Origin of the sequence: Leptolyngbya sp. GGD (assembly GCF_026735145.1) — a bacterium.
Lineage (GTDB): Bacteria > Cyanobacteriota > Cyanobacteriia > Leptolyngbyales > Leptolyngbyaceae > Leptolyngbya > Leptolyngbya boryana.
The window spans coordinates 1-56,566 of record NZ_JAPQKE010000011.1 but is presented as its reverse complement, the minus strand read 5'-3'; the positions used below and the strand labels follow the sequence as shown (position 1 = coordinate 56,566).

Sequence of the window (56,566 nt, the reverse complement as noted above, 5' to 3'; positions counted from 1 at the left end):
ATGTCGAGAAAATGACCGCCTTGATGACGAAGTTCACTCAGGGAACCCAAGCCGCCCAACTCGACCCGGAAGCCCGCGCCGTCTTGGAGTCCGTACGCAGCATCGGCAGTACGACTAGCCAAATTGACCGAACCACCAGCCAAGTTGAAGCCGTCCTGGCATTGAAACCAGCGAAATAGAGTGGATGCAAATTTCTGGAGTCGATCGACTCCGGAAATTGCGATCCTGCCGTAGAATAGGAAGGCTGTTTAAACTCCGAGCCGATCATGGCACAACCTAAGAAGAAAACCTCAAGTGCAAAGCGTGACCAGCGCAAAGCAACCTGGAAACGTAAAGCAAACCTGCAAGCACAACGCGCTTTGTCCCTCGGCAAGTCAATTTTGACCGGACGTGCGAAAGGCTTCGTCTATCCAACTGACGAAGAAACTGACGAAGAATAACGAGAATGCGTGATTCCGACGCAATGAAGAGTCACGCATTTCTGATTCTGATCCTATGATTTAGGGTAATGATTAGGAGTCAGAATCATGATAGGTAAGTATTTCAAAAAACCAGGCAGCGAACATGGCGATCGCGTTCCTCCAGGTCAAAGACTCGCTTCAGGATTTCCCGTCTTGACTTATGGAGAGACCCCAATTGTCGATCGTGCAGACTGGCAGTTTCGAGTCTGGGGATTGGCAAAAGAAAAGACTTTTTCTTGGGATGATTTTATGGCACTGCCGCAAAGTGAATTTACGGCAGATTTTCACTGTGTCACCACTTGGTCAAAACTCGATGTGAAGTGGGTTGGCGTAAAAGTCACAGATTTTATGAATGCGATCGAGGTTGATCCCAAAGCAGTGCATATCATGGAACACTGCTACGGAGGCTACACCACAAATATTTCGATCGATGATTTCGTCCGCGAAGAAAATTTCTTCGCTCACACCTTATTTGGCGAACCCTTACCCGCAGATCATGGCGGCCCGATGCGTACCGTTGTTCCCCATTTATATGCCTGGAAAAGCGCTAAATGGATTAATGGTCTAGAGTTTCTTCCGAAAGAAGATCTCGGATTCTGGGAACGCAATGGGTATCACCATCGGGGCGATCCCTGGAAAGAGGAACGGTATAGTGGCAGGTTTTGATGAACGTGAGGAGTGGAGAGTAGGGAGTAGACTCCCCACCCTCTCTACTGCTGCTCAATATAAACCGAACTCTGATCCTTCCCCCCAATCTCGATCTTCTGAAACTTCACCCTACCTTGCACACTCACCCGGCTTCCGGTTGCAGGCACAGTTCGATCGCTCACCACCCAAACACTGCCCGTCTCATCCTGCACCTCATACGCTCGCTGTCCGCCCATGAGCGGAGCCTGCGCCTTAATTTGACCCTGTACTTGCACCACGCGATCGCGTTTCTGACTCACCTGATTCGCTTTTACCTGCTCTCCAGGCTCAAGCACCGATAACACGTTATTTGACGTAGACGGCAAATCTGGCGAAGTCGTACACCCGATTGCACTCACACACAACAGCACAACTCCAATCCGTGAGAAACCCATAAGTCACCCGCCCTTTCCTGAGAAAACTACGCGATAGCACCCTACCGACTCGTCATTTCACTTCAAGAGCAACCTTCCCCGCAAAAACTCAATTCACCCAAGAATGCGTGAATCTGCGAAACTAATGAAAGTCACTATCTATCCAATGCAAAAAGCTTCCTCATCATCGGGAAGTTCAAATCAAACCTTCATCAACCTGAGATGTTACGTCTCACATTTTGTCCGATCTTTTTAGTTTTTAGTCAACTTTTTTCACGTCTTCACGTATGTCTTCGATCGCGCAACTCCTCGACGGAAAAGCCCTTGCTCAAAAAATGCAGACTGAACTCGCTACACAAGTTCAGTCTTTGACTCCCCAATATGGTCGTCCTCCCGGTTTAGCCGTGCTGATGGTCGGCGATAATCCCGCCAGTGCCGCCTACGTTCGTAACAAAGAAAAAGCCTGCGCCGCAGTTGGGATCGCTTCATTTGGCAAACATTTTCCCAACGACGCAACTCAAGCCGAAGTTGCAGAGACGATCGCACAACTCAATGCGGATGATCGAGTAGATGGCATTCTTGTTCAACTTCCACTTCCCGATCATCTCGATAGCGTCGCCCTGCTCAACCAAATTCATCCAGACAAAGATGCTGATGGCTTGCATCCGATGAATTTAGGGCGGTTGGTGAGAACAGAGCCAGGATTGAGAAGTTGCACGCCTTATGGAGTCATGCGACTTTTAGAAGAATATAACCTTGATCCCGCAGGCAAAACAGCAGTTGTCGTCGGGCGCAGCATTCTCGTAGGCAAACCGATCGCATTGATGCTACTCGATGCCAATGCTACTGTCACGATCGCGCATTCTCGCACTCCGAACCTCGCAGAAGTCACTCGCAGCGCTGACATTCTCGTTGCCGCAGTCGGTCGTCCCAACTTAATCACCGCAGACATGGTCAAACCGGGCGCGATCGTCGTGGATGTCGGGATCAACCGCATCACTGATGAAACCACAGGAAAAAGCCGACTTGTCGGAGATGTAGACTTTAATGCGGTACAATCCGTGGCGGAATATCTTACTCCTGTTCCAGGTGGAGTAGGTGCGATGACTGTCACCATGTTGTTGCACAATACAGTATGGAGCTATCAACAGCGCTTCCAAAAATAAAGCAACTTCAAATTGACATTACGAATTTAGGCTTAGGAGGATACGGGAATGGTCGCGACCGGGACAACTCAATCGAATCAAGCAGCGCAATTCGATTTAAAGGGCTATTTATCAGTAAAACAGCAACAAGTTGAAGCTGCTCTCGATCGAGCCTTTCCCGTCGTCTATCCCGATAAGATTTATGAAGCGATGCGCTATTCCCTCTTCGCAGGGGGAAAACGGCTGCGTCCTGTCCTCTGTCTCGCTGCCTGTGATCTGTTTAATGGCACACCAGAGATGTCTATTCCGACTGCCTGCGCGCTGGAGATGATCCACACGATGTCGCTGATTCACGACGATTTGCCTGCGATGGACAACGACGATTACCGTCGCGGCAAACTCACCAATCACAAATTTTATGGAGAAGCGGTTGCGATTCTAGCGGGTGACGGATTACTTGCCTATGCCTTTGAGCACATTGTGGAAGAAACTCGCAATGTCAGCGCCGATCGCTTATTAAAAGTGATTTCTCGCCTGGGTCGTGCGGCGGGTGCGGCTGGACTCGTTGGCGGTCAAGTGGTCGATCTCGAATGCGAAGGCGTAAAAGACATTACCCTTGATACACTGAACTTTATTCACACGCACAAGACGGCGGCATTGCTTGAAGCCTCCGTCGTCAGTGGCGGTATTTTGGCAGGCGGGTCGGAGTCTGATCTGCAACGTCTCAGCCGTTACTCTCAAGCGATCGGATTAGCGTTCCAGATTGTTGATGACTTACTCGATATCACTTCGACTCAAGAAGAATTGGGTAAGAGCATCGGCAAAGATGCGAATGTTGAGAAAGCGACTTACCCCCGCCTCTTAGGCATGGAAGAATCGAAACGTCAGGCTCAACAACTCATTGAGCAGGCGAAAGCTGAGGTCGCTGGATTTGGTGAACAAGCGCTGCCACTTATGGCGATCGCTGATTACATCACTGCCCGCAAAAACTAACTCTACCTATCCCTCTATCCCCCCACCGTATGCAGGACTTTGCTGGAATTTTGGATAACGAAGTGCTGCTCTTAGCGCTCGTTGCCTGTTTGATTGCTCAAGCCACTAAGCTCGTGATCGAACTGATTGTCAATCACAAAGTCAATTTTCGGGTGTTAGTCGAAACCGGTGGAATGCCCAGTTCGCATTCGGCTTTAGTTACAGCGTTGGCAACGGGTGTGGGCATGGTCGATGGCTGGAGTAGTACGCAATTTGCGATCGCAACGATCGTGGCATTTGTGGTCATGTACGATTCGCAGGGTGTGAGACAGGCGGCTGGAAAACAGGCGAAAATCCTCAATCAAATCATGGATGAATTTTTTACAGGCGATCATCATTTCAATGAAGACCGCCTGAAAGAATTGCTTGGACATACGCCTGTGCAAGTGATTGCGGGATCACTGCTCGGAGTCGTCGTGTGTGTGATTGGCGAATGGTGGTTAGGAGGAAGTTGGCGATCGGTGTTTGCTCAAATTGCAGGGGTGCATTAGAGGATTAAAGCTCGAGATCGATCATCAAAAATCCTTTACTATCAAAGCAAGATCTATCTTCCAATTCTTCCCATGACTCAAGCTTCTGATCGAGTTCGTTGGACAACTGAAGATCTCAAACTTCTGCCGGATAGCAGCAGTCGCTATGAAATTATTGATGGACATTTGTTGATGACTCGTGCGCCTCATTGGAAACATCAAAAAGCGATCGGGCAGGCTTACCAAATCCTCAATCTTTGGTCAATTTCATCCCAACTTGGTCAAACGGTTCCAACTCCAGGCATTATTTTCGACGATGCAGACAATGTAATTCCCGATGTCATCTGGATGTCTCATGAGCGATTAGCCGCAGGAGTTGACGAAGAAGGGCATTTCACGATCGCGCCAGAATTAATTATTGAAGTCCTCTCGCCGGGAACACAGAATGAACGGCGAGACAGAGAAACAAAACTCAAGCTCTATGCAGAACGAGGCGTTCAAGAATATTGGATTCTAGACTGGCGACTTCAGCAACTCGAAGTTTACGATCGCCAAGATGCACTGTTGAAACTGTCCGCAACATTGTTTGCTCAAGATACATTGACCTCTAGAATTCTCCCGAATTTTAGTTGTGCGGTTACTGAGTTCTTTCGCTAAGCATCGCTGCGAGAAATCGTCACGACTCAAGGGTTCTTCTCAAGACTAGGAACGTCTCCCGATCTTGAGAAGAACTCTTTAATAATCGTAGGGATTCTTCGGTTCGGGAATCGGTTTGATCGAACTGGCTTGAACGACGAGTTGGCGCTTATCTGCGATCGTTTCTGTGATCATCTGCCCTTCGACTTCGAGCCAAGAATCGACTTTGTAATCTGAATTCTTGCCGCTGGTTAATTTCACAGGCAATCTTACGGGATACACATCTGCTGCACAGCAAGTAATGACAAAACGAGTCAGCAAGAAATACTGCTCTGAAAGTTCTGGAGTCGTCACCACAAAGCCCTGCAATTTCGCTTTTTGTCCGGTATAAGCATCCGGTTCGGGATACACCTGAAGCGTGCGAATCCAATCAATCAAACTCTTATCTTCTGTTCGGGCTGAAGCTTGAAAGGTTTGAGGTCTGACACGAGTCAGCGTAATCGAATCATTGACGCCGCGATCGATTGCCGTCTGACTTGCAAACGGACGAGGCGTAATCACCAATCCTGCGATCGCAACGATTAACAGCAGCGCACTGCTGAATGCAGGCGGAAAGAACGTCGCATGAGGCAGATCAGGTTGCACAAGTTGCGGTTCTCGCCGTGCTCGCCAAAGGTAAAAGCCTTTTATCCCAGCAACGAACAGCAGGCCAAATCCAGCCGAAATCGTCAAAATATTGTAATTCGGATGGATGAGCAGAAATAACTGTTCCGTCAGCCAAAACTTGAGAATGGCAAATCCCCAAGCCGCGATCGCCATCAAATTTAACCACGGAGTCAACACTCGCCAAGGAATTCTAGACATCATTAGCTGATATACAAATTCACAAATAAACAGAACAGAAACGTCAACAGACCGGCCAATCCAAAGATATACAGAATTGCCCTCGGCTTAAATACCGATAGCATCAATCCCACACCTTTGAGATCGATCATCGGACCAAATACCAGAAAAGCGACCAGTGAACCTGTGGTAAAAGTCGAAGCAAATGACAACGCGAAAAACGAGTCCACAGTCGAGCAAATCGAAACCACTGCTGCCAGCAGCAACATTGCGAGAATAGAAGTCACATTATCTTGACCCAATCCCAGAATAAAGTCACGCGGGACGAAGACTTGGAGAATTGCCGCGATCGCACTACCTAAAACCAAGACTCCACCCAACTCGCGCATCTCTTGAATGGTGTTATCGAGCAACAGGTGAAACCGATAATTTGCAGGTTTCTCGGTTTTGTTACTGAGCATCGCTTGATATTCGAGCGGGTCAGTGATCAGAGGTTTATTCGACTGTCCTAGGAAATAAGTGCCAGATTGTAATAATGGCGACGCTGAAGACGAGGCTTCTAACTTGCGATTCATGTAAGCGGCAACACCCGACTGAAGCAAAGGGCGGACATCTTTTTGCACACTAAAAACCCAGCCGATTACGGTCGCAATAATCAGCGAAAACAGGATACGAAAGAGAACGACTTCGGGCTGGTCACGAAAAGCTGTCCAAGTTGCCCAAAACACGATCGGATTAATCGTCGGCGCGGCTAAGAGAAACCCGATCGCGACCGAAGTCGGCGCACCTTGTAACAAAAGCCGTCGAGCCACAGGCACATTACCGCATTCACAGACCGGAAAGAGAAATCCAATACAGCTACCGACAAATGCACCCAGAAAAGCGTTTTTGGGTAAAATCGCCACAAGCTTTCGCTCATCGATAAAAAATTGCAGCAAGCCAGAGAACAGCACCCCAAGTAGCAAAAAGGGCATTGCCTCGACCATCAAACTCATAAAGAGCGTGAATGCACTGTTGATTTGAGCCATTCAGTCAGGACTTGTGAGGAGATTAGAGGGGATCATAGCAGGGAACCGGAAAGCGATGAAAGTAAACGGATAGAGAAAAAACAATCTACATGCCTTTTTCACCAAATCGAATCAGCATTTCAGGCGATCCTAATTTTTTCAGCGTTCATGCCAGTCCGGACTGCTGCATGAATGACCTCCTGAAATGATCTTCAGTTCTGTCGCGGTTCTCTAAAATAGCTAAGGGCACTAGGAGAACTTTATGACAGCGAAGCGGATTTTATTGTGGGGTTTAACGTTCGTTGCGATCGCAGCAATTACGTTCGATCTGATTGGAAGTTGGAGTCAGCCTCAGTTTCAAAGCCGCTTAGAGCTAGCCCAGAATGATTTACTTCTAGAGGCAGCGGAATATCGAGGCAACCAAACCACGCCCGTTTTAACGGATCGAACGCCGCAAAAAACAGCATTGAAAGCCTATCAAGACACACGATCGTCGGTTGAAAAAGCCATCGTGTCTGCTCAGTCTCAAATTGAGGAAGATTCTGCAACCGATCCGATCAAGGTAGAGCTTGCAAAACAGCAAACCCTTAGAGATGAATTAGATATTAGAATTGGTATTCTTCAAACGCAGCAAAACCAAGTAGAAGCCGCACTGAAAAGTTGGGCAACGCTGAAGACAACGGGATCACAAACCAAGAAAAGCAGCGAATTACGATCGACGGCGACTACCCTCACCGCCCTTTGGCAAAATTCGTTACCACCGCAAGCAGAATCTATTCTGAAACAAAATCTCAACGGCTGGTTTCGCAACCGCGCCCTAGAAAAGCTCTACACCTTAGAGCAACGAGAAACTGCTTTGAATGAATTGCGATCGCTCGAACAAGTTGAGTCTCAGTCAGCCCTCACGAAATGGGTCACTGCGAATGCGATTCCAACCATTGCCATGGTTCTTGGATTTGGCTTGCTGCTCTTTCTAGCAGGTCAATGGCTGCTTCAGCGCAAACAGTCGCTTTTAGTCGGCACAAATCTGATCAAATGGACGGTGCCTTGGGATTATGAAATCACTTGGCAGGTTTTAGTCGTGGGATTTTTTGCTGTTGGTCAAATTTTGATTGGGCAGATTCTTCTGCCGACAGGACTTGCAGTGGCGAAATCGGCGTTTCAGATTGATCCGACGATGTTTACAGTTCGCGATCGCGCAGTTCTCGCGCTGATTACTTATGTTTGTCTAGCTGCGGGCGGTTTAGGCGTGCTCTATGCCTCGATTAAACGGTTCTTATCGTTAGAAGACAATTGGTTTCGCTTCAGCTTGAAGGGCAAATGGCTGCTGTGGGGAGTTGGAGGCTATGTTGCGGCGTATCCGTTACTGGTGGGAGTTTCTTGGGTCAATGAAAAGATTTGGCAAGGGCGCGGAGGAAGTAATCCTTTATTGTCGATCGCACTCGAAGGTCAAGACGGAATCGCAATTACGCTGTTTTTCATTACCGCAGCGATTTTAGCTCCTTTGTTTGAGGAGACATTTTTCCGAGGATTTTTACTGCCTTCATTGACGCGATATTTCACAACTTGGCAAGCGATCGTGTTGAGTGGGTTAATTTTCGCGATCGTGCATCTCAGTTTGTCCGAAGTTGCACCGCTAACCGTGTTAGGAATTATTCTGGGATTCGTTTATACCCGTACTCAAAATTTGATGGCATCAGTGCTACTCCATGCACTCTGGAACAGTGGAACCCTGTTAACTTTGTTCTTATTAGGCAGTACATCTACTTAGAACAAGTGTAAAATTTGTGTTTGGAATTGATAAAGCTAGGGTACACTGCGGTCGTATTAGATGAGTTTCGATAAGGACTTTAAACATATGACGAGTGGGTCTTCGAGCAACGCGAACAAGAAAGTTGCAGCAGGAATTTGCGGCATCTTATTAGGTGGACTTGGTGTTCACAAGTTTGTTTTGGGATATACAACTGAAGGCATTATTATGCTCATTGCCTGCCTTCCGACCTGCGGTTTGACAGGGATTGTTGGATTGGTTGAAGGGATCATCTATTTGACTAAATCCGACGAGGACTTTGTTGCAACCTACGTTCAGAACAAAAAAGGCTGGTTTTAGTCAAACCGCTAAAAGTTTTACGTAATGTGAGAACTCCGAGTTTTTGAAAAACTCGGAGTTTCGTTAGTCTCTCCCAACTTCGAGCGATCGCCCTAATGCTGCAAAAACTGCCCAAACCCTCGCTGTACTTTCTCTGTGCCCTGTTAGGAATGGGATATTTCAATGCCTTTTCCTCGCTGGATATCAATCCAATTCTGAAAAATTATCTCGCGCTCGTTCCGGTGCAGATTGGTTTAGTCATTTACTTCCTCTGGTTTCGCCGCGATACCTTGAAAGATTAGAAAAACTCTCCACAATTTAGTCAAACTCTTCTACGCTCAAGAAAGAAGTTTTCCGGAGCGCTGAATTGTGTCTGAAGCTCTCTTATCACCTACTCTCGAATCAACTGAAACTGTCACGATCGATATCACTGGCATGAAATGCGCCGGATGCGTTCGAGCCGTTGAAAAACAATTAATCCAACAACCCGGAGTCAAATCTGCCACAGTCAATTTGGTGACTGAACTCGCAACCGTGGAATGCGATCGCTCAGTTGATCCTGACCATCTTGCTGCAACTTTGACAGAAGCTGGATTTCCAAGTCAGCCTCGCACGTCTGAAGATTCAACCCGTGCAGAAGATTTAGCCGCGCGTCGGCAACTCGAACAAAAACAGCAGACGACCAATTTAGCGATCGCGATTCTGTTGCTGATTTTCTCGACGATCGGGCATTTAGGAATTCCTTTGCTCAGCGATGTTTGGGTTCACTGCGGACTCGCGATCGCAGCTTTGAGCTTTCCAGGACGATCGATGATTGTAGAGGGCTGGCAGGGGCTACGCCGCAATGTCCCTAACATGAATACGCTCGTTAGCTTGGGCGCACTGACTGCATTTACAGCTAGCTTTGTTGCCTTGATCGTCCCACAACTCGGATGGGAGTGCTTTTTTGATGAGCCTGTGATGTTAGTCGGGTTTATTTTGTTAGGACGCACGCTCGAACAACGCGCCCGTGGACAAGCTGCGATCGCGCTGCAATCGCTCGCCGCATTGCAGCCCAAATCCGCAAGGTTAATCGGTAAACAAGACACGCATCAAAGCGCGATCGAAATTCCGGTTGCGCATCTTCGTCCCGGGGATTGGCTCCAAGTTTTACCCAGTGAGCAGATCCCCGTTGATGGCGAGATTGTGAAGGGTGAAACGACGATCGATGAATCGATGTTGACTGGGGAATCCGTTCCGGTACAAAAACAAGTCGGCGATTTTGTAACCGCTGGAACCATGAACCAATCCGGCGCGATCGCGCTACAAGTCACGCGAGTCGGGAAAGAAACGACCTTGGCAAGAATCCTCGAATTCGTCGAAACAGCCCAAGCGCGGAAAGCCCCGATTCAGAAACTCGCAGATACGATCGCAGGATATTTCACTTACGGTGTCATGTCGATCGCGCTGCTGACCTTTCTGTTTTGGGAATTTATCGGCACAAAACTCTGGTCAAACGCCGGAGCTTGGACAATTGGCATGGAGCATTCTCATAGCATGGGAATGATGTCACATCCGTCTCCGATGTTGTTGAGTGTCAAACTCGCGATCGCTGTCCTCGTGATCGCTTGTCCTTGTGCGCTCGGACTGGCGACACCGACTGCGATTCTCGTCGGATCAGGTATTGGCGCTGAGCGAGGCTTATTGATTCGAGGAGGAGACGTTTTAGAGCGGGTGCATTCACTCGATACTATCGTCTTTGATAAAACTGGAACGCTGACTACAGGTCAGCCAGTCGTCACAGATGTAATTGAATTCGAGAACAACCAAGTGCTCCAAATTGCAGCCGCTGTCGAACGCGGAACCCGTCACCCTTTAGCTGCTGCAATCCAGCAAGCCGCTACCGATTTACCCCTGCTCCCTGCTGAAGATTTCTATACCCTGCCTGGATTTGGAGTATCAGCAACGGTTGATCAGCAGCCTGCTTTTCTCGGAACTGCACAATGGATGGAGAAAAATCAGATCGAGATTTCTGCATCAGCGATCGAGCAAGCGAATCAACTCGCCGCCTCTGGAAAAACGATCGTCTATGTTGCAACTGATAAGCTGATTGGCATTATTGCTGTGTCCGATGCTCTGAGATCAGATGCAAAATCAACAATTCAAGCGCTGAAGAAATTGAATCTCAAAATTCTGATGCTGACCGGAGATCGTAAAGAAACCGCAAGCGCGATCGCATCTGAACTGGGAATTACTGAAATTCTGGCTGAAATTCCGCCCGAAGAGAAAGCAGCCGCGATCGCACAACTGCAAGCGAACCAGCATCAAGTCGCGATGGTCGGAGACGGAATTAACGATGCGCCCGCACTGGCACAAGCAGATGTCGGAATTGCGCTCAAATCCGGCACAGAAGTCGCGATCGAAACAGCAGGTATTGTTTTAATGCGCGATCGACTGACGGATGTTGTGGAATCGATTCGGCTCAGTCGTGCCACTTTTACTAAAATTCAGCAAAACTTGTTTTGGGCTTTTGGCTACAACTTGTTGGGAATTCCGATCGCAGCAGGTGCATTGCTTCCTAGCTTTGGACTCTTACTCAGTCCGGCTGCTGCAGGGGCATTGATGGCACTGAGTTCAGTCAGCGTCGTTACGAATTCTCTATTATTACGAGGATTTACAAAATCGTCATTTTCGGAATGATCAGCTAAAGTAGGGCTGATCAATGAGAGCCAGGATCATTTCGATCAAATTTGCTCCGACCATGTTTTATTTATTACAATGAAATCCCGCAGCAAGTTATCTCGAGAAATGTCGGTACTCGTACTGTGTTGATCCGATCAAGCTCGGTCTATCCTAAGTCCATCTTAGGCTGATCCCCTTTCTATTCGCCCACCCTTTCAAGCTGAATATCAATGCCTTCAGAACCGCATCAAAACCACCTGATAATTATCGAAGACGATAAAGGTCGCCGGGAGTTTGTGTTAGATGCTCCTGTTTACTCGATCGGACGCGATGCCAAGTGTGACATTCGCTTGGTGTCTCAGTTTGTCTCTCGCCGTCATGCGACTTTACTTCAATTGCCAAATGAAGATGGGACTCACTATTATCGAATCGTTGATGGCAATCTCAAAGGTAAGCCCAGCGCGAATGGCTTACTAATCAATGGTCGGAAACTGCAACAGTGTGATCTTCGCAACCAGGACGAAATTGTGTTTGGTCCTCAAGTTCGTGCGATTTACTATCTGCTCAAGCGGGATGCCGTTTTGACAGTTCCACCAGATGAGTTTGATATTACGTTAATTAGCCCGAATATGGTGGGTGATCCAGAGGATGATTGAGTTTTATCTTTTGATATAAAAAATGCCCTGGCAGATTTATGTTGCTAGGGCGTTTTTTTTGATCCCCCAACCAATCACCCCGTCACCGTCTCAATCAAATTCCACCCCTGATTCTCGGTAATCGTTTGATTGACCAGATTAAACATTTTGCGGCAGTGATTCTCAAGCTGGAGTGGTAACTCCTCGTTTTTGATCACGAAATTGAGGCGAGTTTCTTTCTCGGTCGCAGTCGTTTTGTCGATCAGCACTTCAACAGTGACTAGTTTTGGGAATGCCACATTTCCGGGGATTTCACGCGCCATCAAATAATCCTCAGTCGCGTAAATCACATCCAGATTGCAGGATTTCAACGTCTGATTCAACAGCGGCTGGAGCTGCTGCATTGGGACTCCAACAGTGAATAGACAGGTGTATCGAGCCATATCAAACCCCAATCTTGTGACAAGCGAATCTTCACTTTATGTTTCCAACCTACGCTAAAACGATACCCCGGTCTAGGGAAGTGTTCTTAAATTTTAATCCTGGCTTCCGGACTAAGAGGATGGCTCAGGCAGCGAAGGTGTTTTCCAGTTTGTCGTGTTTCTGTCAATCTGTCATCATTCCCTTTATACCGAATTCCTCTAAAAGTGGTTTAATTTGCCAGGATCAAATAGAAAAGTTCGAGTTTTGCAATACTCTAAAATGTCGAAGAGAAAAGCGATCGAAACAAATGGACGGTAAATTAATTGTCTTTGAAGGGATTGAAGGCTGTGGGAAGACGACGCAGTTGCAGCGATCGCGCCAATGGCTGACGACGCAGTTGGGGAGCGAAGTGATGACAACTCGTGAGCCAGGAGGAACACAGCTCGGAACAGAAATCCGACAACTATTGCTACACGGAGAAGAAGAAATTTACGATCGCACAGAATTATTACTGTATGCTGCCGACCGTGCGCAACATGTGGAAGGTTTTTTGCGCCCGCACTTAGAACAGGGACATTGGATTTTGTGCGATCGCTATACGGATTCGACGATCGCTTATCAAGGCTATGGAAGAGAGTTGGATTTTGAACTGATTGATCAGCTCAATCAGATTGCCACTGGAGGCTTGCAGAGCGATTTGACGCTTTGGTTAGATATCGAGGTGGAAGTAGGTCTAGAACGGATGCAGAAACGGGGACAACGCGATGCTTCTGGAACCGGAAAACCTGACCGGATTGAGCAGGCGAGTCTCGATTTTCATCATCGGGTTAGAGCGGGATTTGCAGCTTTAGCTGAACGGGATCGCGATCGGGTGTTGAGAATTGACGCGAGTGGGAGCGAGGACGAGGTAGAAGAGCGGATTCAAACTGTATTGAGTCAGGCTTTAGCAAATTGGGGAGCTTTGACTGTTTAGAGAACGTGCTTTAGTCTGCTTGATTGGGGTTGAGTTTTGGCTCTGCTCAACCCGTAACCCGTAGAGAGATTTAAAAATTAGAATCTTCAGCCACTTTGCGCTGAGATTTGAGATCGCCTGACTTCTCACTCAGAAGATTCTGAGCAATTCGATGCCATTCGCTCCGAAACTTCTCATCAGCTTGTGATTGAGTAAGCGGCTTGCCTCGTCGCGCGGGAAACTTACGGTAAAACTCATCGTTGACTTGAGCAATGAAGTCGTTGTAATCAATGCCCAACTTTCGACATTCCGCTTCGTAGTCGATCGCTTGCACACTCGTTGGTTTTGGCAGAACTTTACTAAAGTCAGGAACGGCTTTACTAAAGTCAGGAACGGCTTTACTAAAATCAGGAACCGATTTAGCAACATACGGAAAGACTTGCGGCACAAGCCAGATGAAGCTGACGATCGCTAAAATCCAAAGCAGCACTCGTACGACTAATTTAGTCATACCGAACATCGTCAATCGCACGATGCCAAACATCGCTCGAAACATCCACTTCAGCAGTTTGTAAGCCCCGTGGAATAACGCAAGTGGCACATCAAATGCAGATTCAAACCAAGGACGCGGATAAGTTCCAGTAGTCGTGTTCGCAACCGTTGAACGGCGATGCCTTTTGCCTGCCAGCGCAACTGTTCCTTGATGAGTTGAATGGGTTGAGTTAGGAGGGAGCGGCGGCGGGATAGGAACAGGCGCATGGGTTAGAACCATAGAACCAGATGAAACTCTGGACAGCGCTTCCATCACTTCTTGAGCAGCAGGATAGCGATCGCGAGGGCGATTACTCAACATGCGATCGATCACCTGCGCGAACGCGGGCGAAGCGTTCGTGTATTGCTTCCACTGACAGGTCATATTCATCGAATCGAACAGCGATTGGGCTTCGCGTCCCGTCAGCAGAACAATGATCGTCACAGCCAACGCATACAAATCACTACTCGAATCCGCGCTGCCTTTATGAAGCTGTTCGATGGGAGCATAGCCAGGTTTACCGACTAAGGTTTGCCCGGAATGTACCGCTTGAGTTGCTGCCGCTTTGACGACACCAAAATCGATTAAGACAGGCTTTTGATCGAGATCTCGCAGAATGATGTTATCTGGAGAAATATCACGATGCACAATGCCCGATCGATGAATGTAGTCTAAAACGGGTAGAAGTTGTTGCAGGAGTTGAACGGCTTCCGACTCGCTGAAGGTCATGCCACGATTTCGGCGATCGTTTAGCAATTGCTCATAGGTTTTGCCTGCGACGTAATCTTGAACTAAGAAAAACAATTCCCGATTCTGCGTTTTGATCTGAAACAGTTCGCGGAACTGCGGAATCTGAGGATGATGCAGTTGATGGAGAACCTTAGCTTCGCGAGTAAAGAGTTCTTCCGCTTTCTGGGCATGTTTGGAACCTTGTGAGGCAGGTTCAAATTCCTTTAGAACACAAGTTTCGTTGAAACGATTCGTATCTTCTGCTAGGTAAGTGCGACCAAAGCCACCCTGACCCAACATGCGTTGAATTCGGTAACGGTTTTGAACGATCGTGCCATCAGGAAACGGTAGGCTCATAACGAGGTCAGGAAATGATGCTGATCAACTGTATCACTGGATCTTAAATTGATCGGAGTAAGCGAGGCGGTTTTTCGATCGCCTAAGAATAGGAATCAAGTTGACCCAAAGCTATCCCTGAATTTTCTCTGGGATTTTTTGGGTTGCACATGACTCATGCGGCGGTGCTTGATTTAAAGCCTGACTAAATTATGGCAATTACCTTTCTTGGATCGCGGTCAACGTTATCTTCTAAGATCAATTAGCTGTTCATCAAGACATTTTGTGGCTCGACTCTTATTACTCTCAACACCCGTTGGTGCGATCGGTTCTGGTTTAGGAGGCGGAGTTGAATTAACACTGACAAATATTGCGCGATCGCTGATTGCTCTGAATCATTCTGTCACGGTCGTTGCACCCGAAGGTTCTGCCTTAGAAGACATTCCGCTGATTCAGATTCCCGGTCATCTGCAAATTACTGCTCAATCTCAAGGTCGAGATGCCTTAGTAACGTTGCCTCCTAATTCAGTATTGGGCAAGATGTGGGACTATGCGCGTCACAATCAAAGCGACTATGACGTAATCATCAACTTTGCCTATGATTGGTTGCCGTTCTATCTCACGCCCTTTTTCGATTGTGCGATCGCGCATTTAGTGAGCATGGGGTCACTCACCGATGCAATGGATCACATCATTGAACAGGTTGCATCAAGCTTTCCAACCACGATCGCTGTTCATAGTCTGGCTCAAGCCGAAACATTTCGCTTCAAAGAGACCTGTTTCAACTTGAAAAACGGCTTTGATCTGTCTCAATATCAGTTCAATCCGACTCCCAAACATCAATTAGCTTGGGTGGGTCGAATCGCGCCGGAGAAAGGCTTAGAAGATGCCGTCGCAGCGATAGAAAAAGCGGGAATTCCCTTAAAAATTTGGGGCGTGATTCAAGACGAATCTTATTGGCAAAGCATTCAAGCAAACTATCCCAATGCTGCGATCGAATACTGCGGTTTTCTTCCAACCCAAGACTTACAGAAAGCTTTAGGAGAATCACAAGCTTTGTTGATGACTCCGCATTGGGTTGAGGCATTTGGCAATGTTGCGATTGAAGCGCTAGCGTGTGGTGTCCCGGTGATTGCTTATCGTCGCGGTGGGCCTGCTGAAATTGTCAAAGATGGCAAAACAGGTTGGTTAGTTGAACCCGATAGCATTGAGGGATTAGTCAGCGCGATCGCAAAACTCGACCACATCGATCGCGCAATGTGTCGGCAGGATGCCGAACTGGAGTATTCTTTGAGCGCGATGGGAAATCGCTTAGAAATTTGGCTCGATCGCATTGTACAATCCCGAAATTCGAGTTTCGGTTGTGCTTAGCCTGGAGCTTAAGCTTTAAGCGCAGCCAAAACGCATCTTACGGATACTTCTATGAAACGCTGTCAGATTCCGGCTCCACTTCGATCGGGTGACTTATTGCGGGTGATTGCCCCAAGCGGAGCCTTGCGCGAATTGACGGCATTTCAGCAAGGGGTAGAAGTTTGGCGGCAAAGAGGCTATCGAGTTGAATTGACTCCCGGATTTGACGATCGCTATGGCTATCTCGCTGGAACCGATAAACATCGCCGCATTCAACTGGAAACCGCGCTTCAAGATCCGAACTGTCGCGGCATTCTCTGCGCGCGCGGTGGTTGGGGCGGTGCAAGATTACTTGAAAAATGGTCGTTTCCATCGGTTGAGCCGAAATGGCTGATCGGCTTTTCAGATATTACAAGTTTGCTCTGGGCGTATGCAGAACAAGGTATTTCTGGCGTTCATGCGCCTTTGTTGACGACGATCGCATCTGAACCGGATTGGACACAAGCACGATTGTTTGATTGGGTTGAAGGTCGAGGTTTGCCGATACTTCAAGGCAACGGCTGGGGCATGGGAAAGGCATCAGGTTTGTTACTTCCTGCAAATCTAACAGTTGCAACCCATTTACTGTTTACACCTTGGCAGCCAGATTTAACCGACGTAATTTTAGCGATCGAGGATGTGACCGAAGCCCCGTATCGCATCGATCGCATGTTAACGCATTGGCGAACCTGTGGAGCTTTGGCAAAAATTCGGGGCATTGCGATCGGACGATTCAGCCAATGCGATCCGCCTGCCAATATTCCCAGTTTTCAAGTTGAAGAGGTTTTACGTGATCGCCTCTCTGATCTAGGAATTCCCATTGTTTCAGGCTTACCGTTCGGACATGATGGCGAGAATGCAGCGCTTCCAGTGGGAATTCCGGTGGAGTTAGACAGCAATCGTGGACTTCTCAAGTTCGAGACTCATCTCAACCCCCTGCCCCATTCGTAGCGTCCTTAAGCACAAGAAAAACAGCGATGCGGATTCATCTCTCTATGCAAACCCGCGAGCTTCTAAAATCTGATACAAATTGACATCCGTTTCCAACAAACAGGTATGCCCACTCTCCGGCAGCACCACGACTTCTGCCTTCTGAAGATTTGCCTTTAACCGATACGCTTCTGCCAACGACGGCAACAATCGATCCTTCGCACTCGCTAAAATCAACGTCGGAATCGTCAGCGATCGCAAAGCCTCACTCGGCACTTCAAACCCCTGCAATAAATTCATTCGCCAAACCGAGGTCGGTTGCGGAACCGATCGCACTGCTTCAATCAAGGCTTGGCGATCAACGGATGAAATTCGTTGAAACGCTGCCAACAAAGGCAGCAACGACACCGAAGACCAATGGTATGCTACCTCCGGCAAATGCTGACTTATCTGGGCGCCCCAGCCAATCCAAGGTCTGCGATTAAACGACGATGCAGGATTGACCAAAATCAAGCGATCGAACAACTCCGGCGCACGCTCAATCACCTTCATCGCCAAACAGCCGCCAAAGGATTCTCCACACAAATAAACTGATCGGGGCGCGATCATCTCACCTTTGACCAAATCCACGACCCGCTGCGCTAAATCTTCCCAATTCGTCAAATCATCAGGCGGAATCGCCAAACAGCGCACATCAAACCTTGCTTCCAACCCTGCCGTCTGCGCTCGTAACAATTGCCCTGTTCCGTCCATTCCGGGCAAAAAGACAAACAGTGGGAACTGAGGTCGTAGCGCTTTGGGGATCAGAAAACAAGGAGAGCTATGCAGCATGAGAATCTAAGGACAGCCTTGGTCTAATAAGGATTTAATTTCAGTTTGGGCACGATCGACTAATTCAACCACAGCTTTCCGGGCAAACCGACCTTGATAATCAGCCCGATGAGTCGGGGTCATCCAAATCGGATGCCCAATCATGACATTTACAGTCTGATACAAAACTAGCGGATGCCAGCCATCTTGGTCAAATAGCGGCTCGGTCGGATCGAAAAAGCTTAAGACTCTTAATGGGATCGCAGAATTAATCGTCTCTTTCTCAGGCGCGATCGCAACGGGTAAGATTGCTAATTCCTCGATCGGAGCTTTCAAGGCGAGATGTGCAAACCCGCGATGAAATTTTCCCATCTCAGGCGGCTGAGGCGGTTGCACCATCGGTGACGTTCCTTCTGGAAAAATTCCCACAGCTTCTTGGGACTTTAGTAAACCGATCGCTTGGTGGAAAAAACTGGCTTGCCGATGCTGATCACTTTCTAACGGAAAACATCCCAACTGCTTTACCACCTCACGCATCACAGGAACTTGTCCCATATAGTGATGGCAAGCAAATCGGATCGGACGCTCGATCGCACTCATCAACACCAGTGCATCCATGACACTGCGATGATTACTCACGACGAGTACTGCACTATTTCGGGGAACTCGCTCGGAATGATACGAATACATCCGAATTCCCATACTCATCAGCATGAATTGGGAAACTTGAAGGGGATTCAAACCTGATATCAAACCTGGGCAGTCCTCAAACGACTTCTTACCATTATTGAATGAAATTCTGCCCAATCTGCCATCTTCTGAAAGTTCGATCCATCTTCAATGCGTCGGCAAATAAACCGTAAACGTACTGCCCTGATCGGGTTCAGTCATGACATTAATTCTGCCATTGTGCGCTTCTACAATCCGTCGCGTCAGGTGTAATCCTAATCCGCTGCCAGATTTCTTATGTTTGCCAGGGATAAAACTTTCAAAGAGCGTAGCGCGATCGCTGTCTGAGATGCCTGCTCCTGTATCTTGCACCTCAATTTTGATCGCAGGTACAAGCCCTGTATCTACTTTGATCAAGCGAACAGTGACCGAACCTTCATCCGTAAACTTGATCGCATTGCCAATCAAATTCGTTAAAACTCGGTACAGTTCTAAGCGATCGCCTTTTGCAATATATTCTTCTGATGCTTCTGCTTCGAGCTTCAGCGCTAATTGTTTGTCGATCGCTAAAGGTGAAAGCTCCTGAATCACTTCTTGAGCCAGTTCGAGTAGATTCACCGGAGAGAAAATTAGCGTCTTGCGACCTGCCTCGTAGCGATACACCTCTAACAAAGTATTGACCATCGTCAGCAAATTAGAATTGCTGCGAATCATCGTTGCAATTGCATCTTGCACATCATCAGACAGATCGCCTAATGCGCCCTGTGCCATCAGATTCAACATGCGATCGGCAGCGACTAACGGCGTTCTCAAATCATGGGTCAGGCGAGACACAAAATCTTCTCTTTGTCGGGCAATCTGATCTCGCTCATCAACGCTATGCTTCAGCCGCAGGAGTGCTCTGACTCGCGCCAGCAATTCGTCAAAGTGAACAGGCTTGCGGATAAAATCGTCTGCTCCGGTATCTAATCCCTGAGCGACACTCGGCTGATCGTAAGCGGTTGTGAGGAGAATGGGAATAAATGGCAATGCAGAATTTGCCCGAATTCGGCGTGTCACCTCATATCCATCCATTTCTGGCATCATCACATCGAGCAGAATTAGATCAGGGGGAGATTGTTCAATAATTCGCAAAGCCTCCTTGCCGCTATCTGCGAGTTCAACTTGATAGCCTTCATCCTGCAAGATCGCCTGAATTAGTAAACAGTTATCAAGCGTATCGTCAACCACAAGAATGCGATCGATCGTCCGCGTTCGGCTAAAAGGAGTATGATTCATCCCAGACATCGACAAAGATGAGCGTTTAGTGTTCCTAAGTACTAAACACTACTTTTGTCACGTTCTACCTCATTCTTCTGGGGGATATTCGCTTTGCTGTTTGATGTATGCAACAGCAATTGGGGTGATCCGTTGAATAATTTCTGTAAAGATTCCCCGTTCTGCTGCTGTCCAAGGTCGGGGCTGATCCATTATGCAAGGCTGCAAAACTCCCCACAACTGATTGTCATAGCAAACATGACCATGGATTAATGCCCGATGTCCAAAGTTCTCTCGCTCAAATTTTGCATTCAAAACATCAGCACTCGCCGTTTGTACATCTTCGACAAAAATAGAAGGTTTCGTCGCTAGTGCTGCCGCAAACATTGGATCTTCATCCGGTAAAGACTGCGGCTCGGGTTTCCAATCTTCATCGTAGACGATAGGAATTTGTGAATTGCGTGTCCAACAAAACGGAACGCGACCGAGACGAGTTTGGGGATTGCGAAGGTAGAAGAAACAGCGATCGCAATTGAAATACTCTGCGATCGCTCGCATTAACTCAGACAAATCACCTTGACTCAGGAATTGATCAATTTCAGGCGGCATCTTTGACAAACGTCCATTCCAAAACTTTACGGGGTGCAGATTGCAGTGCTTTTGTCAGACTCTTGTTGTCTTTGAATTTGACCTCTGAAAGGGTGACGGCTTCGACATTCACCGTAAATTGATCGTCTTGAAAGCACCAAGGATTGACAGTGACTAACCCGTTTTCTAATTGCTTAATGTCATAGCGTTGACCGTCATGAGCTTTGCTGATTTCCAGCCAGCGTTCATCGGCGGGGAGTTCTTGCTGGCAGAGAATGAGCGAACAGCGATCGCACCATTGCAGAAAGTCATACGCTTGCGTCGCATCTGTTTCAGAGATTTCTAAATCTTTGCGCCAGCGTTTCTGATTTTCGATCTGTTCATCCAGGAAAGCATCTGCTTTCGGCGAGGTTCCTCGTTTTGCAGAATTCAATCGCAGCAAATGCATCGACGTTAAAAGTGCCACCCAGCGCCCGCGATACAACGAACCTTCAAGATGTCGTCGCAAGCTGTCATAGTCGGTTTCTTGCTCGCTATCTTGAGTAAAATCTTTTGGTGCACCCGCTTTATTCAGATTGTTCTCATCCCATTCGCGCTCTAGATCGTCATGATGAGAAATCGCAGCAACGGTTTCATACAGCCGAGGAGGAGCATCTTTTCTGCACCACTGCCCTGCAATCTGTGCAGCAAGGAGCGCATGTGCCCGATGATAAATAATTTGCCAGCCGTTTTGAGTCGGATTAACGATCATGTACCGTTTTAGCGCGAACAACGCTAAGCATCATAGTGATTTGCGCGGTTTGCTGAAATCTATCTGACGATCGAGAATTCGCGGGAACCACTTTCCCGTTGGAGATTCAATCAGTTTGGTATACTATCTTCGATTCTTTTGACAGCGAAGCCCATGATCTCATCTGACCCAGTTGCCGATTACACACCGACTAGCGAACGGCATATGCCAGTGTACGAGACAGGAACAGATACTTCGCTTGCAAATGTGGATCATATGATTCGCTATGCGTATGTTGCACCCTTTGTCGTTGGAAAACGGGTGTTAGATATCTCTTGTGGAACGGGGTATGGGACACAGTTTATCGCTCAGCAAGGCGCTTTAGAAGTTGTTGGGGTCGATGTGGATCAGTCGGCAGTGAATTTTGCATCTAAGTTTCACGCGCATCCGAATGCAACGTTTATTCAGTCCGATGCTCATTACGTGCGGCAATTAGAAGATGCTTCGTTCGATGTGATTGTTTCCTTTGAAACGATCGAGCATTTGCCGAATCCGCGAAAGTTTGTAGTTGAACTCAAACGCTTACTGAAACCAGATGGACAACTGTTTTTGTCTTGTCCAAATGATTATCGCGTTGCGCCTTGGATCAGTGAGTTTCATTTGCATAAGTTCCGATTTCCTGAGTTTCGAGAATTGGTGTTGAGCACGTTTGGTGAAGCGGTATTTTTAGGGCAGCACTACAGCGTTTCGAGTCATATTGTTAAGCCGATTTCACCTGCATTAAAAGGCGTGAGATTTGAGAGTTATCAGAACCCTCTGCCGAAGGATTTCTTTGAGCGTGAGTATTTAGAAAATCTTTCTGCGATCGAGAATGCTGATGGATATTTAGCGATCGTGAATGTAGATGAATCACAGTTGCAAAATCAAACCAGTATTTCGCAGAGTGCATTTCAGTTTTTGATGCGACTTCTAACTGAAACGTTACCGCAATCAGACCAGGTTAACCAGCTCAATCAAGAGCTTCAGCAAACCCGACTTGAACTCGATCGTGTCCATCAACTTGCCGCCGCTGCACAGACTCGAATTCAAGCAATGGAAAGTAGTAAATTCTGGAAGTTACGAGCAACTTGGTTCCAACTCAAGCGAAAATTGGGATTGCCAACTCAAGAATAGTTGAGCGTTGAAGAATATGCCTGAAAGAATTGTCTGCACTGTCGTCACGAAGAGCTATTTGGCATATGCTCGAACCTTAGCTGAAACGTTAACCGAGCATAATCCAGAAGCAAAATTATATGTGTTGCTTGCCGATCGGGTTGAGGATTATTTTCAACCAGAAACGGAGCCTTTTGAGCTAATTTACTTAGAAGATCTGCCCGAGCAAGATGCGATCGCTCAGATGAGTTTCTATTACACTCCCTTAGAGTTTTGCTGTGCGCTACGGGGATTGTTACATGAATATATTCTGGAACATACCACGGCTGAAAGCTGGCTGTTTATCGATTGCGATATTTTAATTTGTGATTCTCTAGAGCCAATCTTTCAAGAACTTTCTGAAACATCCTTAATCTTTAGTCCACACTGTAGCCGACCTGTCCCATTAGAGCAGGCTGAACATGAGATTAATTTCTTAGTTCATGGCATCAATAACGGTGGATTCATGGGATTGCGAAGAGCCGAGCAAACTCGACAATTTATCCAGTGGTGGAAAGGACGATTAATTCATTACTGTTTTTTAGATTGTGCGATCGGAGATCCAAGAGGGCTTGCCGCAGACCAGTTATGGCTGAATCTTGCCGTGCTTTATTTCCCGGATTTCAAATTCTTAAAACATCCAGGCACAAATATTGGTCACTGGAATTTCTATGAAAAGAAATTTGAGCTAGATCCGCAAGGAAATGTATTTGTGAACGGTCAACCTTTATTATTTTTGCACTTTAGTGGATGGGATATCGATCGTCCTCATTTTGTTTCTAAGAATACGTCTCTTTATCCTGAAGAAATTACTTCGCCCTGGGCAAAGCTCGCAGATATTTATCGAGACAAATTGTTGAGAAATGGCTATGAGAAAACGCAGAAATTCCCTTATACCTTTAGCAAATTTAATGACGGAACTTCCATTACACAAGCAATGCGGCGCGGCTATTATGATGAGCTAAAACAAGGAATTGCAATCTCAGCGCCGTTCGAGAATTCTGAATATTTTCAGTCGAAAAGGTACACACTTGATTCAACTCACTTTTTACGAGAAGAGTTATATGGAGTTTATCAACAACTCGTTGAACTTCAGCAGCAGAATCATCAAACTCATTTAACGCTGCAACAGACGCAAACCTCGCTTCAGCAGACACAAACTTCGCTGCAACAGACCGAAGCAGAATTTACACAATTTCGCCAGCAAGTAGACGCAGAAATTGCGCGATCGCATCAAACAATCTCAGAAATGGAGAACAGCATTTTTTGGAAAGCGAGAAATGTTTGGTGGAAAATCAAACAGCGATTGGGTCAGCCTGAAGTGAAGTTATTAGAGCAAAAAAAGGAGTGAATCTAACATGAGTGACCCCGTAAATATTGACACTCTGATCGATAAAATTCGGCAAGAAGCAGCCCAGAGACAAACCGTTTCTCAATATCAACCTCCTGCAAATATAGATGCGGCAAATCGAATTCGATCGAGCAATATCGAAGCACTTTTGAATGCTGCCAGCGCAAAATCTCAAATTAGAACCGACTTACCTGCCAAATTAAAACGATTCCCCTGGAGCTTGGGTAGAGGATTTGGGAAAGCCGCTTTGAAAACTTACAGTTTTCTCTTCAAGGAACAGCGAGCGGTTAATTTCTCTCTCAATCAAGCTTTGCGAGAAACTTTATTACTGAATCAAAGCCTAGTGAAAAAAGTTTCAGAGTTGCAGGCAGAAATTAGCGATTTGCAAGCTCGATTAGATGCGATCGAGGAAAAAGAATGAGAATTGCGATCGCCACTGTTCAAGTTCCCTTTATTCGAGGCGGAGCGGAGATTTTAGCCGACGGATTAGCAAATGCACTGCAAGCAGCCGGACACTCGGTTGAAATCATTGCGATGCCATTTCGATTTTCGCCTGTCTCAGAAATTCAGCGAAGTATGAAACTTTGGGCATCTGAGAATTTTGAGAATTTGAATGGCTATCAATGCGATCGTGTGATCTGTCTCAAATTTCCGGCATTCTATTTGCAGCATCCGAATAAAGTGGGCTGGCTTCTACATCAACATCGCAGTGTTTATGACCTGTGGAACACTGAATTTACAGCAGAATTTTCTCGCAGTGCAGAAGGCAAACAGTTAAAACAAGAAATTACAGAACAAGATACGAAAGCCCTGAGTACATTTCGAGGCGTTTTTACGATCGCGAAAACCGTGTCCAAGCGATTGCAAAAATTCAATCAAATCGCTTCTATCCCGCTCTATCATCCGCCCCAATTTGCAGAACAGTTTTACACCGCGCCTGCCGAACCTTATATTTTCTTTCCGAGTCGATTAGAAACTCTGAAACGGCAGGATTTGCTGATTCAAGCCATGCGATTTGTGCGATCGCCTGTGGTTGCCTTAATTGGTGGCGAAGGCGGTCAGTACCCTTATCTGCAAGGTTTGATTGATCAATTTGGACTCCATCAGAAAGTCCGCCTGCTCGGTCGGCTCAGCGACAATGAGAAACTCAGTTATTACGCACATTGTTTAGGTGTTTTTTTTGCGCCTTATAACGAGGATTACGGTTACGTTACCTTAGAAGCAATGCTCTCTCGCAAGCCTGTGATTACCTGCAAAGATTCGGGTGAACCCGTTGAATTTGTTGTAAATGGGCAGACCGGATGGATTACAGAAGCTGATCCAACGGAGATCGCCGAAAAGATTGATCATCTCTATGAACAGCAAGCGATCGCGAAAGAAATGGGATCAGCAGGATACGATCGCTACAATGCACTCGACATTTCATGGGCTAATGTTGTGCAAAAGATATTAGGATGTTGAAACTTGTTGTGTGGAGTAAATGTAATGATTTCTCTGAAAGGCTTATTGAACTCGATTCAGAATCTCAGTCGAAAACCGACCAAAACAAGCCCAACTCCCTACATCTATCGTCCAGACGTCGCTCAGTTCGATTTTGCTACAGGGGTAGAACAGCTTCGGCGCAGCGGACGCTCTGTGGTTGATCATGCGATCGAGAATACTCGCCCAGAAGTCGTTTCCAATATTATCGAACTCGGCAAACAAGTTGGAATTGAATTTAATGAATTCTCAATCGAGCCTAGCCTTTATCAGGAGTATTGCAAGAGCGCAGAATACTCAAAACGCTATTCTGAATACTATCGAGGAAATCAGCCTGAGAAAACATTAGAACACTATATTTGCTATTCATTATTAGGTTTAAATTCAGAAGATGTTTTTGTCGATTTAGCCAGCGAACATTCTCCTGTCCCAGAGATTTTTCGGCGTTTATCAGGAGCAAAAACTTACAGCCAAGACATTATGTATCCTGACGGAATTAACGGCGATCAGATTGGCGGCAATGCTTGTAATATGCCGATCCCCGATGGATTCATCACAAAAGCAGCACTCACTTGTTCTTTAGAGCATTTTGAAGAAGACGCAGATACAGGTCTGTTTCAAGAACTGGCGAGGGTTTTAAAACCAGGCGGAACAGTTTGCGTTGTGCCATTCTATGTCTTTAATCAAGAAGCGACTCAAACTGATCCAACGGTTAGCGTTCCTGCGGGTGTCCCGTTCGATCAAACTGCAACCATTTACTGCGCTGAAGGATGGGGAAATCGGCACGGGCGTTTTTATAGCCCTCAGTCTTTTATGCAGAGAATCATTCGCCCGACTCAAGACAAACTTAAGTTCCAGTTCTTCTACTTGAGCAATGCACAGGAGATCGATTCTTCGATCTATGCTCGGTTTGCGTTTACTGCGACTCGTCTCTAAATTTTCATTTTATGCATATCGCGATCGTTGCACCCAGTCCTGTTCCATTTTGTATTGGTGGAGCCGAGAAACTCTGGTGGGGATTACAAGAAGAAATCAATCAAAATACATCGCATCAGGCTGAGTTGATTAAACTGCCCAGTCCAGAGCAGAACTTTTCAGAGTTGATTGATAGTTATCAGCAATTTTCTGAGCTAGATTTGCGCCATTTTGATTTGGTCATTTCCGGCAAATATCCGGCTTGGATGGTCAAGCATCCGAATCATGTTTGCTATATGCTACACCGATTGCGAGGCTTATATGATGCCTATCATTTGACAGGTTTACCGGAGCGATTTACGACAAATCATCCAACCCTTTCTCGTCTTCAAAAACGAATTCAACAAGGAAAACGTGGCGATTTACCAGAGATTTTTTTACAGCTTAAACAGTTAGAATCTAGTGGGAAATTACCCGAAGAAGCCGCCCATTTTCCTGGCGCTTTTGTTCGAGAATTGATTCACTATTTTGATGGAATTGCTTTAGATCCCAAAGCCATTAAGAAATACACTGCTATCTCTCATAATGTCGCAAATCGAAAGAATTATTTTCCACGTGGCAGTGCGATCGATGTAATTTATCCACCTTCAAGCCTGAGAAGATTTGAGCAGGGAAGTAGCGATTATTTTTTCACAATTAGCCGTTTAGACAGTGCAAAAAGAATTCGCCTACTCGTCGAAGCCATGCGCTTTGTAAAGTCAAAAGTTCAGCTTAAAATTGCAGGAACTGGACCGGATGAAAAACGGTTAAAAGAGTTAGCTGGAGACGACGATCGCATCGAATTTCTTGGATTCGTCAATGACGAAGATGTAATTGGGCTGTATGCGAATGCGATCGCAGTTCCGTATCTTCCTTATGACGAAGATTATGGCTTAGTCGTGATTGAAGCCATGATGAGTGGAAAACCTGTTTTAACCACAATCGATGCGGGTGGTCCGAACGAGTTTGTCATTAATGGAGAAACCGGATTTTCTGTTTTACCCGAACCTGCTGCACTTGCTGAACGAATAGATTATTTTTATCAGCATCGTACAGAAGCCAAGCAAATGGGACTCACAGGTCGAAAACTGGTTGAGACAATTACTTGGGAAAATACGGTCACTCGTTTGTTAAGCGAACCTCCCTTAAAGACGATGAGCAATGGAATGAGTAAATCTCGCCAAAAAATTACGATCGCGGTTACATTTCCAGTATTTCCGCCACGCGGAGGCGGACAAAGCCGCGTTTTCCATTTATACAAACATCTTGCCAAATATTTCGATATCGAATTTGTTTCAGTCACCGGATTCGATCAGGTTCCGTTTGCAGGCGAAATCGCTGAACATGTTTACGAAATTCGTATCCCTAAATCGACAGAACATCAGCAAAAAGAACAAGAAATCGAAAAGGAAACTAGAGTTCCAATTACTGATATCGTCATGCCGGATTTGATTCATTTGACTCCGAAATATCTTGAAGCATTAAAAACGTCGATCGCATCTTCAGATTTCGTCATTGCTTGTCATCCTTACCTCTATCCCGCCATTCGATCGATTACGGATAAACCGATTTGGTATGAAGCCCAAGACGTTGAAGTCGATTTGAAAGCGAAAATCCTCCCGGATAATGCGGTCAGTCGGAAGCTCTTAGAATCGATTAAAAAAGTAGAATTAGAATGCTGTAACGCGAGTCAATTGATCATGACTTGTTCGCAAAATGATGCGAATTTGCTCAATCAAATTTACGGTATTGATCTCAATAAAATGATTGAGGTTCCAAACGGAGTAGACACTGAAGCGATCGCATATATTTCTCAAGAAAAACGGCGATCGATGAAAGAAAAGTTAGGAATTGCTGATAATTTTACTGCTTTTTTCTTGGGAAGCTGGCACGATCCAAATCTCAAAGCCGTTGAAACTATTTTGAATCTTGCTCCGTCACTCCCTGATGTCAATTTTCTAATTGTTGGGAGCGTCGGTTGGGCATTTCAAGATAAAAAACGCCCGGAGAACGTGGGATTTTTAGGAGAAGTAGAGGAAGAGACAAAAGCGATCGTTTTAGAGATTGCCGATGTCGCACTCAATCCAGTCACCTTTGGGTCAGGGACAAACCTAAAGATGTTAGAGTACTTTGCGGCAGGCATCCCAGTCATTTCGACTCCAACCGGAATCCGAGGATTGGGCGTGGAACATGGGAAACACTGCATCGTCGCAGAAGTTGACCAGTTTGCAAGCGCGATCGCGCAAGTGCGATCAGAGTCTTCAACGATTCAACTGACCCGAATCGAAGCCGCCAGAACGCGAGTGCAGCAGCAGTATGATTGGCGAGTCATTGCCGACGATTTTATGGCTGCTTCTGCAACATTCAGGTAAAACGTTCATCAGCTTAAATCGAGCAAGATCATCGTGAAAAAAGCACTCATTACCGGACTGACCGGACAAGACGGATCGTATCTCGCAGAACTTTTGCTAGAGCAGGGCTATCAAGTCTTTGGGTTAGTTCGTCGATCGAGTTCGGGCAATGCCGATCGCATTAGCCATTTATCAGGAACCGTCGAGATTTTATCCGGTGACCTACTGGATCAATGTTCGTTAATGGATGCCGTTTCCTACGCCCAACCCGACGAAATTTATAATCTGGCATCTCAAAGTTATGTGCCGCTGTCTTGGACACAGCCCGCTTTGACCGCAGAATATACTGCTCTAGGCGTTTCACGGTTACTCGAATCGATTCGTCGCTGTAAATCAGATGCCAGGTTTTACCAAGCATCTAGTAGTGAAGTGTTCGGACAACCCGATGAGTCGCCTCAAACCGAACGAACCGCCTTTCGACCTCGAAATCCTTACGGAGTCGCAAAAGCTTACGCGCATTGGATGACGATCAATTATCGCCAGCAGTATGGACTCTATAGCTGTTGTGGGGTGACCTACACGCATGAGTCTCCGCGTCGAGGCACAGAGTTCGTCTTTCGTAAGATCACTCGTGGGGCAGCCTTGATCAAAATGGGTTTAGCCAAAGAGTTGAAGCTTGGAAACTTAGACGCGAAGCGGGATTGGTGTTATGCGAAAGATGCCGTGCGGGCAATGTGGATGATGTTGCAACAAGAGCAACCCGATGATTACATCATTGCCAGCGGTGAAACGCACTCGGTTCGAGAGTTAGTGCAGACTGCATTCGACTGCGTGGGATTGAACTGGGAAGAGTATGTCTCAGTCGATCCGAATTTTTATCGACCGGATGAAGCTGTGCAGCTCGTTGGCTCGATCGATAAAATCCGCAGACAGCTAAATTGGGAGCCGCAATATCCGTTTAAGCAGTTGGTCGAGTTAATGGTTGATCACGACTTGAAGGAATTGAGCGAAGCCCAATGAAAATTGCGATCGATGTCACCCCTTGGATGCCAAAACCGAGTGGAATCGGGTTTTATGTCTCAAACTTGATTCAAGGGCTGATGCGATCGCAAGATTCTCCAGATTTAGAACTCATCTATCAGCCCGGACTCAAGAAATGGCTCAAGGGAGATTTCGCATTTCCTGATTATTTACGAGCTTATTCGCGTCTCAATCTATTTCCACTTCCGGTAAGATTGTCGAATTTAATTATTGACTTTCCCTTCTTATTTTCTAATGGCTTAGAAGCCTGTTTCCAGCAAGCTGATATTGTGCATGGGACGAACTATACTGTTTTCCCAACTCGGAAAAGTCGTCGAGTGATTACAATCTACGATTTGACGTTTATTAAGTATCCTGAATTTACGAATTCAACGGTTAGTGCTTATACAGAACGGTTAAAAAAATGCCTGCGCTGGACAGATTTAATTTTGACCATCTCGCATAGTTCTAAACGCGATATCGTTGAGTATCTCAAGGTTGATCCAGATCGAGTTTGGGTGACTCATTTAGCCAGTCGTTATCAAGTTGATCAGCCGATTCCTGAATTCTCGTTTCCGAAACCTTATATTTTATTTGTCAGTACGATCGAACCGAGAAAAAATATTCGATCGCTGATTTCTGCATTTGAATATCTAAAGCGAAATTATAAAATTGAGCATCAATTAGTTCTAATCGGTCAAAAAGGTTGGTTATACGAACCTATTTTTGATCAAATTGCGCGATCGCCGTATCAAAGTGAAATTCAGCATCTCGATTATCTTCCCGACGCTCAAGTCATGCAGTTTTACCGAAATGCAGATGTATTTGTGTATCCCTCGCACTACGAAGGGTTCGGAATGCCTGTATTAGAAGCAATGACGTTAGGTGCACCTGTTGTGACAACGAATGTCTCATCTCTGCCAGAAATTGCGGGCGATGCGGCACTATTGATTGAGCCAAATGCGATCGAAGATTTAGGAGAAGCGATTTTGAATGTCATTCGCGATCGCACTTTACGCGAGAATTTGATTCAAAAGGGCAAAGAACAAGCTAAATTATATTCTTGGGAAAATACGGCTCAAGAAACATTGAAAGCTTATCGATCAATTCTGTGATCTTAGTTCTGTGATATTAGTCAATCTTGCATTTTTAGCTTCAAAACCGACAGGTCACACTGTCTATGCAAAAAATTTACTACCTGGTTTAAGCGCGCTTGATCCAGTTTTATTATCTGGACAAAATATCCCTCCTTACCAGTGTTATCCGATTTCAGATCAACTCACACCGGATCAAGGGACAAAAGGGCATTTCAATCGATTGAAATGGACGCAATTTGAATTACCTAAAATCTATCATCAGCTTCAGAGTAATCTCATTTTCTCTCCAATTCCTGAAGCTCCAATCTTTACAAAATGTCGCTATATCGTGACATTACACGATTTTATTCCGCTTCGATTTCCGCGTTTCACATCACCACTCACTCAATATTATCGATTCTATATTCCCCATGTTCTTGCCCAAGCTCAGCATATTTTGAGCGATTCAGAATCGACGGCAAATGATGCGATCGAGTTCTACAAAATCCCATCGAATAAAATCACAGTCATTCCACTTGCTTACGACAATCAGCACTTCAGATTTCTAGATTTACCCACTAAAAATTACTTTCTCTACGTCGGGCGACATGACCCTTATAAAAATATTGGTCGAGCACTCAGCGCTTTTTCTCGACTTCCTAAAGATTATGAATTCTGGATCGCAGGCTCACCCGATCCAAGATTTACCCCTCAGTTACAACAACAGGCTGAAAGCTTGGGAATTCGCGATCGCATTAAATTCTTGAGTTATGTTTCCTATGCAGAATTACCTGCATTGATCAATCAAGCCACTGCGCTTGTTTTTACCAGTCTGTGGGAAGGTTTCGGCTTACCTGTACTCGAAGCAATGGCATGTGGAACTCCCGTCATTACTTCTAATCTGTCCTCAATTCCTGAAGTGGCAGGCGATGCGACGATTTTAGTCAATCCTTACCGTGAATCTGAAATTTTCGATGCGATGAATGCGATCGTCCAAGATTCAAGCCTCCGAACCCAACTGAGAGAAAAAGGACTCGATCGCGCTCAATCTTTTAGCTGGCAAACTACTGCGAACCAAACCGCCGAAATTCTCAAACGCTATCTCTAATTACTTTTTTGCCATCAGCATCACAACACCGCAGATAATAAACGCTAATCCAAACAGTCGGATCACCGGAATCTGCTCATTAAAGACGAATTTCCCGAGCAGCACCGAAAATACATATTGCAATGCAACTGCCGGAGCCAAAATACTGAGAGGAACACGAGTCAGCAGCAAAATGTATAAGATTGCACCCGCTCCATAGCATCCTAGTCCAATCACCAATTCAGGCGTTGTGGCAATACTGAGAACATGGCTCACTGCATTATTAGAAGTGAGTTGCCCCAGTTTTAATGCTCCTGATTTGAGAAAAAACTGACCTGCAACACCTGCCACGATCGATACAAGAAACAATGCAAATTCTTGAAAACTCACAGGAAATCTTTCTCCACATTTCGCTTTTTCAGTTTACAGCTAGCTTGAGCGTCTGACCGGGAAACCTTGAGCTACATTTATTTTGGAAGCATGAAAAACTCACGATGAATTCTTCAACCCCTGTACAACCGACCTACACTGACGCCCAAATTTCCATTTGGTTACGTGGTCTTCTCACTTTGGCTTGGGCAGATGATAAGTTCGATGAAGCGGAGCAACAGTTAATTGCTTCTCTGACTGAACATGCCTTAACCCAGGAAGAAACAGAGCGATCGTTTCAACCGATCTCGAATGAAGAACTGCGATCGCACTTTGCCCCTGACGCTCAGCTTGCCGAGAATTTTCTCAGAACCGCAGTCATGGTTGCCCTCGCAGATGGAGTCTACACATCCAGCGAAGACGAAATCTTAGAACAATTCTGTCAGACCTTGAATACTGGAACTGAGATTCTAGAAAATCTGCGGCTGACTTTATGCGATCGACATGCCGAAACTCAAGCGCTCCAGCCGCATCCTGAACTGCATCTTGATGTGTTGCAGCCTGTACGATCGTGGCTCGACGGCTTCCAAGTTCACGATCCAAAGGTTGCACATTTTCTCTGCAAACTCATTCCCGCCCAATGCCCCTTTGAGCGAGACGTAAAGCTATTCGGGCACAAGATTGTGCATATTCCACCCATGTGCAAGCTGAATCCGCTGTACGAACAGCTAGTCGGTTTACGATTCCGCGCACTCTCATATCTTGCAGACGAATGCGGCGAGGATGTTACACCTTACTGTTAGAAGAATTGGCGATCGCTCTTGAAGAGAGGAGCGGTCACAAAATTATATGGATCGCATAAGAATTGAGATTGATTTCGGTAGACTGAGAGCAAAGGTTCTCTACTCGTTTCTGCTTTATGTCAGTCTCAATTCCACAACAGGTTTTAGATACCTTACAAATGCTTTCTCCAGAAGAACAGAAAATGGTTCTCGAATTTGCAGTGAAGTTGCAACACAAACAAGTTCCGACCTCAAACTCGCCTGAATCTTTTCAATCGTTCTTTGACGTTGCTAGAGAGTTTATTGGTCGCGGGGAAGGACCGAGCGACTTATTAACCAACCCCGATTACATGAAAGGATATGGACAGGATTCACCAGCAAGTCATTCTTGATACGGGGCCACTTGTTGCTTTAATTAATCGTCGTGAGCCTCGTCATGAATGGGTGAAGCATCAGTTAATGAGAATTCAGCCACCATTATTTACCTGTGAAGCAGTAATTTCAGAGACAGTGTTTCTCTTGCAGCACGTTCACAATGGGATACAAACACTCAAAGGCTTACTAGAAACAAAAAGTATCTATATCGGTTTCCAGTTTAATTCTGAGGTTGAGCAAGTTACAGATCTATTAGTTCGCTACGACTCTGTTCCAATGGATTTTGCAGATGCTTGTCTCGTACGAATGGCAGAACTCTTGCCCAATAGTACAGTTCTCACACTTGATAGTGACTTTCTAATTTACCGCAAGCATAAAAATCAAACGATCGATACAATCGCACCTTGGCAGTAAGTTCGACTTGCCCAAAACTCCATTCACCGCGATGATTGAAAAGATTTTTTAGCTCAAAAAACGATGCAAGAACTGATCGCGGATGTATTGGTTGTCGGAGGCGGAACAGGCGGAACAGCCGCAGCCATCCAAGCCGCCCGACGCGGTGCAAAAACAATTCTCGTCAGTGAATTTGAGTGGCTCGGCGGAATGCTCACCAGTGCAGGCGTAACCGCTCCCGATGGCAACGAACTTGCAGCCTTTCAAACCGGAATCTGGGGTGCATTCCTGCGCGAATTAGAACGCCGCCAACCCGGAGGACTCGACAACGCTTGGGTCAGTTTCTTCACCTACGAACCCCGAATCGGAGCCGAAATCTTTGCCGATTGGGTCAAGGCTTTACCGAATTTGCAGTGGATCGCCGGAGAAATTCCCGCCGCCGTTTTGCAAGAAAACGACCCTTGCGGTATCGGCGAAGCCGCACGCATTCTCGGAGTCGAATTTCAAACAGTCAGAGTCGAGGCAAAAATTACGATCGATGCCACCGAACTCGGCGATCTTTTAGCCCTGGGCAACATTCCTCATCGCTGGGGATGGGAATTGCAATCCGAATTCAACGAACCAAGCGCTCCGCCTGAACCCAACGAACTGACTCAAACCTACCCCGTTCAAGCGCCAACCTGGGTAGTCGTAATGCAGGATTTTGGCGAGGCAGAAGCACCAGAAATTCCCGAACCTGAACATTACAATCCCGACTTATTCGAGAAAGCTTGGCAAAACTATGGCGCTGAAGCATTTTTGAATTACGGACGGCTTCCCGGCGATCGCTTCATGATCAACTGGCCCATCTCTGGCAACGACTACGGTGAGAATCCCAATCGGCTACTCGATCGCTCAACTCGCCTCGAATTCCATGAAGAAGCAAAAATCCACTCTCTCGCTTTCGCCCACTTTATCCAAACCAAATTAGGGCGCAGATACGGACTCGCCGAAAACACCTTTCCGAATGGCACTGCCTTTGCTCTGCATCCCTATTATCGAGAAAGCCGCCGTCTCATCGGTATCACCACCCTGCGCGAACAAGATCTGCTTCCCAAAGGACAAGTTGCCCCACTCCCCTACCAAGTCGATGCGATCGGCTGTGAATACGCCGAAAATTTCTGCCAAGCGATCGCCATTGGCAACTACGCCAACGACCACCACTATCCGAGCGGCGACATTCCATTAAAATCAAAATCCATCCGCTGGGGCGGGCGTTGGACAGGAACCCCCTTCACGATTCCTTACACCTGCTTGATTCCGAAGGAAATCGACAATTTTCTAGTCTGTGAGAAAAACATCTCCGTCACCCACATCGCCAACGGCGCAACTCGGCTTCAACCGCTCGTTTTAGGAATTGGGCAAGCCGCAGGTATGGCAGCCGCTCTTTGCATCGAACAAATCTGTCATCCCCGTCATTTAGATGTGCGATCGCTGCAACTCGCCTTACTCACCGATGCGATCGCGCCCACCGCAATTTTTCCTCTGTTCAATTTGTCACCTAAACACCCAGAATGGCTCGTCTGGCAGCAATACTATCTCGACCATCCAGAAAGTTATCCGACAAACGGTGAATGTCCCGCCAGTAAAAGCATTCAAGCACCTAGCGACCAAGCTAAACCATTCAATGGAATTTTCCACCGCAAAGGAGTACAAGACTATACATTAAAATCTACAGAACCATCCCAGACTGAATGGCTGATCGTCACAGTAGATCCCGAAGTCAACGCTCAACTACAGAAAATTCAGACCGGACAATCACTGAGTGGTTTAGGTAAATTTAATCAGTCTGGAAATTGGATTTTAGTAGAAGCGCTGAATACGGATAATCAACACTACCCTGAAGCGTTTGTCAAGTAGGTGCGACTACCGAATTTGAGTTTTCAGCCATTTTTTGTCCTGATGTGATGCCCAAAATTGTGAAGAAAGGGGTATCAACACTGAGGACGTAAAATATGCGCGCTCAAACTTTGGTTGCACTCTTTAGCTGGCTCATTGGAGCAGTTGCTATCGGTTCTTACACCACCGAGCGTTTCTTCCCCGCCGCCTCTCAGTTAAACGCCCCTCAACTGATTCCACACACACTTGCCCATCGGGGCAGCGGACGGATCGAAACCCAACTCGAACAGATGAACTTTCTCATCTAATTTTCTCAATCTCAGCTTTTCAATCTGAACAGTTTACATTGAGCTTCCAAACTGTGTGGAGATCGCTTTTCTAGAGGGTCGATCTCCCTCTTTAATTTTTTTCCATCGACGATCGCAGTCTATTCCCTGACGAAGCACTATAAGACCCAACTGTTGAGTTTTCAGCGAGAGTTGGGCACGTTCAAAAAAGCAATTTTATCGAAATCTATTAAAGATAAAATTGTTAACGTATGCCAACGATGAAGTTTTGCTCTGTATTGAGAGAATTCCTGTTGAAATACAGACTCTCGCTGTAGACTGGATTTCGGCATCGTTTTGATTGTATTCGTGTTCTTTGTTTCAGCGGTGGCGCGATCGATATGACAAATGACCTAGATCTGATCAAACTTCTCAGCCCTAGTGCAATGGATCAGATTATGTTGTATCTGGCGTTTAGCGCAATGCGAACGGGCGGTCATCGTCATGGCGCATTCCTAGACGCAGCCGCAACAGCTGCCAAGTGCGCGATTTACATGACTTACTTGGAGCAAGATGGCAACATCCGGATGACGGGTCATCTGCACCACATCGAACCCAAACGAGTAAAGGCGATCGTGGAAGAAGTCAGACAAGCTCTTACCGAAGGCAAACTCTTGAAAATGCTAGGGTCACAAGAACCTCGGTATTTGATTCAGTTACCCTACGTCTGGATGGAGCAATACCCCTGGCAACCGGGACGCTCACGAGTTCCTGGAACCAGTTTGACTTCTGAAGAAAAGCGCCAAATCGAACAGAAATTGCCCAACAATCTGCCCGATGCCCAACTGATCAACTCCTTTCAGTTTTTAGAACTCATCGAGTTTCTGAATACGCGATCGCAAGAAGATCTTCCACCTGAGCAGCGAATGCCCTTGAGTGAAGCACTGGCAGAGCACATCAAGCGCCGCCTGCTTTACTCTGGAACCGTCACTCGCATCGAGTCGCCTTGGGGAATGCCTTTCTATGCGCTCACCCGAGCATCTTATTCACCTGAAGACCAAGAAGAACGCGCTTATGTCATGATTGAAGACACAGCGCGATTTTTTCGCTTGATGCAAGACTGGGCAAAGCGAGAAGATCAGGTCATGCGCGTCTTAGAAGAATTAGATATTCCAGACGATCGCGTGAGAGATGCGATCGCAGAGCTTGACGAGATATTACGCAACTGGGCCGATCGGTATCATCAAGAAGGTGGAAAACCATTTGTCGTGCAGATGGTATTTGGTTCAACCGAAACGTAAGCAGTTTAGACTATTACGCAATTTAAACTTTTGCAACTGTCTGAAAGATAGCGTCAACTCCCCAGAGTAAACTAGGCAATGATTCTAGGATGAAGCGGTCTAGTATCGTCGAAGCTTAGAACTACAGATGATGCCAAATCATAAGCACTAATCTGGAGCCTTCCATAATATGTCTCATACGGTCAAAATTTACGACACCTGCATTGGGTGTACACAGTGCGTTCGTGCTTGTCCTACGGACGTTCTAGAAATGGTTCCCTGGGATGGGTGCCGTGCGGGTCAAATCGCATCGTCACCGAGAACAGAGGACTGTGTTGGCTGCAAACGTTGCGAAACGGCTTGCCCGACGGACTTCCTCAGCATTCGGGTTTACTTGGGTGCTGAAACGACTCGCAGTATGGGTCTGGCTTACTAAGTTTGTCTTATTAAGCAAAACTTCATACAGCAATCATTTTTCATTTATGTGGGTTCAAAGTTATGGGGGCAAATTGCCCTCATTTTTTTGTTTTCAATCGAAGCAGATTAGCCTTTGCAGGCTTCTAATCCCTCTCAACTCTAATCGCGAATTCAAGCACCCAACAAGATTATAGAAGCTGTTGAAAAAGTATCTATTGATTGTTCTCTCGGATCGAATTGGGTTCGTACAAAATAATGCGATTGCCGTCAGGATCATAGGCATAGGCTTCGCGTCCATGAGACACCGTGCGAATCTCACTGATAAACGCATCAATGCGATCGAGTAAAGCGATCGCCTCTTCCAACTTTTCAATCTGCACACACAAACTTACGGCTGGAAATAAGGTAATCGGCGCTTTCTCTGGCGATTCCTCAACCGTTGGGCGATAAATGCCGAGCCGGATACCAAATGCTTCAAATTCTGCATATTTTTCAGGCGTGAAAATCTGCGGCTCTTGCTGAAAAAGTTGCTGATAAAAGTTGACAGACCGATCGAATTGTGAGGCTGCGATCGTAACCCACGCTTTTTGGATGCGCATAAAAATCCCCTTCCAGACATAAATTCATTTTGGAACAAAACGTTAGATTGAGAGAGAACAGTATTGAGGAAACTGCGATGACCGCTACACTCTCTGCGCCTCAGTCGGTAACATCTTGGCTAGGAGATGAAGGAGAAGATTTACTCACCTATCAAGCCAAAGTTTCTAAGGATTTATTGCATTTGCCGGGTCCCGATTTTCTCGATCGCGTTTTTGTTCAAAGCGATCGCTCTCCCCAAGTGCTTCGGAGTTTGCGCCAGCTTTATTCATTTGGAAGGTTAGCAAATACAGGTTATATTTCGATTTTGCCTGTTGATCAAGGGATTGAACATTCAGCCGGAGCTTCGTTTGCCCCGAATCCGATCTACTTTGATAGTGAAAATATTATCAAACTCGCGATCGAAGGGGGATGTAATGCAGTTGCAACAACGCTTGGCGTACTCGGCAGCGTTTCACGGAAATATGCGCACAAAATCCCCTTCATTGTCAAGCTCAATCACAATGAGCTACTCACCGTTCCCAATCAGTACGACCAAATCATGTTTGCATCTGTTGAACAGGCTTGGAACTTGGGAGCGGTTGCAGTTGGGGCAACGATTTACTTTGGGTCTGAAAATTCAACTCGACAGATTCAAGAAGTGAGTCAAGCGTTTGCGTTAGCGCATGAATATGGCATGGCAACGATTCTTTGGTGCTATCTGCGCAACAGTGCATTTAAGCAGGATAAAGACTATCATCTCGCAGCAGATTTGACTGGACAGGCGAATCATTTGGGAGTCACGATCGAAGCTGACATCATTAAGCAAAAACTGCCAGAAATCAACGGCGGCTATGCTGCAGTTGCGAAAGCGACCGGGGAAAGTTATGGCAAAACTGATCCAAAAGTGTATAGCGAACTGACGACAGATCACCCGATCGATTTAACGCGCTATCAGGTGCTCAATTGCTATGCAGGTCGAGCAGGATTGATTAATTCGGGCGGTGCTTCGGGTAAAAATGATTTTGCAGAAGCGATTCGGACTGCTGTGATTAACAAGCGAGCAGGCGGAACTGGATTGATCTCTGGACGCAAGACATTCCAACGCCCCTTTGACGAAGGCGTGAAACTGTTCCATGCGATTCAAGATGTTTATCTCTCGCCTGAAATTACGATAGCTTAAATCAAGATTGGTCAATCCATCGCTGCAAGATCGGATTGACCAGTTCCGGCGCTTCATCTTGGGGACAGTGCCCAACATTTGGAAGTTCGATAAATTCTTTCACCTGGGGATATTCTGCAAATTTGCGGGCTAACTTGATCGGTTCCCAAGGGTCTTTCTCACCCCACAGCACGATCGCGCGACACGGCAATTTTGGAAACAGATCTTCAGGCAAAGGCCCTGTGGAATATCCGGTAAACGCAACGAAAACAGCGGCTGCACCTTCATCGCTCGCTGCACCAAGCAAAAGCTCAACTAATTCATCAGTCACAGCTTCTGATCGCGCATAAGCCTTGAGCAAAATATTTCTGACCGCTTTTGGCTTGGCAACTTGCTTGAAAAACCATTCTCCGAAGGCTTGATTTTTCAAAACTTTCTGTAAAATTGGCGCTCCAATTCGTTTTACCCAGGGTTGGGTTGCTCGATATCGTTCATGTAAAAGCCGTAGTGAACAGTTGAGCAACGCTAGCGATCGCGCAATTTCGGGATGATCGACTGCAGCCTGCATGACCACAATACAGCCGATGGAATTCCCGACTAAAACTGCAGGCTCTCCAACAATTTCACGACAGAAATCAGCAATCTGGTTGCCCCAAGTTTCAAAGGTATATTCGATTTCTTCAAGGGGTTTAGGTTTTGCAGATTTGCCGAACCCAATCAAGTCGATCGCATAAACGCGACAGGTTTTTGCAAGCTCGGGAATGTTCTTACGCCAGTGAAAAAAAGAAGCCCCAAATCCATGCACTAAAACAACAGGCGTTCCCTCAGTTCCTTGAGTTTGATAGGCAATTTCAAATCCTTGCCAGTTCCAGGTTTTGTATTCGATCGCAACTGTCGGAGCCGTCACCATTTTCCCTGTTCCCAAAATGCCTCTTTACAAACTGTAACGATTTTTTGGACATTCGGGGTCGCCAAATTTCTGCAAATGTCGGATTTTGCAGAAAGCTGGTCTATAACTAAGAGGGCAAAACGTCTCAGTTGTTACACTCCAAAGCACTATGGACAGTCCACTTATCGGCAAATATGCACCCGACTTTGAACTCCCCGGTACAGATGGAGCGATTCATCATTTAGCCCGTTACCTTGAACAGCACCAGGCGATCGTGGTGGTGATCATGTGCAATCACTGCCCGTATGTGAAACTGTATCTCGATCGGCTCAAACAACTTCAAACTGAGCTTAAACCTCAAGGTGTAACCTTGATCGGCATCAATCCCAACGATTCGGATCAATTTCCCGAAGATAGCTACGAAAAGATGCAATCCTTTGCAACAGCGCATCAACTTAATTTTTTGTATCTGCGGGATATGAATCAAGATGTCGCTCATGCCTTCAAAGCTGTAAAAACTCCGCAGGTGTATCTGCTCAACAAGCAAGGCATTGTCTGCTACGCAGGCGCGATCGATGATAATGCTCAAACCCCTGAAGCGGTTCAGCATCAATATTTGAAAAATGCGATCGCATCACTGCTCAACCATCAACCCATTTCACCCACTTCAACTGATCCCGTCGGATGCTCTGTGAAATGGCGCAATTAATCGATCAAGCTTGTCCATACTGAGGGCAAACGATCGAGGTTAAGCAGCATGGATCTGAGTGTTGTGATCTGTACTTACAACGGTGCAGGACGAATTGGACAAGTTTTAGACGGAGTGCGATCGCAAGTTCAAACAGAGTCGATTACTTGGGAAGTTCTAGTCATTGATAACAACAGTCAAGATCACACAAAACAGGTGGTCGAAGCTTATCCAGAAGTACGCTATGTGTTTGAGGCGAAGCAAGGCACGGCTTTTGCGCGATCGAGAGCGGTCAAAGAAGCACAAGGACAATGGATCGCTTTTATTGATGACGATACAGTACCCGATGAAAACTGGGTCGCGCAGGCTTACCAATTCACGCAGACACATCCAGAGATTGGTGCATTTGGGGGACAGATTCATCCAGAGTACGAAGTTGAGCCACCCAGTGGAATTGGAAAAATTGCGCCTTATTTAGCGATCGTAGAACGCGGATCGAAGCCACATCGATACGATCGAGTTTTACCTCCTGGAGCAGGATTAGTGGTGCGGCGGCAAGTTTGGCTCGATCATATGCCCGAGAAATTGGTCTTAGTCGGACGAACAACAGCAACAATGCTGGCAAGTGAAGATATTGAAGCCATTTTGCACATTCAGAATTCAGGACATGAAATCTGGTACAACCCCGAAATGCACCTTTATCATCAGATCCCCAAATGGCGAACTGAGAAATCGTACTTATTGAAGTTAATTAAAGGCGTAGGACTGGCTCGGCATCAGATTCGCATGACTCGCTGGCAGGCTTGGCAACGTCCATTGATCACGCCGATTTATTTGCTGAATGATTTGAGAAAGCTGATGACTCATTGGGTAAAATTCGGGCGATCACAGAATTTAGAAGTCGTTTGTGAACAGCAATTGTTACTTAGTAGTTTGGTCAGTCCATTCTATTTGAGACGCTTGAACTTAAAAGAATGAAACTCTTAATCCAACATACACATCGCCCCGATGAGATTGCAGGCGTTGTCACTTATATTGATGCGATCGTACCCGGTCTAAATGCTAACGGGGTAGAAACAAAAGTGCTGTCAACCCAGACAGAATCGATTATCTCCTGGATTTCAGAGATTTTTTGGGCAGATGTTGTGCATATGAATTCTAATCACTTAGGATTCGCATTACTCTGTAAGTTATTGGGTAAAAAAATCGTTATTAAATATCATTATTTATTCTATATTTCGACTCATTTTCATTACGAAAAAATGACTTTTTGGCAACGATTCAAGTTTGAACTGATTCAGACTTTGCCGAAGTCAAATTATCCCCTGAAATGGAAGTTGCATACTTTTGTAAAATGGGCAAGATTAGCAACTCGTTTGGGGACAGCGCTTTTAAGCGATCGACATGCTGCCTGTAGCCAGTTTTTAGCAGAATCCCATAGTTTTCCTTGGAAAGTTGAGGCGTTAAATTATCCGATCGCGTCTGCATCAGACAAGAAAACCCTGGCAGATCTCGACCAGCCTTACACATTTACGTATGTCGGTCGCCTCAGTACTGATAAAGGCGTTGATCTCTTGCTCAGAGCCACCAAGCTGATCGAAGCTGAGAATTTCAAAGTCAACATTATTGGCAGTGGTCAGGATTTAGAGCGATTGACAGAATTGGTCAAAGAGTTGCAAATTCAAGATCGGGTTGAATTCTTAGGTCGTCGCTCTGGCAAAGAAGTTTTAGAAATTGTGCGATCGTCGTTGGCATTAATTGCGCCTTCTCGCTGGCAAGAACCCGCTGGATATGTAGCCCTAGAAGCTTCGAGTGTACGGACTTGCTCGATCGTTGCAAGAGTCGGAGGTTTACCCGAGATGGCAGGAGAGTCAAATTTGCTCTTCGAGCGTGAAGATTACAAGACTTTAGCTCAGCATATGCAGACTTGTTTAGACAATCCCAGTCAAGCTTTAGAGCGAGGCGAGCTAGCGCATCAATATATTTCTGAACAATTTACTTCCGAGAAAGCTGTACGAGAATTGCTTGAATTGTGTCGTTAGCCCAAGTTAAATTCCTTCACCGCAGGCAAGAAGTTCGCATTTTCGTGACTTGAGCGACTTAATTTAATCAAAACAAAGCGCTGAATCGGAGTCAGTTCTGCCCATTGGGATTGAGCGATCGTAACTCCTGCGTCTTGAGCTTTCTGCGTCACACTCTCAGGAATTGTATTTGCATCATTCCACTGTGGATTCGGATCGAGTGCTAAATCGGTCGCAGTTTCTCCAGTACGCTGTTCAACGAGCTGATGCAAGAGATCGTGATAGGTGCGAATCTCAGACTCAGAACTGCATGGAGTCTCGATCGTTTGATAGCGATCGGCTTCAGTAAACTTATTCCACTGATGTAATTTCAATTTGACTCCGCATGTATCCAACTTGAAGCGCACAATCATCGGAATGCAGCGCAGCGAATCGACAAAATCAGTTTCAAATTGAAAGAAAAGACTCATAAAATTTGCCTTTAGTGATTACTTTTCGGAGCAACATTTCGCACAATCCAATAACTAATAGATAGCGCAAAAATTGCTGTAGCCAAAGCAATGAGATCAATTCCAGCCGTTTTCTCTAAATCGAGAATGATAATTTTTCGAGCGACTGCGATTAAGGAAGTGACAATTACTAACTCTACTTGAATCACATGTTTTTTCAGGTAGGCAGTAATGTTTTCTAAAATCTCAAACGCGATCAAAACGTTTAGAAATAGACCAAATGTTGTGAATAAAATTTTTCCTGATTCTTCGCTTGGAAAAGGCGAAGAAAGTTTAATAAACAAGAAAGTTCCTAATTGAAAGACTGCTAGAAAAATCACCAGCAGCATCATAATCGAGAGGATCTTCGAGACCCATGTCTCGACACGCCCCAGGAGTCCGAGAAAATTGTCATCTTTCATGAATTCCCGCACCGATTTCAACAGGGGATGCCGCATAAATACTTACCGTCTCTACTGTTGTGAGCATACCGAAGGCAGGGATCGGAGTAAAGAGAAGAGTAAGTTTCCGAACATGAGGGATTCTATCAGGAGCAATTGAGCAAAGTCTATAGTTACCGAATCGTACTTTTCTCAATACCAGCAAAGTACGGATGATTTTATAAAATTCGGCTACCAGACGCTAGCTCGAATAAAAATATGCGATCGAGATCAAATCGCAGCGGTAAGCGATCGCCGACTTTCACATCCAATCTTGGAGCAGCTTGCAGATTCAACGCTCGTCCTTCCAGCATGACTCGCAGTAGAATCTCACGTCCTAAAGGCTCAATTACGCTAACAGTACCGAAACAATGCGGGTTTTCCGCATCGATCGCAATATGTTCCGGGCGAATTCCCAAATCGTATTGACCTGGCGCTACCTTCAGTGAAGCAGGAATGGCATGATTGCCGATGCGAAACTCTACCCCCGTGAACGTCACAGGAATGAGATTCATCGGAGGACTTCCCAGAAAAGTCGCAACCATGCGATTGATAGGTCGATCGTAAATTTGCTGCGGTGTCCCAACCTGCTGAATTCTTCCTCGATCGAGCACGACAATCTGATCGGCAAGCGTCATTGCTTCTACTTGGTCGTGTGTGACGTAAATTGTAGTGATTCCGACTTGCTGATGTAACTGTTTTAATTCGGTTCGAGTTCCGTCTCGCAACTGGGCATCAAGGTTTGAAAGCGGCTCATCTAAGAGAAAGACTTGGGGTTGACGGGCGATCGCGCGACCGAGGGCGACGCGTTGCTGCTGCCCACCGGATAATTGTCTTGGTTTGCGATCGAGGAGATGACTAATTTCTAAAATTCTGGCAACCGTTTCGACTCGAGCTTGAATTGAAGATGCCTCCACCTGACGCATCTTCAGCCCAAACGCAATATTCTCTGCCACGCTCATATGGGGATATAGCGCGTAATTTTGGAATACCATTGAGACATCGCGTTGACGTGCCGGAACTTGATTCACCAAGCGATCGCCAATGTACAAATTTCCTGAAGTCGCGGTTTCCAACCCTGCGATCGTTCTTAAAATCGTCGATTTCCCACAGCCAGACGGTCCAACCAGCACCCAAAATTCACCATCGGGAATCTTAAAACTGATGTCTTCGATCGCGGCGGATTTGCTAAAGCGGCGAGTAATCCCGTCAAGCTGTACAGTTGCCATAGGAAATATCTATCTTTGATAGTAAAACTTACGTAAAGCTTGAAGTGCCCAGTCTATCTTAAGGGACATTATTTTAATACCATTGTAAATTAATGTTGTTTAGTAGACTTCAGTTTAAGGATTTTGGTGAATCAGAGTTCCAGTTTAAATTCGTTACAGGTTCTGATTGTGGAAGATGAAGCGGTAACGCGGACAGCGTTGACAGTTCTTCTAGAATATCAGGGCGGAATCGTCACGGCTGTCGGCTCCGTACAAGAGGGAATTCAAGCTATCAAATCCGGCTTAGAGCCAGAGGTGTTGGTCAGTAATATTCGTCTTCCAGATGGCAATGGAGCCAGAGTCTTAGAGGCAATTCGCAGGCAGTATGTCGATCGCCCTAGAGTCGCGATCGCATTGACGGGCGAAGAGATCGAAGCGATTCGAGTCGATCCAGAGTCAGCAGGATTTCAGGTGTATTTGTCTAAGCCATATGATTCGAGAATTTTATTGAGTACGATCGCCCGATTGATGCGGTAAAGTTGCGACTGAGCGGTTTTCTTAGAAGTTATGTCGCAATACATTCTCAAGCGGCTTTTGGGGCTAATCCCGGTGCTATGGGGGATTACGCTGGCAGTGTTTCTATTGTTGCGGTTCATTCCGGGTAATCCCGCAGTTGTCTTAGCGGGAGAACGCGCAACTCCTGAACAGATTGCAGCTTTAACGACTCAACTTGGGCTAGATCAACCCCTATTTTTGCAATATTTTACCTTTGTCGGAAATTTGTTGCAGTTGAAATTTGGCACTAGCATTTTGACTGGGATTCCAGTCTTAGACGAGATTCGGACAAGATGGGCAGCGACTTTTGAATTGTCGATCGCAGCAATGTTGATCGCGATCGTGATCGGCATTCCAGCGGGAATCATCGCAGCGGTTCAGAAAAATCGCTGGCAGGATCAATTGACGATCGCGGGATCGCTAATCGGCGTTTCCCTTCCAGTCTATTGGTTAGGATTGCTGCTGATTTATTTTTTCTCAGTCACATTGCGATGGTTGCCGCCGGCTGGCAGGATCAGCGTTGGCATTGATTTTCAACCGATAACAGGTTTTTATGTTCTCGATGCGATCTGGCAACTCAATCCAGCGGCGTTCATTGATGTAATCACGCACTTGATTCTGCCTGCATTGACATTAGGTACGATTCCACTAGCGATCGTGGCAAGGATTACTCGCAGTGCCATGCTCGAAGTGTTGAATCAAGACTACATTCGCACCGCGAAAGCCAAAGGCTTACCCGATCGCATCGTGATTTGGCGACATGCGTTAAAAAATGCGCTCTTACCAATCAACACAACGATCGGGCTGCAATTTGGAACGCTATTAAGCGGCGCAATTTTGACCGAGACGATCTTCTCCTGGTCAGGAATTGGCTCGTGGATTTACGAGGGAATTTTGGCGCGAGATTATCCCGTCGTACAGGGTGGCGTTGTGTTTATTGCGATCGTATTTGTATTGATCAATTTACTGGTGGATTTGTCTTACGCGATCGTCGATCCGAGGGTGCGGTATGAATGACTTGAGATCGATACGGCGATTCTGGCAATCCATGTCGGGCAGAATTGGACTGGGTTTGACCGTGTTTCTCTTTGCGATCGCGCTGCTTGCTCCGATTTTGCGTCCTTATCGTCCGAGCAGAAATTTCCAAGACCGATTGCTCCCTCCAAGCCTGACGCATCTTTTTGGAACCGATGGACTGGGGCGCGACCTCCTGACTGGTGTATGGTATGGCATTCAAACCTCATTGCTGATCAGTCTCGTCTCCGTTGGAATTGGTGCTCTGATTGGTTTAACTTTGGGTATCTTGGCAGGTTATTTTCGCGGTTGGATTGATGCAGTTCTAAGCTGGATGACCGATATTTTGTTGGCATTTCCATCGATTTTGTTCGCGATCGCGATCGTAACTGTCACCGTTAATCCAAGTCTTCAGACTGTGATATTTGCGGTTGGAGTGGTGCAAATTCCGACATATATTCGGCTCACTCGCAGTGTCGTTCTGTCGTTAAGAGAGCAGGAATTCGTGCAGGCAGCGAAAGCATTAGGAGCAACAACGCCGCAGATTATTTTGCGACACATTTTGCCCGGCAGTTTAGCGCCGATGATCGTGCAAGCTTCTTTGTCGTTAGGAACCGCAACTTTAGAAGCAGCAGGACTGGGATTTTTAGGATTGGGCGCGCCACCGCCGACTCCAGAACTGGGCACGATGTTGGCGGATGCATTTCGAGATGGCTATTTACGGACTGCTCCTTGGACAACCATTTTTCCAGGGATCGCGATTACCCTGATCGTGTTAGCGTTTAATTTACTTGGAGATGGATTACGCGACGGATTTGATCCCCGATCAAGATAATTTGCAGTTTATGGAAGACATTAACGTTCTACTGGAAGCGCTCAAAGATCCCAACGAAGATGTGCGAGCAGATGCAACTCAGGCATTATGGCAGATTTGGTTTGCTCAAAAGGGTGTGACTGGACTGCAAACGCTCCAACGCGCCCAAGTGCTGCTGGAATCGGGGCAGGCACTTGAGGCAGAAACTATTTTGAGTGAATTAATCGAACATCAGCCCGATTTTGCTGAGGCGTGGAATCGCCGTGCTGTATTGTATTTCGTGCAGCAGCAATATCGAAAAGCGATCGCCGATTGCGAAAAAGCGATCGAACTCAATCCCATTCATTTTGGAGCGCTGCATGGGTTGGGACTCTGTTACGCTGCGATCGGAGATTATCGAGATGCCATTGCCGCATTTCGGCAAGCTTTGGAAATTCAGCCTTACGCGATCGAGAATCAGCGCCTAATTTTGGAATGTACCGCCAAATTAAGCTAAGAACACTTTTAAATCTGTCACAAGGAGTAACTCAGATTAGAAGAAGTATGCCAATATAGAGTCGTGTGAGGAGTAAGTTACAAAATCGCAAAAGCCCTTGAAGTCGAAACACGGCCAGACGTTCAAGGGCTTTTGTTTGTCTTGATTCAGAATTTTAGATTTTTCGTCAAGCTTCTTTTGATTTGCGACTGCGGTAAGTGCGGCGGCGAACCAGAAATTCAGGAATATCAATTTTGAGATCTTGATGGAACGGATTCGATCGCGCTGTAGATTTCAAATCCGGTGGGGCAGAAGTATCGATCGTTGCTAGTAGTTCAACAATTTCAGTTGGAAGGTCTTGATCGCCTAGCAGTTGTTTGAGTGCGATCGCTTTATCCTGCAAGACCTGAAAGCGCGTTTTCCAATGTTGAACTGCCGTTTCGTACTCGCTTGCCTGTTGGGCTTGGCTAAGAATTTGTTCCTGCATTTCGGCAGCTTGACTCTCTAGTTCTGTCATTCGGCTCTGGCTTTGTTCGCGATCGGCTTCCAGTTCTTGACAGACCTGCTGCATCAGCGCTTGCGTCGTCATCTGCCGAGCAATTCGCCCTTCGAGCGTTTCAACTTGAGTTTCTAATTCCGTAATCCGAATCTGTGCAGATTGTTTCTGCTCCTCCAAATCTTGAATCTGCTGGCGGCGCAGTTGCAAATCAGCCTGCAGTACTTGAATTTGTTGCCCCAGTGCAGAAGGTTCGCCTACATCACTTTGAATTTGCGTTTTCAACGCATCCAATTCTGCCGCATCTAACAGAATTTGATAATCTCGCTCTCGTTGCTGTGCCTGTTGGACTTTGGCTTCAAGTTCTGCTTTTTGTTGGGCAAATTGCAGCTTGAGATGGTGAATTGCCTGTTGTTGAACATTGGCGATTTCTTCAGTCGAAGCCAATTGACGTTCCAGAAATCGTTGATCGACAATCTGCGATCGCAAGTCACTTAAACTTGCGATCGACTGATCCAACGCCAGTTCTAAATCCCGAATGCGACGCTGTTGAGTTTGAACTTGATCTTGAAGCTGCAATAATTCTGGCGTGACCGAACTGGGAGGAGAATCCTCTGGGATCAAACTAAGTTGCTCTGGGCACTCCGACACGGATCGCTCCTCCCAAATCCTTGCCTATTTATTATAGTTTCAGATTCTCGGTTCCTCAGGTAATTTTGCTACTTCGGGGGGATCAACACGATTCAGTGACCAACGATATTCGATCGGAATATTTTTGCGTTCTAACTCACCTTCAAAATGCTTTTGTTGGGATAAGGCTTTCCGCAGAGCAATAATTAATTGCTGCACCTGCTCTCGCTGACCCGATCCCACGGCAAACATGGTTTGACGCTCTAACAGTTGCAGCAGCAACTCATAATGAATATGCGATGGAAGAGGTATCGGTTCCATGAATTAAAGTGACGAAGGGACAATAAGAAAAGAGCGACATTCTTCTGACTCTAAACGGTTAAGCTCACAGAACTCAAGAGATCACTCTAAAGAATTAACCTGCGAGCAGTCTAGCGCCAAATCACTCAATCTTGAATTAGCTGTGCAAGAGCTTGTCCCGGATCGGGCTGTTTGACTAACGATTCCCCGATCAAAACGGCTGAAGCGCCAGCTTTCCCGACTCTCGCTAAGTCTTCAGCCGTGTAAAGCCCTGACTCACTGACTACTGTAATGTTTCTTGCAGATAAAGTCGTCAGACGTGCTTGCAAAATGTCTTCTGTCGTTTTCAAATCGACTGAAAAGTCTTTGAGGTTGCGATTATTAATGCCAATCAGCGTAGCTCCATCAAGATTGAGAACGCGATCGAGTTCGGCTAAGGTATGCACCTCAATTAGAGCGGTCATACCGAGCGCTTTCACAATTTTGAGAAAATATTGCAAATCTTGATCTGACAGCACTGCTGCAATCAGTAAAACCGCATCTGCACCATGCAGCCTTGCCCACTGCATTTGATAGGGATAAATGATGAAATCCTTGCACAAGAGTGGGATATCAACGACTTCGCGGATTTGAGCGAGATATTGGAAGCTGCCCTGGAAAAACTTAGTGTCGGTCAGAACAGAGAGACAAGATGCGCCGCCGGATTGATAGGATTTTGCGATCGCAACCGGATCGAAATCTTCACGGATAACACCTTTGCTTGGAGAAGCTTTTTTTACTTCGGCGATCACCGCAGGTTTCTTGGGGTTGTTTCTTAAAGCCGCGAGAAAGTCTTTCGGAGCGGGGGCATCTTTGAGTTTGCGTTGCAGTTCGCTGAGGGGCAGCTTTTCCCGAAGTTGATCAACTTCAGTTTCCTTATGCCAAATGATTTCTTCAAGAATGTTGGCAGGTTCGCTGTTGGGTGTTTTGATTTGATAGCGCAGTTCTTCAACAGCGATAGATGGGTTCGGGGGACGACGACGAATTTCCATAGCGTGGGTTCAGGTTAGGAAAGGATTGGATCAAATTGAGAATTTTCTGAAGAGCCTCCTAAATCCCCAATTTGAAGAACTTTGAGAAGAAAGATTTCCCGAATTTCAAGAAGTTTTCAATCAAAGTTCCCCGATGTTGAGCATCTAGGAGGCTAAAACTGACTGGAATAAAGCCACAATCAATGTGCGGCTGCCCGCTTGTACGCCTCATCCAGAATTTCTGACAACGTTGGATGGGTATGTACCAAGAATGCCAACGTATTGACCGATTCGCGTTTTGCGATCGCATTCGCCGCTTCCTGAATCAAATCAGCCGCGTGTAGTCCAATAATGTGAACCCCTAAAAGTTCGCCGTTATCTTTGCGGAACACGATTTTGGCAATACCTTCAGCGTCACCCTCAGCCAACGCTTTCGCATTGCCCTTAAAGTAGGTTCTTGCCACTGCGACTTCAAATCCTTCCGCTTTCGCGAGGTCTTTTGCCTGCGGTTCAGTTAATCCAACAAAGCTAATTTCTGGATGCGTAAAGGCAGCAGCCGGAATCGATCGATAATCAATCTCTCGGGTTCGACCGCACATATTTTCGATGGCAATGATTCCTTGAGCAGAAGCCGCGTGAGCCAGCATCATTTTCCCAGTCGCATCCCCAATCGCCCATAGATGCGGCACAGGCTTGCCGTCTGACAAAACTTGCATCTTGTCATTCACCGGAATAAACCCGCGATTGAGTTCCACTCCAACTGATTCTAAGCCCATGTCGTTCGCGGCAGGCACTCGCCCGGCTGCAACCAAGCAAGCATCGACTTCGAGCACATCGACGAGTTCTTTCGTTTTTGCGTCAATTAGCTCGATCGTCACTGGCGATCCAGGTGTGACTTTCGCGGCAAACACTCCAACTTTCGTTTCCACATCGCGGGGAGTAATCAAAATCCGCTGCGCTAACTTGGCAATATCTGGATCAAATCCTGGCATCAATTGATCCAGACCTTCGATCATGGTGACTTCACAGCCCAGAGCCGTATAAACATCGGAAAATTCTAATCCGATATACCCACTCCCGACGATCGCAATCCAAGGCGGCAACGATTCCAACTTAATCGCATCATCGCTGGTAAAAACAGTTTTGCCGTCCACTTGCACACCCGGCGGCACAAACGGAATTGACCCCGGAGCCAGAATAATATTCTCCGCCGTAATCGTTTTCTCACCTTCTGGGGTGGAGACAATCAATTTTTGCGCACCTGCGACTTTGGCATGACCTTGAATCACATCGACATTCAGACGTTTCAGACTCCCAATTAAGCCTTCACGCTGTTTATTGACCAAATTCTGAGCATGTTGCGCGATCGCAGCCCGGTCAAAGGAAACATCTCCCACATCAACGCCTAATGCCTTGAGATGGTCTGTCTGCTGCAATTCTCTCACTCGTCCTGATGCGGCAAGCAGTGCTTTAGAGGGAATGCAGCCGCGATTCACACAAGTCCCGCCCATATCTGCTGCTTCCACGATCGCAGTTTTCAGACCACAATCAACGGCATGAAGCGCCGCTCCATGACCACCCACGCCCGCGCCTACAATCACTAAATCATAATCGTGAGCCACAGTCCCCTCCCGTTCTTAATGCCTATTTATTCTCAACCGTGAAGCGCCCATTCGACAATACGATTTTTCTAAAATGGCATCCCTCGATTCCGAACTGGGCATCCTGATTCAAGCGGAGCCACCGTGGAAATTGGAGTATTCCCGTTGAAGCTCAAGTTCGAGTTTCAACCCGTTTAGGAGTCAAGATATGGATCATCAACAGCGAGAATTACGTCGTGCTGCGGCTCAAGCGTTTGCAGAATCGCTCAATAAGCTGGAGCAAACAATTTGGTCGCCTGAAGATGAGCCAACCCCTGCAAGCTGCCCAATCGATTTAGAACAAGCCGTAGCAGAAATCGAGCAACTTATTCAAGCTCAAGAAGCGACTTCCGAAAAAAAGCTGCCTCCCGAGTAGAAAGACAGCTTTCTCCATTTAGGTAATGTAGCAGCTTGGCGCTTTCAACTTTTGAAGATCGCGCCCCTTACTCAGAAAGACAGCAATGTATCGGGAGTTCTTCCCGAATCTTACTCTTCTGCTTCGGTTGCAATTTCGGTTGTGATTTCGGTTGCGATTTCCTCGGCTGCGATTTCAGCTTCAATCTCATCCTCAATCATTCCCCCTTCTTCAGAGGTAGCAGGCACTAGAGCAACGGCTGCGATCGCATCATCTTCATCCAATCGCTGTACACGTACCCCTGTCGCTGCCCGCGACTGAGATGAAATCGCATCCACAGATTGCCGAATGATAATGCCGCGATTTGTGATCAGCATCATTTCATCGCCTTCGTTCACAATATGCAGGGCAGATAAGGTATCTCCAGGCTTACGGAATTTCGTTGCCACAATTCCCATGCCTGCTCGATTTTGCAGTCGGAACTGTTTCACGGGAACCCGCTTACCATAGCCTCCTGTTGTAATCACAAGTGCCCAAGGCCCGGATTGAGGCGGCAATTCTGCATTCTCATCGACTCCCGTTTCTTCATCCTCATCGGCAGCCCCTTCCGCCTGAGCTTGTGCGACATCTGCCACAATCTGCCCTGGCAAGATTGCCATACCGACTAGGCTGTCACCATTTCTGAGCGACATTGCCCGAACACCACGGGTCGCCCGACCCAAAGGACGGAGCTGCTCATGATTAACTCGAAAGTGAATCGATCGACCTAGACTCGATCCAATGATGATACTGTCATCGACTCGCGACAGCCGCACCCATCGTAGTTGATCGCCTTCTTCCAAAGAAATCGCAATCAACCCATTCGTCCGAATGTTGCTAAACGCTGAAAGGGCAGTTTTCTTGATGTAACCTTTGTTGGTCAACATCACCAGATACTCGTCGTCTGAAAACTCTGAGACCGAAATGACAGAGGTAATTTTCTCTTCGTGTGGAACGGTGAGCAGTTGAACGATCGGAGTACCACGCGAAGTTCTCGACCCAAGGGGAATTTGATAGGCTTTCAGCGCGTATACAACTCCACGATCGCTAAAGAACAACACACTATCGTGGTCACAACAGCTAATGAAGTGTTCAACCGCATCGTCTTCCTTCATCTTCGCCCCGGATTTCCCGCGGGTTGCCCGGCTCTGTGCTTCAAAAGTACTGATCGGCATCCGCTTAATGTAGCCTTGCTCGGTGACGAGAACGATCGATTTCTCGTTCGCGATGAGATCAATATCTCCCAACTCATCTTCTGATTGCTCGATCACCGTTCGCCGTGGCGTTGCATGCGTTGCTTTAAGCTGCGTTACCTCAGTCGTAATGATTTCTAAAATCCGCTCGCGTCTTGCCAAGATATCTAACAAGTCTCGAATTTGAGCTTGCAAGTCTTCATGTTCTTGCTCGATCTTTTCCGCTTCTAACGCAGTCAAGCGTCGCAATTGCATTTGCAGAATGGCATCCGCTTGCGATTCAGACAGCGAATACGTCTCAATCAATTGCTGCTTCGCAGTAGCAGTATCCGCTGCACTCCGAATCAGAGCAATAATGCCATCCAGATTCGACAAGGCAATTAACAACCCTTGCAAGAGATGATCGCGTTCTTCTGCCTTGCGAAGTTGATACTGAGTCCGACGAGTAATCGCCTCAACCCGGAACTCTAAGAACACCGTCAAAAACTGCTTCAAGGTCAACAGCTGTGGCTCGCCGTTAACGAGCGCCAGCATATTTGCCCCAAAATTGGCTTGAATCGGAGTCTGCTTATAAAGATTGTTCAGGACAACACGCGGATAAGCGTCTCGCCGCAGTTCAATCACAATCCGCATACCATCGCGATCGCTCTCGTCGCGTACATCAGAAATGCCTTCAATCTTGCGATCGTTGACCAATTCTGCAATTCGCTCAATCAGCGCTGCTTTATTGGTTTGATACGGCAACGCGGTAATGATGATTGCGTCTTTATCGGGTCGTCCCCGTTGCTCGATTGTTTCGATCGCAGCAACACCGCGCATTGTGATTGATCCACGTCCCGTCGTATAAGCTTCACGAATTCCAGTGCGTCCTAAAATCTGCGCTCCCGTCGGAAAATCAGGCCCTGGAATGTACTGCATCAAATCCAAATCCGTCAAATCTGGATTCTCAATCAATGCCACCAACCCATCAATCAATTCCCCCAAATTATGAGGCGGAATGTTGGTTGCCATCCCAACAGCAATCCCGGCTGAACCATTCAAAAGCAGTTGCGGGATTCGTGAAGGGAGAACCGTTGGCTCTTGAACGGAACCATCAAAGTTATCTGCAAAGTCAACCGTTTCCGATTCGATATCTTGCAGCAGCGAATAGGCTGTCAAAGAGGTCAAACGACATTCGGTATATCGCATTGCCGCAGGTGGATCGTTATCGATCGAACCAAAGTTGCCATGCCCATCGATCAGAGGCGATCGCATCGAAAAGTCCTGCGCCATCCGCACTAACGCATCGTAAACCGCTGTATCACCGTGCGGATGATATTTACCCAACACTTCCCCGACGACACGGGCGCATTTTCTGAACGGTCGATCGTGGGTCAGCCCCAATTCGTGCATTGCGTAGAGAATGCGACGATGCACAGGTTTCAGCCCATCTCGTGCATCGGGTAGCGCTCGCCCCACAATCACGCTCATCGCGTATTCCAGGTAAGACCGCTGCATTTCGTTGCGTAAATCGGTTGGAATAATCCGATCTTGAGGCGGTTCCTGGGAGAATGTCATACGGAGACTCCGAAATACTTTTGTACTACTTTATGAGCGAAAAAAGATGCCTAGAAAGTATACCTGCTTCGCCTCATATTGGGACAATTTTAGCACAAATTCATAAATGGGATCAGGGCTGAAATTCCCATGAAATCTAGGGTTTCCGCAGTTTATTTTAATATCGCTTCTAATGCCTGTTTTACCGTTGGATAAGCATACTCGAAGCCGGATTCCAGGGTACGCTTCGGCAAGACTTGCTGTCCTTCGAGAACCACGATCGCGCCATCCCCCAACATTGCTTCGAGTGCAAATCCCGGCACAGGCAACCAAGACGGACGATTCATCACCTGCCCTAATGTGTTTGTCAATTCCGCCATTTTCACAGGAGTTGGAGCCGTTGCATTGTAAACGCCTTCCATACCTGAAGTGAGTGCCCGAATGATCAAGCTCACCAAATCTTCCCGATGAATCCAAGAGAACCATTGTTTTCCTGAGCCAATCGGTCCACCTGCAAACATTTTGAACGGAGCCAACATTTTTCCAAGCGCCCCGCCATTTTCTAAAACAATCCCAATTCGGAGAATGACGAGCCTCGTTCCGCTCTCTTTCACTTTGTTTGCTTCTGCTTCCCAAGCCCGACAAACTTCAGCTAAGAAATCCTGCCCTGATGCACTATTTTCATCAAAGCTAGCTGTTTCGCTCGTGCCATAGAAACCGATCGCTGAAGCATTCACAAGCACTGAAGGTTTTGGATTAGCTTGTGCGATCGCATTTACCACATTCTGTGTGGTCAAGGTTCGACTTTCGAGCAATGTTTTTTTCAATTCAGGAGTCCAGCGATTTTCAGCGATCGGCTCCCCCGCCAAATTCACAACACCATCACATCCTGCAATCTTAGACTGCCAATCTCCTGCTTCCTTCGGACTGTAAGCCACAATTTCCAGATTCTCAGACTTTGGCAACACTCGTTCAGCACTACTTCCATTTCGAGTAAATGCCACCACTTGATGATTCTCCGCCAACAATCTTTCTACCAACCGACTTCCAACAAATCCGGTTGATCCTGTCACTGCAACTTTCATAGCTATTCAAGGCGAAACGTCCATCTGCCAGTATATCGGAGGGGAAGTGATCGTACTTTAAGTCTTACTCAATCTACCTCCAGCAGCTTCAACTCAAGCCTTTGTACCTGAAGAAACGATGTCTTTGGCAACCAGCGATCGCATCTTCAATCAAGCGATGAGTCAAGTAATATGGCTGCTCTCTTTCCTGATCATCTGTAATAGTTTAATTCTCCTGTTTCCCATACATGCATGGAAATAAGCAAAAACATACAAAGAGAGCTTCCCAAAACTTATCTTAGGAAACTCTCTTTGTCTT

The 56,566-nt window shown here is 46.5% G+C and carries 62 protein-coding genes (1 of these 62 cut by a window edge); 40 read left to right on the top strand and 22 right to left on the bottom strand.

Annotation, left to right across the window (positions count from 1 at the left end; all coding sequences use genetic code 11):
- From OU814_RS28840 to OU814_RS28830, 3 genes are all read left to right on the top strand, one after another.
- Positions 1-179: the 3' portion of a DUF3352 domain-containing protein gene (locus OU814_RS28840; protein ID WP_268242969.1), read on the top strand. The gene continues 1,429 nt to the left of window position 1, outside the view; the window shows 179 of its 1,608 coding nt (coding positions 1,430-1,608); its start codon lies off the left edge, out of view; its stop codon occupies positions 177-179.
- Positions 180-266: 87 nt separating this feature from the next.
- Positions 267-440, top strand: a complete 174-nt coding sequence (locus OU814_RS28835; protein ID WP_017288404.1) for a 50S ribosomal protein L32 — start codon at positions 267-269, stop codon at positions 438-440.
- An 87-nt stretch (positions 441-527) separates the two neighbouring features.
- Positions 528-1,127, top strand: coding sequence for a sulfite oxidase-like oxidoreductase (locus OU814_RS28830; RefSeq protein WP_017288403.1), 600 nt, complete (start codon positions 528-530; stop codon positions 1,125-1,127).
- A 44-nt stretch (positions 1,128-1,171) separates the two neighbouring features.
- Here OU814_RS28830 and OU814_RS28825 read toward each other — a convergent pair whose 3' ends face one another.
- On the bottom strand, positions 1,172-1,543 hold the full coding sequence (locus OU814_RS28825) for a hypothetical protein (protein ID WP_051077798.1): 372 nt from the start codon (positions 1,541-1,543) through the stop codon (positions 1,172-1,174).
- A gap of 266 nt (positions 1,544-1,809) precedes the next feature.
- Here OU814_RS28825 and folD point away from each other — a divergent pair, with 266 nt between their 5' ends.
- The 4 genes from folD to OU814_RS28805 all read left to right on the top strand — a co-directional run bounded on the left by folD (position 1,810) and on the right by OU814_RS28805 (position 4,826).
- On the top strand, positions 1,810-2,688 hold the full coding sequence (gene folD, locus OU814_RS28820; RefSeq protein WP_190653156.1) for a bifunctional methylenetetrahydrofolate dehydrogenase/methenyltetrahydrofolate cyclohydrolase FolD: 879 nt from the start codon (positions 1,810-1,812) through the stop codon (positions 2,686-2,688).
- Positions 2,689-2,736: 48 nt separating this feature from the next.
- Positions 2,737-3,660 (top strand): geranylgeranyl diphosphate synthase CrtE, encoded by a 924-nt coding sequence (gene crtE, locus OU814_RS28815; RefSeq protein ID WP_017288400.1) that lies wholly within the window; start codon positions 2,737-2,739, stop codon positions 3,658-3,660.
- A 29-nt stretch (positions 3,661-3,689) separates the two neighbouring features.
- The gene (locus OU814_RS28810; RefSeq protein ID WP_017288399.1) at positions 3,690-4,190 is read left to right on the top strand and encodes a divergent PAP2 family protein; all 501 of its coding nucleotides are present in this window, start codon (positions 3,690-3,692) and stop codon (positions 4,188-4,190) included.
- 72 nt (positions 4,191-4,262) lie between these two features.
- A complete protein-coding gene (locus OU814_RS28805) occupies positions 4,263-4,826 on the top strand; it encodes a Uma2 family endonuclease (protein WP_190653158.1) in 564 nt (187 codons plus the stop codon).
- A gap of 78 nt (positions 4,827-4,904) precedes the next feature.
- Here the strand turns inward: OU814_RS28805 and OU814_RS28800 are convergent, their stop codons facing one another.
- Entirely contained in the window at positions 4,905-5,669 is a 765-nt protein-coding gene (locus OU814_RS28800) for a TIGR03943 family putative permease subunit (protein ID WP_144056360.1), read from the bottom strand.
- A gap of 2 nt (positions 5,670-5,671) precedes the next feature.
- Positions 5,672-6,676 (bottom strand): permease, encoded by a 1,005-nt coding sequence (locus tag OU814_RS28795; RefSeq protein WP_268242968.1) that lies wholly within the window; start codon positions 6,674-6,676, stop codon positions 5,672-5,674.
- Positions 6,677-6,917: 241 nt separating this feature from the next.
- Here OU814_RS28795 and OU814_RS28790 point away from each other — a divergent pair, with 241 nt between their 5' ends.
- From OU814_RS28790 to OU814_RS28770, 5 genes are all read left to right on the top strand, one after another.
- On the top strand, positions 6,918-8,426 hold the full coding sequence (locus OU814_RS28790) for a CPBP family intramembrane glutamic endopeptidase (RefSeq protein WP_017288393.1): 1,509 nt from the start codon (positions 6,918-6,920) through the stop codon (positions 8,424-8,426).
- A 60-nt stretch (positions 8,427-8,486) separates the two neighbouring features.
- A complete protein-coding gene (locus tag OU814_RS28785; protein WP_268242967.1) occupies positions 8,487-8,765 on the top strand; it encodes a TM2 domain-containing protein in 279 nt (92 codons plus the stop codon).
- A 95-nt stretch (positions 8,766-8,860) separates the two neighbouring features.
- Positions 8,861-9,046 (top strand): hypothetical protein, encoded by a 186-nt coding sequence (locus tag OU814_RS28780; RefSeq protein ID WP_017288391.1) that lies wholly within the window; start codon positions 8,861-8,863, stop codon positions 9,044-9,046.
- Between the two features lie 67 nt (positions 9,047-9,113).
- On the top strand, positions 9,114-11,423 hold the full coding sequence (locus tag OU814_RS28775) for a heavy metal translocating P-type ATPase (protein WP_268242966.1): 2,310 nt from the start codon (positions 9,114-9,116) through the stop codon (positions 11,421-11,423).
- 212 nt (positions 11,424-11,635) lie between these two features.
- Positions 11,636-12,061: an FHA domain-containing protein gene (locus OU814_RS28770; protein WP_017288389.1), complete on the top strand. Its 426-nt coding sequence runs from the start codon at positions 11,636-11,638 to the stop codon at positions 12,059-12,061.
- Between the two features lie 74 nt (positions 12,062-12,135).
- Here OU814_RS28770 and OU814_RS28765 read toward each other — a convergent pair whose 3' ends face one another.
- Positions 12,136-12,483 (bottom strand): hypothetical protein, encoded by a 348-nt coding sequence (locus OU814_RS28765; RefSeq protein WP_026148660.1) that lies wholly within the window; start codon positions 12,481-12,483, stop codon positions 12,136-12,138.
- 287 nt (positions 12,484-12,770) lie between these two features.
- Here OU814_RS28765 and tmk point away from each other — a divergent pair, with 287 nt between their 5' ends.
- Positions 12,771-13,436: a dTMP kinase gene (gene tmk, locus OU814_RS28760; protein ID WP_268242965.1), complete on the top strand. Its 666-nt coding sequence runs from the start codon at positions 12,771-12,773 to the stop codon at positions 13,434-13,436.
- A gap of 70 nt (positions 13,437-13,506) precedes the next feature.
- On the opposite strand, the gene OU814_RS28755 is transcribed toward tmk, so the two are convergent.
- Positions 13,507-15,033: a serine/threonine-protein kinase gene (locus tag OU814_RS28755; protein WP_268242964.1), complete on the bottom strand. Its 1,527-nt coding sequence runs from the start codon at positions 15,031-15,033 to the stop codon at positions 13,507-13,509.
- A gap of 264 nt (positions 15,034-15,297) precedes the next feature.
- Between OU814_RS28755 and OU814_RS28750 the strand changes: the two genes are divergently transcribed.
- Positions 15,298-16,383, top strand: a complete 1,086-nt coding sequence (locus OU814_RS28750) for a glycosyltransferase family 4 protein (protein ID WP_268242963.1) — start codon at positions 15,298-15,300, stop codon at positions 16,381-16,383.
- 51 nt (positions 16,384-16,434) lie between these two features.
- The gene (locus tag OU814_RS28745; protein WP_268242962.1) at positions 16,435-17,352 is read left to right on the top strand and encodes a S66 peptidase family protein; all 918 of its coding nucleotides are present in this window, start codon (positions 16,435-16,437) and stop codon (positions 17,350-17,352) included.
- 42 nt (positions 17,353-17,394) lie between these two features.
- Here the strand turns inward: OU814_RS28745 and OU814_RS28740 are convergent, their stop codons facing one another.
- The 5 genes from OU814_RS28740 to OU814_RS28720 all read right to left on the bottom strand — a co-directional run bounded on the left by OU814_RS28740 (position 17,395) and on the right by OU814_RS28720 (position 21,406).
- The gene (locus OU814_RS28740; protein ID WP_268242961.1) at positions 17,395-18,162 is read right to left on the bottom strand and encodes an alpha/beta fold hydrolase; all 768 of its coding nucleotides are present in this window, start codon (positions 18,160-18,162) and stop codon (positions 17,395-17,397) included.
- 6 nt (positions 18,163-18,168) lie between these two features.
- Positions 18,169-18,855 (bottom strand): lysophospholipid acyltransferase family protein, encoded by a 687-nt coding sequence (locus tag OU814_RS28735; protein ID WP_239741173.1) that lies wholly within the window; start codon positions 18,853-18,855, stop codon positions 18,169-18,171.
- Between the two features lie 123 nt (positions 18,856-18,978).
- The gene (locus OU814_RS28730; protein WP_051077861.1) at positions 18,979-20,088 is read right to left on the bottom strand and encodes a sensor histidine kinase; all 1,110 of its coding nucleotides are present in this window, start codon (positions 20,086-20,088) and stop codon (positions 18,979-18,981) included.
- Positions 20,089-20,157: 69 nt separating this feature from the next.
- The gene (locus tag OU814_RS28725) at positions 20,158-20,676 is read right to left on the bottom strand and encodes a GAF domain-containing protein (RefSeq protein ID WP_268243010.1); all 519 of its coding nucleotides are present in this window, start codon (positions 20,674-20,676) and stop codon (positions 20,158-20,160) included.
- Positions 20,666-21,406, bottom strand: coding sequence for a DUF3891 family protein (locus OU814_RS28720; RefSeq protein WP_190653167.1), 741 nt, complete (start codon positions 21,404-21,406; stop codon positions 20,666-20,668). The genes OU814_RS28725 and OU814_RS28720 overlap by 11 nt, the downstream gene beginning before the upstream one ends.
- A 138-nt stretch (positions 21,407-21,544) precedes the next feature.
- On the opposite strand from OU814_RS28720, the gene OU814_RS28715 reads away from it, so the two are divergent.
- Genes OU814_RS28715 through OU814_RS28675 form a run of 9 tightly spaced genes read left to right on the top strand, consistent with a single transcriptional unit; the run spans position 21,545 to position 31,915 of the window.
- Entirely contained in the window at positions 21,545-22,558 is a 1,014-nt protein-coding gene (locus OU814_RS28715; protein WP_268242960.1) for a class I SAM-dependent methyltransferase, read from the top strand.
- Positions 22,559-22,574: 16 nt separating this feature from the next.
- Positions 22,575-23,927 (top strand): hypothetical protein, encoded by a 1,353-nt coding sequence (locus OU814_RS28710; protein WP_268242959.1) that lies wholly within the window; start codon positions 22,575-22,577, stop codon positions 23,925-23,927.
- A gap of 7 nt (positions 23,928-23,934) precedes the next feature.
- Positions 23,935-24,348, top strand: a complete 414-nt coding sequence (locus OU814_RS28705) for a hypothetical protein (protein WP_017288372.1) — start codon at positions 23,935-23,937, stop codon at positions 24,346-24,348.
- The gene (locus OU814_RS28700; RefSeq protein WP_268242958.1) at positions 24,345-25,388 is read left to right on the top strand and encodes a glycosyltransferase family 4 protein; all 1,044 of its coding nucleotides are present in this window, start codon (positions 24,345-24,347) and stop codon (positions 25,386-25,388) included. Before OU814_RS28705 ends, OU814_RS28700 begins: the two co-directional genes overlap by 4 nt.
- A 24-nt stretch (positions 25,389-25,412) precedes the next feature.
- A complete protein-coding gene (locus OU814_RS28695) occupies positions 25,413-26,342 on the top strand; it encodes a class I SAM-dependent methyltransferase (protein ID WP_268242957.1) in 930 nt (309 codons plus the stop codon).
- A gap of 11 nt (positions 26,343-26,353) precedes the next feature.
- Entirely contained in the window at positions 26,354-28,732 is a 2,379-nt protein-coding gene (locus OU814_RS28690) for a glycosyltransferase family 4 protein (RefSeq protein ID WP_268242956.1), read from the top strand.
- Positions 28,733-28,765: 33 nt separating this feature from the next.
- The gene (locus OU814_RS28685; protein WP_017288368.1) at positions 28,766-29,731 is read left to right on the top strand and encodes a GDP-mannose 4,6-dehydratase; all 966 of its coding nucleotides are present in this window, start codon (positions 28,766-28,768) and stop codon (positions 29,729-29,731) included.
- The gene (locus OU814_RS28680; RefSeq protein ID WP_017288367.1) at positions 29,728-30,846 is read left to right on the top strand and encodes a glycosyltransferase family 4 protein; all 1,119 of its coding nucleotides are present in this window, start codon (positions 29,728-29,730) and stop codon (positions 30,844-30,846) included. The genes OU814_RS28685 and OU814_RS28680 overlap by 4 nt, the downstream gene beginning before the upstream one ends.
- A gap of 10 nt (positions 30,847-30,856) precedes the next feature.
- The gene (locus OU814_RS28675; protein ID WP_017288366.1) at positions 30,857-31,915 is read left to right on the top strand and encodes a glycosyltransferase family 4 protein; all 1,059 of its coding nucleotides are present in this window, start codon (positions 30,857-30,859) and stop codon (positions 31,913-31,915) included.
- Here the strand turns inward: OU814_RS28675 and OU814_RS28670 are convergent, their stop codons facing one another.
- Positions 31,916-32,284: an EamA family transporter gene (locus OU814_RS28670; RefSeq protein ID WP_268242955.1), complete on the bottom strand. Its 369-nt coding sequence runs from the start codon at positions 32,282-32,284 to the stop codon at positions 31,916-31,918.
- Positions 32,285-32,388: 104 nt separating this feature from the next.
- Between OU814_RS28670 and OU814_RS28665 the strand changes: the two genes are divergently transcribed.
- The 7 genes from OU814_RS28665 to psaC all read left to right on the top strand — a co-directional run bounded on the left by OU814_RS28665 (position 32,389) and on the right by psaC (position 37,673).
- On the top strand, positions 32,389-33,066 hold the full coding sequence (locus tag OU814_RS28665) for a Mo-dependent nitrogenase C-terminal domain-containing protein (protein WP_190653175.1): 678 nt from the start codon (positions 32,389-32,391) through the stop codon (positions 33,064-33,066).
- A 116-nt stretch (positions 33,067-33,182) separates the two neighbouring features.
- Positions 33,183-33,437: a hypothetical protein gene (locus OU814_RS28660; RefSeq protein ID WP_268242954.1), complete on the top strand. Its 255-nt coding sequence runs from the start codon at positions 33,183-33,185 to the stop codon at positions 33,435-33,437.
- Positions 33,406-33,834 carry a type II toxin-antitoxin system VapC family toxin gene (locus OU814_RS28655; RefSeq protein WP_268242953.1) on the top strand — a complete coding sequence of 143 codons (429 nt, stop codon included), beginning with the start codon at positions 33,406-33,408 and terminating at the stop codon, positions 33,832-33,834. The genes OU814_RS28660 and OU814_RS28655 overlap by 32 nt, the downstream gene beginning before the upstream one ends.
- A gap of 63 nt (positions 33,835-33,897) precedes the next feature.
- On the top strand, positions 33,898-35,712 hold the full coding sequence (locus OU814_RS28650) for an FAD-dependent oxidoreductase (RefSeq protein WP_268242952.1): 1,815 nt from the start codon (positions 33,898-33,900) through the stop codon (positions 35,710-35,712).
- A 95-nt stretch (positions 35,713-35,807) separates the two neighbouring features.
- Positions 35,808-35,999 (top strand): hypothetical protein, encoded by a 192-nt coding sequence (locus OU814_RS28645; protein ID WP_017288361.1) that lies wholly within the window; start codon positions 35,808-35,810, stop codon positions 35,997-35,999.
- A gap of 359 nt (positions 36,000-36,358) precedes the next feature.
- Complete coding sequence (gene hetR, locus OU814_RS28640; protein ID WP_017288360.1) at positions 36,359-37,258, top strand: heterocyst differentiation master regulator HetR; 900 nt, start codon at positions 36,359-36,361, stop codon at positions 37,256-37,258.
- A gap of 169 nt (positions 37,259-37,427) precedes the next feature.
- The gene (gene psaC / locus OU814_RS28635) at positions 37,428-37,673 is read left to right on the top strand and encodes a photosystem I iron-sulfur center protein PsaC (RefSeq protein ID WP_009458117.1); all 246 of its coding nucleotides are present in this window, start codon (positions 37,428-37,430) and stop codon (positions 37,671-37,673) included.
- A gap of 193 nt (positions 37,674-37,866) precedes the next feature.
- Here the strand turns inward: psaC and OU814_RS28630 are convergent, their stop codons facing one another.
- A complete protein-coding gene (locus OU814_RS28630; protein WP_268242951.1) occupies positions 37,867-38,253 on the bottom strand; it encodes a VOC family protein in 387 nt (128 codons plus the stop codon).
- Positions 38,254-38,330: 77 nt separating this feature from the next.
- Here OU814_RS28630 and OU814_RS28625 point away from each other — a divergent pair, with 77 nt between their 5' ends.
- The gene (locus tag OU814_RS28625) at positions 38,331-39,413 is read left to right on the top strand and encodes a class I fructose-bisphosphate aldolase (protein ID WP_268242950.1); all 1,083 of its coding nucleotides are present in this window, start codon (positions 38,331-38,333) and stop codon (positions 39,411-39,413) included.
- 1 nt (position 39,414) lies between these two features.
- On the opposite strand, the gene OU814_RS28620 is transcribed toward OU814_RS28625, so the two are convergent.
- Entirely contained in the window at positions 39,415-40,302 is an 888-nt protein-coding gene (locus OU814_RS28620) for an alpha/beta fold hydrolase (protein ID WP_268242949.1), read from the bottom strand.
- Positions 40,303-40,450: 148 nt separating this feature from the next.
- Between OU814_RS28620 and OU814_RS28615 the strand changes: the two genes are divergently transcribed.
- The 3 genes from OU814_RS28615 to OU814_RS28605 are packed head-to-tail and all read left to right on the top strand — an operon-like array spanning position 40,451 to position 43,011.
- A complete protein-coding gene (locus OU814_RS28615; RefSeq protein ID WP_190653181.1) occupies positions 40,451-40,990 on the top strand; it encodes a thioredoxin family protein in 540 nt (179 codons plus the stop codon).
- A gap of 48 nt (positions 40,991-41,038) precedes the next feature.
- The gene (gene hpsE, locus OU814_RS28610) at positions 41,039-41,947 is read left to right on the top strand and encodes a hormogonium polysaccharide biosynthesis glycosyltransferase HpsE (RefSeq protein WP_190653182.1); all 909 of its coding nucleotides are present in this window, start codon (positions 41,039-41,041) and stop codon (positions 41,945-41,947) included.
- Positions 41,944-43,011, top strand: a complete 1,068-nt coding sequence (locus OU814_RS28605; RefSeq protein WP_268242948.1) for a glycosyltransferase family 4 protein — start codon at positions 41,944-41,946, stop codon at positions 43,009-43,011. The genes hpsE and OU814_RS28605 overlap by 4 nt, the downstream gene beginning before the upstream one ends.
- Here OU814_RS28605 and OU814_RS28600 read toward each other — a convergent pair.
- The 3 genes from OU814_RS28600 to OU814_RS28590 all read right to left on the bottom strand — a co-directional run bounded on the left by OU814_RS28600 (position 43,008) and on the right by OU814_RS28590 (position 45,147).
- Positions 43,008-43,460 carry a nitrate reductase associated protein gene (locus OU814_RS28600; protein ID WP_268242947.1) on the bottom strand — a complete coding sequence of 151 codons (453 nt, stop codon included), beginning with the start codon at positions 43,458-43,460 and terminating at the stop codon, positions 43,008-43,010. The genes OU814_RS28605 and OU814_RS28600 overlap by 4 nt on opposite strands.
- Before the next feature lie 11 nt (positions 43,461-43,471).
- On the bottom strand, positions 43,472-43,936 hold the full coding sequence (locus OU814_RS28595) for a phosphate-starvation-inducible PsiE family protein (protein WP_268242946.1): 465 nt from the start codon (positions 43,934-43,936) through the stop codon (positions 43,472-43,474).
- Positions 43,937-44,097: 161 nt separating this feature from the next.
- Positions 44,098-45,147 carry an ABC transporter ATP-binding protein gene (locus OU814_RS28590; RefSeq protein ID WP_268242945.1) on the bottom strand — a complete coding sequence of 350 codons (1,050 nt, stop codon included), beginning with the start codon at positions 45,145-45,147 and terminating at the stop codon, positions 44,098-44,100.
- Positions 45,148-45,273: 126 nt separating this feature from the next.
- Between OU814_RS28590 and OU814_RS28585 the strand changes: the two genes are divergently transcribed.
- The 4 genes from OU814_RS28585 to OU814_RS28570 are packed head-to-tail and all read left to right on the top strand — an operon-like array spanning position 45,274 to position 48,005.
- A complete protein-coding gene (locus OU814_RS28585) occupies positions 45,274-45,663 on the top strand; it encodes a response regulator (RefSeq protein WP_017288349.1) in 390 nt (129 codons plus the stop codon).
- Between the two features lie 30 nt (positions 45,664-45,693).
- On the top strand, positions 45,694-46,698 hold the full coding sequence (locus OU814_RS28580) for an ABC transporter permease (protein WP_017288348.1): 1,005 nt from the start codon (positions 45,694-45,696) through the stop codon (positions 46,696-46,698).
- On the top strand, positions 46,691-47,530 hold the full coding sequence (locus OU814_RS28575) for an ABC transporter permease (RefSeq protein WP_268242944.1): 840 nt from the start codon (positions 46,691-46,693) through the stop codon (positions 47,528-47,530). Before OU814_RS28580 ends, OU814_RS28575 begins: the two co-directional genes overlap by 8 nt.
- Positions 47,493-48,005, top strand: coding sequence for a tetratricopeptide repeat protein (locus tag OU814_RS28570; RefSeq protein WP_242044768.1), 513 nt, complete (start codon positions 47,493-47,495; stop codon positions 48,003-48,005). The genes OU814_RS28575 and OU814_RS28570 overlap by 38 nt, the downstream gene beginning before the upstream one ends.
- Before the next feature lie 166 nt (positions 48,006-48,171).
- Here the strand turns inward: OU814_RS28570 and OU814_RS28565 are convergent, their stop codons facing one another.
- From OU814_RS28565 to lpdA, 4 genes are all read right to left on the bottom strand, one after another.
- Positions 48,172-49,131 carry a hypothetical protein gene (locus OU814_RS28565; protein WP_017288345.1) on the bottom strand — a complete coding sequence of 320 codons (960 nt, stop codon included), beginning with the start codon at positions 49,129-49,131 and terminating at the stop codon, positions 48,172-48,174.
- A 39-nt stretch (positions 49,132-49,170) separates the two neighbouring features.
- Entirely contained in the window at positions 49,171-49,431 is a 261-nt protein-coding gene (locus OU814_RS28560) for a DUF5340 domain-containing protein (protein ID WP_017288344.1), read from the bottom strand.
- Between the two features lie 125 nt (positions 49,432-49,556).
- Entirely contained in the window at positions 49,557-50,441 is an 885-nt protein-coding gene (gene trpC, locus OU814_RS28555; protein WP_017288343.1) for an indole-3-glycerol phosphate synthase TrpC, read from the bottom strand.
- Between the two features lie 179 nt (positions 50,442-50,620).
- Positions 50,621-52,042, bottom strand: coding sequence for a dihydrolipoyl dehydrogenase (lpdA, locus tag OU814_RS28550; protein ID WP_268242943.1), 1,422 nt, complete (start codon positions 52,040-52,042; stop codon positions 50,621-50,623).
- A 187-nt stretch (positions 52,043-52,229) separates the two neighbouring features.
- Between lpdA and OU814_RS28545 the strand changes: the two genes are divergently transcribed.
- Complete coding sequence (locus tag OU814_RS28545; protein WP_017288341.1) at positions 52,230-52,436, top strand: hypothetical protein; 207 nt, start codon at positions 52,230-52,232, stop codon at positions 52,434-52,436.
- Positions 52,437-52,546: 110 nt separating this feature from the next.
- Here the strand turns inward: OU814_RS28545 and gyrA are convergent, their stop codons facing one another.
- Complete coding sequence (gene gyrA / locus OU814_RS28540) at positions 52,547-55,204, bottom strand: DNA gyrase subunit A (RefSeq protein ID WP_268242942.1); 2,658 nt, start codon at positions 55,202-55,204, stop codon at positions 52,547-52,549.
- A 152-nt stretch (positions 55,205-55,356) separates the two neighbouring features.
- Positions 55,357-56,268, bottom strand: a complete 912-nt coding sequence (thyD, locus tag OU814_RS28535; RefSeq protein ID WP_190653191.1) for a thylakoid membrane protein ThyD — start codon at positions 56,266-56,268, stop codon at positions 55,357-55,359.
- Positions 56,269-56,566: the final 298 nt, after the last annotated feature.

Bases quoted from the DNA above. Each gene is read 5' to 3' on its own strand.
- OU814_RS28835 (WP_017288404.1), top strand. From the start codon at position 267: ATGGCACAACCTAAGAAGAAAACCTCAAGTGCAAAGCGTGACCAGCGC.
- OU814_RS28830 (WP_017288403.1), top strand. From the start codon at position 528: ATGATAGGTAAGTATTTCAAAAAACCAGGCAGCGAACATGGCGATCGC.
- OU814_RS28825 (WP_051077798.1), bottom strand. From the start codon at position 1,543: ATGGGTTTCTCACGGATTGGAGTTGTGCTGTTGTGTGTGAGTGCAATC.
- folD (WP_190653156.1), top strand. From the start codon at position 1,810: ATGTCTTCGATCGCGCAACTCCTCGACGGAAAAGCCCTTGCTCAAAAA.
- crtE (WP_017288400.1), top strand. From the start codon at position 2,737: ATGGTCGCGACCGGGACAACTCAATCGAATCAAGCAGCGCAATTCGAT.
- OU814_RS28810 (WP_017288399.1), top strand. From the start codon at position 3,690: ATGCAGGACTTTGCTGGAATTTTGGATAACGAAGTGCTGCTCTTAGCG.
- OU814_RS28805 (WP_190653158.1), top strand. From the start codon at position 4,263: ATGACTCAAGCTTCTGATCGAGTTCGTTGGACAACTGAAGATCTCAAA.
- OU814_RS28800 (WP_144056360.1), bottom strand. From the start codon at position 5,669: ATGTCTAGAATTCCTTGGCGAGTGTTGACTCCGTGGTTAAATTTGATG.
- OU814_RS28795 (WP_268242968.1), bottom strand. From the start codon at position 6,676: ATGGCTCAAATCAACAGTGCATTCACGCTCTTTATGAGTTTGATGGTC.
- OU814_RS28790 (WP_017288393.1), top strand. From the start codon at position 6,918: ATGACAGCGAAGCGGATTTTATTGTGGGGTTTAACGTTCGTTGCGATC.
- OU814_RS28785 (WP_268242967.1), top strand. From the start codon at position 8,487: ATGAGTTTCGATAAGGACTTTAAACATATGACGAGTGGGTCTTCGAGC.
- OU814_RS28780 (WP_017288391.1), top strand. From the start codon at position 8,861: ATGCTGCAAAAACTGCCCAAACCCTCGCTGTACTTTCTCTGTGCCCTG.
- OU814_RS28770 (WP_017288389.1), top strand. From the start codon at position 11,636: ATGCCTTCAGAACCGCATCAAAACCACCTGATAATTATCGAAGACGAT.
- OU814_RS28765 (WP_026148660.1), bottom strand. From the start codon at position 12,483: ATGGCTCGATACACCTGTCTATTCACTGTTGGAGTCCCAATGCAGCAG.
- tmk (WP_268242965.1), top strand. From the start codon at position 12,771: ATGGACGGTAAATTAATTGTCTTTGAAGGGATTGAAGGCTGTGGGAAG.
- OU814_RS28755 (WP_268242964.1), bottom strand. From the start codon at position 15,033: ATGAGCCTACCGTTTCCTGATGGCACGATCGTTCAAAACCGTTACCGA.
- OU814_RS28745 (WP_268242962.1), top strand. From the start codon at position 16,435: ATGAAACGCTGTCAGATTCCGGCTCCACTTCGATCGGGTGACTTATTG.
- OU814_RS28740 (WP_268242961.1), bottom strand. From the start codon at position 18,162: ATGCTGCATAGCTCTCCTTGTTTTCTGATCCCCAAAGCGCTACGACCT.
- OU814_RS28735 (WP_239741173.1), bottom strand. From the start codon at position 18,855: ATGCTGATGAGTATGGGAATTCGGATGTATTCGTATCATTCCGAGCGA.
- OU814_RS28730 (WP_051077861.1), bottom strand. From the start codon at position 20,088: ATGAATCATACTCCTTTTAGCCGAACGCGGACGATCGATCGCATTCTT.
- OU814_RS28725 (WP_268243010.1), bottom strand. From the start codon at position 20,676: ATGCCGCCTGAAATTGATCAATTCCTGAGTCAAGGTGATTTGTCTGAG.
- OU814_RS28720 (WP_190653167.1), bottom strand. From the start codon at position 21,406: ATGATCGTTAATCCGACTCAAAACGGCTGGCAAATTATTTATCATCGG.
- OU814_RS28710 (WP_268242959.1), top strand. From the start codon at position 22,575: ATGCCTGAAAGAATTGTCTGCACTGTCGTCACGAAGAGCTATTTGGCA.
- OU814_RS28705 (WP_017288372.1), top strand. From the start codon at position 23,935: ATGAGTGACCCCGTAAATATTGACACTCTGATCGATAAAATTCGGCAA.
- OU814_RS28700 (WP_268242958.1), top strand. From the start codon at position 24,345: ATGAGAATTGCGATCGCCACTGTTCAAGTTCCCTTTATTCGAGGCGGA.
- OU814_RS28695 (WP_268242957.1), top strand. From the start codon at position 25,413: ATGATTTCTCTGAAAGGCTTATTGAACTCGATTCAGAATCTCAGTCGA.
- OU814_RS28690 (WP_268242956.1), top strand. From the start codon at position 26,354: ATGCATATCGCGATCGTTGCACCCAGTCCTGTTCCATTTTGTATTGGT.
- OU814_RS28680 (WP_017288367.1), top strand. From the start codon at position 29,728: ATGAAAATTGCGATCGATGTCACCCCTTGGATGCCAAAACCGAGTGGA.
- OU814_RS28665 (WP_190653175.1), top strand. From the start codon at position 32,389: ATGAATTCTTCAACCCCTGTACAACCGACCTACACTGACGCCCAAATT.
- OU814_RS28660 (WP_268242954.1), top strand. From the start codon at position 33,183: ATGTCAGTCTCAATTCCACAACAGGTTTTAGATACCTTACAAATGCTT.
- OU814_RS28655 (WP_268242953.1), top strand. From the start codon at position 33,406: ATGGACAGGATTCACCAGCAAGTCATTCTTGATACGGGGCCACTTGTT.
- OU814_RS28650 (WP_268242952.1), top strand. From the start codon at position 33,898: ATGCAAGAACTGATCGCGGATGTATTGGTTGTCGGAGGCGGAACAGGC.
- OU814_RS28645 (WP_017288361.1), top strand. From the start codon at position 35,808: ATGCGCGCTCAAACTTTGGTTGCACTCTTTAGCTGGCTCATTGGAGCA.
- hetR (WP_017288360.1), top strand. From the start codon at position 36,359: ATGACAAATGACCTAGATCTGATCAAACTTCTCAGCCCTAGTGCAATG.
- psaC (WP_009458117.1), top strand. From the start codon at position 37,428: ATGTCTCATACGGTCAAAATTTACGACACCTGCATTGGGTGTACACAG.
- OU814_RS28630 (WP_268242951.1), bottom strand. From the start codon at position 38,253: ATGCGCATCCAAAAAGCGTGGGTTACGATCGCAGCCTCACAATTCGAT.
- OU814_RS28625 (WP_268242950.1), top strand. From the start codon at position 38,331: ATGACCGCTACACTCTCTGCGCCTCAGTCGGTAACATCTTGGCTAGGA.
- OU814_RS28620 (WP_268242949.1), bottom strand. From the start codon at position 40,302: ATGGTGACGGCTCCGACAGTTGCGATCGAATACAAAACCTGGAACTGG.
- OU814_RS28615 (WP_190653181.1), top strand. From the start codon at position 40,451: ATGGACAGTCCACTTATCGGCAAATATGCACCCGACTTTGAACTCCCC.
- hpsE (WP_190653182.1), top strand. From the start codon at position 41,039: ATGGATCTGAGTGTTGTGATCTGTACTTACAACGGTGCAGGACGAATT.
- OU814_RS28605 (WP_268242948.1), top strand. From the start codon at position 41,944: ATGAAACTCTTAATCCAACATACACATCGCCCCGATGAGATTGCAGGC.
- OU814_RS28600 (WP_268242947.1), bottom strand. From the start codon at position 43,460: ATGAGTCTTTTCTTTCAATTTGAAACTGATTTTGTCGATTCGCTGCGC.
- OU814_RS28595 (WP_268242946.1), bottom strand. From the start codon at position 43,936: ATGCGGCATCCCCTGTTGAAATCGGTGCGGGAATTCATGAAAGATGAC.
- OU814_RS28590 (WP_268242945.1), bottom strand. From the start codon at position 45,147: ATGGCAACTGTACAGCTTGACGGGATTACTCGCCGCTTTAGCAAATCC.
- OU814_RS28580 (WP_017288348.1), top strand. From the start codon at position 45,694: ATGTCGCAATACATTCTCAAGCGGCTTTTGGGGCTAATCCCGGTGCTA.
- OU814_RS28575 (WP_268242944.1), top strand. From the start codon at position 46,691: ATGAATGACTTGAGATCGATACGGCGATTCTGGCAATCCATGTCGGGC.
- OU814_RS28570 (WP_242044768.1), top strand. From the start codon at position 47,493: ATGGATTACGCGACGGATTTGATCCCCGATCAAGATAATTTGCAGTTT.
- OU814_RS28560 (WP_017288344.1), bottom strand. From the start codon at position 49,431: ATGGAACCGATACCTCTTCCATCGCATATTCATTATGAGTTGCTGCTG.
- trpC (WP_017288343.1), bottom strand. From the start codon at position 50,441: ATGGAAATTCGTCGTCGTCCCCCGAACCCATCTATCGCTGTTGAAGAA.
- OU814_RS28545 (WP_017288341.1), top strand. From the start codon at position 52,230: ATGGATCATCAACAGCGAGAATTACGTCGTGCTGCGGCTCAAGCGTTT.
- gyrA (WP_268242942.1), bottom strand. From the start codon at position 55,204: ATGACATTCTCCCAGGAACCGCCTCAAGATCGGATTATTCCAACCGAT.
- thyD (WP_190653191.1), bottom strand. From the start codon at position 56,268: ATGAAAGTTGCAGTGACAGGATCAACCGGATTTGTTGGAAGTCGGTTG.